General features: G+C 70.1%; 54 protein-coding genes and 1 riboswitch (2 of these 55 only partly in view). Of the genes, 20 read left to right on the plus strand and 34 right to left on the minus strand.

Annotation, left to right across the window (positions count from 1 at the left end; translation table 11 throughout):
- The 4 genes from AB0O76_RS25190 to AB0O76_RS25205 form a co-directional block, all read right to left on the minus strand.
- On the minus strand, window positions 1-10 hold the 5' end (the start) of the coding sequence (locus AB0O76_RS25190; protein WP_365495435.1) for a 6-phosphofructokinase. Its footprint begins 1,028 nt before the window's first position; the window shows 10 of its 1,038 coding nt (coding positions 1-10); the start codon lies at window positions 8-10; its stop codon lies beyond the left edge, outside the window.
- Window positions 11-142: 132 nt separating this feature from the next.
- The gene (locus AB0O76_RS25195) at window positions 143-841 is read right to left on the minus strand and encodes a response regulator transcription factor (RefSeq protein ID WP_365495438.1); all 699 of its coding nucleotides are present in this window, start codon (window positions 839-841) and stop codon (window positions 143-145) included.
- Window positions 838-2,064 (minus strand): DUF5931 domain-containing protein, encoded by a 1,227-nt coding sequence (locus tag AB0O76_RS25200; protein WP_365495624.1) that lies wholly within the window; start codon window positions 2,062-2,064, stop codon window positions 838-840. Before AB0O76_RS25200 ends, AB0O76_RS25195 begins: the two co-directional genes overlap by 4 nt.
- Before the next feature lie 87 nt (window positions 2,065-2,151).
- Window positions 2,152-2,886, minus strand: a complete 735-nt coding sequence (locus AB0O76_RS25205) for a lysophospholipid acyltransferase family protein (RefSeq protein WP_365495627.1) — start codon at window positions 2,884-2,886, stop codon at window positions 2,152-2,154.
- Window positions 2,887-3,046: 160 nt separating this feature from the next.
- On the opposite strand from AB0O76_RS25205, the gene AB0O76_RS25210 reads away from it, so the two are divergent.
- Window positions 3,047-3,826 carry an alpha/beta fold hydrolase gene (locus AB0O76_RS25210; RefSeq protein ID WP_365495441.1) on the plus strand — a complete coding sequence of 260 codons (780 nt, stop codon included), beginning with the start codon at window positions 3,047-3,049 and terminating at the stop codon, window positions 3,824-3,826.
- Window positions 3,819-4,454, plus strand: coding sequence for a hypothetical protein (locus AB0O76_RS25215; RefSeq protein ID WP_365495444.1), 636 nt, complete (start codon window positions 3,819-3,821; stop codon window positions 4,452-4,454). Before AB0O76_RS25210 ends, AB0O76_RS25215 begins: the two co-directional genes overlap by 8 nt.
- A gap of 6 nt (window positions 4,455-4,460) precedes the next feature.
- Here the strand turns inward: AB0O76_RS25215 and AB0O76_RS25220 are convergent, their stop codons facing one another.
- The 6 genes from AB0O76_RS25220 to AB0O76_RS25245 form a co-directional block, all read right to left on the minus strand.
- Window positions 4,461-5,222, minus strand: a complete 762-nt coding sequence (locus AB0O76_RS25220) for an endonuclease/exonuclease/phosphatase family protein (RefSeq protein WP_365495447.1) — start codon at window positions 5,220-5,222, stop codon at window positions 4,461-4,463.
- Window positions 5,223-5,374: 152 nt separating this feature from the next.
- Window positions 5,375-6,316, minus strand: coding sequence for an ROK family glucokinase (locus AB0O76_RS25225; protein ID WP_365495450.1), 942 nt, complete (start codon window positions 6,314-6,316; stop codon window positions 5,375-5,377).
- Window positions 6,317-6,370: 54 nt separating this feature from the next.
- Window positions 6,371-6,841 carry a DUF5304 domain-containing protein gene (locus tag AB0O76_RS25230; RefSeq protein WP_365495453.1) on the minus strand — a complete coding sequence of 157 codons (471 nt, stop codon included), beginning with the start codon at window positions 6,839-6,841 and terminating at the stop codon, window positions 6,371-6,373.
- Between the two features lie 97 nt (window positions 6,842-6,938).
- A complete protein-coding gene (locus AB0O76_RS25235) occupies window positions 6,939-8,072 on the minus strand; it encodes an ArsA-related P-loop ATPase (protein ID WP_365495456.1) in 1,134 nt (377 codons plus the stop codon).
- Window positions 8,073-8,125: 53 nt separating this feature from the next.
- Window positions 8,126-8,563: an SRPBCC family protein gene (locus AB0O76_RS25240; RefSeq protein WP_365495459.1), complete on the minus strand. Its 438-nt coding sequence runs from the start codon at window positions 8,561-8,563 to the stop codon at window positions 8,126-8,128.
- Window positions 8,564-8,653: 90 nt separating this feature from the next.
- On the minus strand, window positions 8,654-9,403 hold the full coding sequence (locus AB0O76_RS25245; protein WP_365495630.1) for a metallophosphoesterase: 750 nt from the start codon (window positions 9,401-9,403) through the stop codon (window positions 8,654-8,656).
- Between the two features lie 321 nt (window positions 9,404-9,724).
- Between AB0O76_RS25245 and AB0O76_RS25250 the strand changes: the two genes are divergently transcribed.
- The gene (locus AB0O76_RS25250; RefSeq protein WP_365495462.1) at window positions 9,725-11,521 is read left to right on the plus strand and encodes an AMP-dependent synthetase/ligase; all 1,797 of its coding nucleotides are present in this window, start codon (window positions 9,725-9,727) and stop codon (window positions 11,519-11,521) included.
- Window positions 11,522-11,647: 126 nt separating this feature from the next.
- Here AB0O76_RS25250 and AB0O76_RS25255 read toward each other — a convergent pair whose 3' ends face one another.
- A complete protein-coding gene (locus AB0O76_RS25255; RefSeq protein WP_365495464.1) occupies window positions 11,648-12,790 on the minus strand; it encodes a glycosyltransferase family 4 protein in 1,143 nt (380 codons plus the stop codon).
- A gap of 151 nt (window positions 12,791-12,941) precedes the next feature.
- On the opposite strand from AB0O76_RS25255, the gene AB0O76_RS25260 reads away from it, so the two are divergent.
- A complete protein-coding gene (locus AB0O76_RS25260; protein ID WP_365495467.1) occupies window positions 12,942-14,180 on the plus strand; it encodes a glycosyltransferase family 87 protein in 1,239 nt (412 codons plus the stop codon).
- On the opposite strand, the gene AB0O76_RS25265 is transcribed toward AB0O76_RS25260, so the two are convergent.
- The 5 genes from AB0O76_RS25265 to AB0O76_RS25285 form a co-directional block, all read right to left on the minus strand.
- Window positions 14,137-15,324, minus strand: a complete 1,188-nt coding sequence (locus AB0O76_RS25265; protein WP_365495470.1) for a hypothetical protein — start codon at window positions 15,322-15,324, stop codon at window positions 14,137-14,139. The two genes, AB0O76_RS25260 and AB0O76_RS25265, sit on opposite strands and share 44 nt — an antisense overlap.
- Window positions 15,325-15,362: 38 nt before the next feature.
- Window positions 15,363-16,409, minus strand: a complete 1,047-nt coding sequence (locus AB0O76_RS25270) for an NlpC/P60 family protein (protein ID WP_365495473.1) — start codon at window positions 16,407-16,409, stop codon at window positions 15,363-15,365.
- A gap of 416 nt (window positions 16,410-16,825) precedes the next feature.
- Complete coding sequence (locus tag AB0O76_RS25275) at window positions 16,826-17,857, minus strand: NlpC/P60 family protein (RefSeq protein ID WP_360763165.1); 1,032 nt, start codon at window positions 17,855-17,857, stop codon at window positions 16,826-16,828.
- A gap of 295 nt (window positions 17,858-18,152) precedes the next feature.
- Window positions 18,153-19,502: an NYN domain-containing protein gene (locus AB0O76_RS25280; protein ID WP_365495476.1), complete on the minus strand. Its 1,350-nt coding sequence runs from the start codon at window positions 19,500-19,502 to the stop codon at window positions 18,153-18,155.
- Window positions 19,503-19,536: 34 nt separating this feature from the next.
- Window positions 19,537-19,776, minus strand: coding sequence for a hypothetical protein (locus tag AB0O76_RS25285; RefSeq protein ID WP_135328915.1), 240 nt, complete (start codon window positions 19,774-19,776; stop codon window positions 19,537-19,539).
- 138 nt (window positions 19,777-19,914) lie between these two features.
- Here AB0O76_RS25285 and AB0O76_RS25290 point away from each other — a divergent pair, with 138 nt between their 5' ends.
- The 7 genes from AB0O76_RS25290 (at window position 19,915) to AB0O76_RS25320 (ending at window position 26,173) form a co-directional block, all read left to right on the plus strand.
- On the plus strand, window positions 19,915-20,646 hold the full coding sequence (locus AB0O76_RS25290) for a rhomboid family intramembrane serine protease (RefSeq protein ID WP_365495479.1): 732 nt from the start codon (window positions 19,915-19,917) through the stop codon (window positions 20,644-20,646).
- Window positions 20,643-20,924, plus strand: a complete 282-nt coding sequence (locus tag AB0O76_RS25295) for an Lrp/AsnC ligand binding domain-containing protein (RefSeq protein WP_365495482.1) — start codon at window positions 20,643-20,645, stop codon at window positions 20,922-20,924. The genes AB0O76_RS25290 and AB0O76_RS25295 overlap by 4 nt, the downstream gene beginning before the upstream one ends.
- Before the next feature lie 82 nt (window positions 20,925-21,006).
- The gene (locus AB0O76_RS25300; RefSeq protein WP_365495485.1) at window positions 21,007-21,327 is read left to right on the plus strand and encodes a small secreted hydrophilic protein; all 321 of its coding nucleotides are present in this window, start codon (window positions 21,007-21,009) and stop codon (window positions 21,325-21,327) included.
- A complete protein-coding gene (locus AB0O76_RS25305) occupies window positions 21,314-22,768 on the plus strand; it encodes a HAMP domain-containing sensor histidine kinase (RefSeq protein ID WP_365495488.1) in 1,455 nt (484 codons plus the stop codon). Before AB0O76_RS25300 ends, AB0O76_RS25305 begins: the two co-directional genes overlap by 14 nt.
- Window positions 22,765-23,427, plus strand: coding sequence for a response regulator transcription factor (locus tag AB0O76_RS25310; RefSeq protein ID WP_365495491.1), 663 nt, complete (start codon window positions 22,765-22,767; stop codon window positions 23,425-23,427). The genes AB0O76_RS25305 and AB0O76_RS25310 overlap by 4 nt, the downstream gene beginning before the upstream one ends.
- A gap of 76 nt (window positions 23,428-23,503) precedes the next feature.
- On the plus strand, window positions 23,504-24,916 hold the full coding sequence (locus AB0O76_RS25315; protein ID WP_365495494.1) for an SLC13 family permease: 1,413 nt from the start codon (window positions 23,504-23,506) through the stop codon (window positions 24,914-24,916).
- 54 nt (window positions 24,917-24,970) lie between these two features.
- On the plus strand, window positions 24,971-26,173 hold the full coding sequence (locus AB0O76_RS25320; RefSeq protein WP_365495497.1) for a glycerate kinase: 1,203 nt from the start codon (window positions 24,971-24,973) through the stop codon (window positions 26,171-26,173).
- Here AB0O76_RS25320 and AB0O76_RS25325 read toward each other — a convergent pair.
- From AB0O76_RS25325 to AB0O76_RS25350, 6 genes are all read right to left on the minus strand, one after another.
- Window positions 26,128-27,495, minus strand: coding sequence for an aminotransferase class V-fold PLP-dependent enzyme (locus tag AB0O76_RS25325; RefSeq protein WP_365495500.1), 1,368 nt, complete (start codon window positions 27,493-27,495; stop codon window positions 26,128-26,130). The two genes, AB0O76_RS25320 and AB0O76_RS25325, sit on opposite strands and share 46 nt — an antisense overlap.
- 175 nt (window positions 27,496-27,670) lie before the next feature.
- Window positions 27,671-27,787, minus strand: a riboswitch (SAM riboswitch).
- Between the two features lie 86 nt (window positions 27,788-27,873).
- Entirely contained in the window at window positions 27,874-28,938 is a 1,065-nt protein-coding gene (gene trpD / locus AB0O76_RS25330) for an anthranilate phosphoribosyltransferase (RefSeq protein WP_365495503.1), read from the minus strand.
- Between the two features lie 135 nt (window positions 28,939-29,073).
- Window positions 29,074-30,702, minus strand: coding sequence for a cytochrome bc complex cytochrome b subunit (locus AB0O76_RS25335; RefSeq protein WP_365495506.1), 1,629 nt, complete (start codon window positions 30,700-30,702; stop codon window positions 29,074-29,076).
- The gene (locus tag AB0O76_RS25340; protein ID WP_365495509.1) at window positions 30,699-31,757 is read right to left on the minus strand and encodes a Rieske 2Fe-2S domain-containing protein; all 1,059 of its coding nucleotides are present in this window, start codon (window positions 31,755-31,757) and stop codon (window positions 30,699-30,701) included. Before AB0O76_RS25340 ends, AB0O76_RS25335 begins: the two co-directional genes overlap by 4 nt.
- The gene (locus AB0O76_RS25345; RefSeq protein ID WP_365495512.1) at window positions 31,754-32,563 is read right to left on the minus strand and encodes a c-type cytochrome; all 810 of its coding nucleotides are present in this window, start codon (window positions 32,561-32,563) and stop codon (window positions 31,754-31,756) included. The genes AB0O76_RS25340 and AB0O76_RS25345 overlap by 4 nt, the downstream gene beginning before the upstream one ends.
- Before the next feature lie 64 nt (window positions 32,564-32,627).
- Window positions 32,628-33,248, minus strand: a complete 621-nt coding sequence (locus AB0O76_RS25350; RefSeq protein WP_365495515.1) for a heme-copper oxidase subunit III — start codon at window positions 33,246-33,248, stop codon at window positions 32,628-32,630.
- A 188-nt stretch (window positions 33,249-33,436) separates the two neighbouring features.
- On the opposite strand from AB0O76_RS25350, the gene AB0O76_RS25355 reads away from it, so the two are divergent.
- Window positions 33,437-33,838 (plus strand): hypothetical protein, encoded by a 402-nt coding sequence (locus tag AB0O76_RS25355; RefSeq protein WP_365495518.1) that lies wholly within the window; start codon window positions 33,437-33,439, stop codon window positions 33,836-33,838.
- 80 nt (window positions 33,839-33,918) lie between these two features.
- Here the strand turns inward: AB0O76_RS25355 and AB0O76_RS25360 are convergent, their stop codons facing one another.
- The 4 genes from AB0O76_RS25360 to coxB form a co-directional block, all read right to left on the minus strand.
- Complete coding sequence (locus tag AB0O76_RS25360; protein WP_365495521.1) at window positions 33,919-35,163, minus strand: Ig-like domain-containing protein; 1,245 nt, start codon at window positions 35,161-35,163, stop codon at window positions 33,919-33,921.
- Between the two features lie 135 nt (window positions 35,164-35,298).
- Window positions 35,299-35,697 (minus strand): cytochrome c oxidase subunit 4, encoded by a 399-nt coding sequence (locus AB0O76_RS25365; RefSeq protein WP_365495524.1) that lies wholly within the window; start codon window positions 35,695-35,697, stop codon window positions 35,299-35,301.
- Window positions 35,694-37,430: a cytochrome c oxidase subunit I gene (ctaD, locus tag AB0O76_RS25370; RefSeq protein ID WP_365495527.1), complete on the minus strand. Its 1,737-nt coding sequence runs from the start codon at window positions 37,428-37,430 to the stop codon at window positions 35,694-35,696. Before ctaD ends, AB0O76_RS25365 begins: the two co-directional genes overlap by 4 nt.
- The gene (coxB, locus tag AB0O76_RS25375) at window positions 37,427-38,437 is read right to left on the minus strand and encodes a cytochrome c oxidase subunit II (protein WP_365495530.1); all 1,011 of its coding nucleotides are present in this window, start codon (window positions 38,435-38,437) and stop codon (window positions 37,427-37,429) included. Before coxB ends, ctaD begins: the two co-directional genes overlap by 4 nt.
- A 346-nt stretch (window positions 38,438-38,783) precedes the next feature.
- Between coxB and AB0O76_RS25380 the strand changes: the two genes are divergently transcribed.
- On the plus strand, window positions 38,784-40,163 hold the full coding sequence (locus tag AB0O76_RS25380; RefSeq protein ID WP_365495533.1) for an aminotransferase class V-fold PLP-dependent enzyme: 1,380 nt from the start codon (window positions 38,784-38,786) through the stop codon (window positions 40,161-40,163).
- Here the strand turns inward: AB0O76_RS25380 and AB0O76_RS25385 are convergent, their stop codons facing one another.
- Window positions 40,164-41,138: a carbohydrate kinase family protein gene (locus AB0O76_RS25385; RefSeq protein WP_365495536.1), complete on the minus strand. Its 975-nt coding sequence runs from the start codon at window positions 41,136-41,138 to the stop codon at window positions 40,164-40,166.
- 135 nt (window positions 41,139-41,273) lie between these two features.
- On the opposite strand from AB0O76_RS25385, the gene AB0O76_RS25390 reads away from it, so the two are divergent.
- Together AB0O76_RS25390 and AB0O76_RS25395 are read left to right on the plus strand one after the other, a co-directional pair.
- Window positions 41,274-41,501, plus strand: a complete 228-nt coding sequence (locus AB0O76_RS25390) for a hypothetical protein (protein WP_365495636.1) — start codon at window positions 41,274-41,276, stop codon at window positions 41,499-41,501.
- A 154-nt stretch (window positions 41,502-41,655) separates the two neighbouring features.
- Window positions 41,656-43,122 (plus strand): hypothetical protein, encoded by a 1,467-nt coding sequence (locus tag AB0O76_RS25395; protein ID WP_365495539.1) that lies wholly within the window; start codon window positions 41,656-41,658, stop codon window positions 43,120-43,122.
- A gap of 107 nt (window positions 43,123-43,229) precedes the next feature.
- Here AB0O76_RS25395 and AB0O76_RS25400 read toward each other — a convergent pair whose 3' ends face one another.
- Window positions 43,230-43,586 (minus strand): iron-sulfur cluster assembly accessory protein, encoded by a 357-nt coding sequence (locus tag AB0O76_RS25400; protein ID WP_365495542.1) that lies wholly within the window; start codon window positions 43,584-43,586, stop codon window positions 43,230-43,232.
- A gap of 266 nt (window positions 43,587-43,852) precedes the next feature.
- Between AB0O76_RS25400 and nadA the strand changes: the two genes are divergently transcribed.
- Entirely contained in the window at window positions 43,853-45,061 is a 1,209-nt protein-coding gene (gene nadA, locus AB0O76_RS25405) for a quinolinate synthase NadA (protein WP_365495544.1), read from the plus strand.
- A gap of 110 nt (window positions 45,062-45,171) precedes the next feature.
- Here nadA and AB0O76_RS25410 read toward each other — a convergent pair whose 3' ends face one another.
- From AB0O76_RS25410 to AB0O76_RS25430, 5 genes are all read right to left on the minus strand, one after another.
- A complete protein-coding gene (locus tag AB0O76_RS25410; RefSeq protein WP_365495547.1) occupies window positions 45,172-48,318 on the minus strand; it encodes an efflux RND transporter permease subunit in 3,147 nt (1,048 codons plus the stop codon).
- 172 nt (window positions 48,319-48,490) lie between these two features.
- The gene (locus AB0O76_RS25415; protein WP_365495549.1) at window positions 48,491-49,177 is read right to left on the minus strand and encodes a response regulator transcription factor; all 687 of its coding nucleotides are present in this window, start codon (window positions 49,175-49,177) and stop codon (window positions 48,491-48,493) included.
- The gene (locus AB0O76_RS25420) at window positions 49,174-50,421 is read right to left on the minus strand and encodes a sensor histidine kinase (RefSeq protein ID WP_365495552.1); all 1,248 of its coding nucleotides are present in this window, start codon (window positions 50,419-50,421) and stop codon (window positions 49,174-49,176) included. Before AB0O76_RS25420 ends, AB0O76_RS25415 begins: the two co-directional genes overlap by 4 nt.
- Window positions 50,422-51,208: 787 nt before the next feature.
- Window positions 51,209-51,487: a hypothetical protein gene (locus tag AB0O76_RS25425; RefSeq protein ID WP_365495555.1), complete on the minus strand. Its 279-nt coding sequence runs from the start codon at window positions 51,485-51,487 to the stop codon at window positions 51,209-51,211.
- Between the two features lie 39 nt (window positions 51,488-51,526).
- The gene (locus AB0O76_RS25430; protein WP_365495557.1) at window positions 51,527-52,318 is read right to left on the minus strand and encodes a PspA/IM30 family protein; all 792 of its coding nucleotides are present in this window, start codon (window positions 52,316-52,318) and stop codon (window positions 51,527-51,529) included.
- 221 nt (window positions 52,319-52,539) lie between these two features.
- Here AB0O76_RS25430 and AB0O76_RS25435 point away from each other — a divergent pair, with 221 nt between their 5' ends.
- The 3 genes from AB0O76_RS25435 (at window position 52,540) to AB0O76_RS25445 (ending at window position 55,144) form a co-directional block, all read left to right on the plus strand.
- Entirely contained in the window at window positions 52,540-53,214 is a 675-nt protein-coding gene (locus AB0O76_RS25435) for a DUF3043 domain-containing protein (RefSeq protein ID WP_365495633.1), read from the plus strand.
- 74 nt (window positions 53,215-53,288) lie between these two features.
- Window positions 53,289-53,996: a methyltransferase domain-containing protein gene (locus AB0O76_RS25440; protein ID WP_365495560.1), complete on the plus strand. Its 708-nt coding sequence runs from the start codon at window positions 53,289-53,291 to the stop codon at window positions 53,994-53,996.
- 95 nt (window positions 53,997-54,091) lie between these two features.
- The gene (locus AB0O76_RS25445) at window positions 54,092-55,144 is read left to right on the plus strand and encodes a trypsin-like peptidase domain-containing protein (protein WP_365495563.1); all 1,053 of its coding nucleotides are present in this window, start codon (window positions 54,092-54,094) and stop codon (window positions 55,142-55,144) included.
- 189 nt (window positions 55,145-55,333) lie between these two features.
- Here AB0O76_RS25445 and AB0O76_RS25450 read toward each other — a convergent pair whose 3' ends face one another.
- Complete coding sequence (locus AB0O76_RS25450) at window positions 55,334-55,555, minus strand: hypothetical protein (protein ID WP_365495566.1); 222 nt, start codon at window positions 55,553-55,555, stop codon at window positions 55,334-55,336.
- Window positions 55,556-55,779: 224 nt separating this feature from the next.
- Between AB0O76_RS25450 and AB0O76_RS25455 the strand changes: the two genes are divergently transcribed.
- Window positions 55,780-56,548 carry the 5' portion of a bifunctional adenosylcobinamide kinase/adenosylcobinamide-phosphate guanylyltransferase gene (locus AB0O76_RS25455; protein ID WP_365495569.1) on the plus strand. It continues 431 nt past the right edge of the window, so 769 of the gene's 1,200 nt are visible here — the first part of the coding sequence; the start codon lies at window positions 55,780-55,782; its stop codon lies off the right edge, out of view.

A 56,548-nucleotide genomic window follows, 5' to 3' on the forward strand; every position in this document is an offset into this window, starting at 1 on the left:
TGGCCCCCATGGAAAGTCCCTTCGCCTCAGTGACCTGATGCGAGTCACGCTAATGGTGATCCAGGTCACTGAGGGACGGTACGGACGGTCAATTCCGTTTCTCCGCAGGGGAGTTGATCAAGCATGTTCACTCGAATGAGGGCTACTCGTCGTCGAGTCCGCGCTCGATCGCGTACCGCACGAGCTCCACCCTGTTGTGCAGCTGGAGCTTGCCCAGGGTGTTCTGCACGTGGTTCTGCACGGTGCGGTGCGAGATGACAAGGCGCTCGGCGATCTGCTTGTAGCTCAGCCCCTTGGCGACCAGGCGAAGCACCTCGGTCTCGCGGTCGGTGAGCTGCGGGGCCTTCGGCTCGTCCGGGGTGCCGGGCGCCGGATCGGACGCGAGGCGGCGGTACTCGCCGAGGACCAGGCCCGCGAGGCCCGGCGTGAAGACCGCGTCACCGACGGCCGTGCGGCGCACCGCGTCGGTCAGCTCGGCGGTGGAGGCCGACTTCAGGAGATAGCCGGTGGCCCCCGACTTGACCGCCTCCAGGACGTCGGCGTGCTCGCCGCTGGCCGAGAGGACGAGCACCCGCAGGGCCGGGTTGGCACTGACGAGTTCCTTGCAGACCTGGACGCCCGGCTTCAGAGGCAGGTTGAGATCGAGTACGAGGACGTCCGGCGCGGCGGCCTGCGCGCGGCGTACGGCCTGCTCGCCGTCGCCCGCCGTGGCGACCACGTCGAAGCCCACCTCGGCGAGGTCGCGGGCGACCGCGTCCCGCCACATCGGGTGGTCGTCGACGACCATGACCTTCACCGAGCCCTGGCCGTCCTGGCCCTCCCGCTGTTGCTGCTCGCTCATCGTTCCTTTCCTGCCTTCCCCCGTGTGCTGTCCACGTTCTCCGGGTCCCCCGCGTTCCGCGGGACCCTCATTTCCACTTCCGTGCCCTGCCCCGGCACCGAGATCAGCTCGGCCGTGCCCCCGATGTCCCGCAGCCGCCCCCTGATCGACAGGGCGACGCCGAGCCGCCCCTCGCCCTCGGCCTCCGCGAGGCGGCCTTCGGGGATGCCGGGGCCGTCGTCCCGCACCGTCACGATCACCGCGTCCGGCTCGTCCTCGACGAGGATCCAGGCGGCGGCGTCCGGGCCCGCGTGCCGGTGGACGTTGTCCAGGGCGGCGCCGACCGCGGCCGCCAGTTCCCGCGCGGTCTTGGGCGGGAGCCCGACGGGGGCGCCCGGCTCCGAGACGGTCACCTTCGCGCCCGCGTACGGAAAGAGCAGCGAGCGCAGGTCGCAGGGGTCGGCGTCGTCGTCATCGTCGGGCTCCTCCACCGCGCGGACCACGGCCCCCAGCGATGCGTCCTCCGACACATGGCTCGTGCGGACCAGGCCGCCCGCCACCAGCGTGCGCAGCGCGACCTCCTGCTCCCCCGCGAGCCTGCCGAGCTCCGCAGCCTCGCCGCCGAGCGCGCTGCCGCGCCGCTGCACCATCGCGAGGACCTGGAGCACGCTGTCGTGGATGTCGCGGGCAAGACGCTCGCGCTCGCGGGTCGCGGCCTCGATCTCCAGGGCCCGGGCGAGGGTGCGCTCGGAGGCGCGGGCGACCTCGACGACGTACCCGATGGCGATGGAGGCGATACAGACCAGCAGGACGTTGTGCAGCGTGTCCTGGGTTGGCCTGCCGCGCTGCGCGATGTTGGCGACGCCGACCAGCGCCGACGCGAAGGCCGCCCACCGCCAGCCGCCCTTGATCGCGAAGGCGAGCACCGCGCCCGCCGTCCATATCGACGGCAGCGTCGGACCGTCGTGGACGATCCGCTGGTGCGAGTCGGCCGCCGGAGTGAGCAGGATCCCGGTGATCGCGACGGTCAGGTCGATGACCAGGAACCGCTTGGTGCAGCTCGCGGCACCCGAGACCTTCGGCAGCGTGCCGAGCGTCCACCCGGCGAGCACCACGTAGTACGCGATGGCCACCCAGGGGCGGTCGAACCTCTCGTACGCGGCCACGAACAGGCCGATCGCGTAGAGCATGGTCAGCACGCGGTAGCCGGTCAGCGCACGCCACAGCGGCTGCTCGACCGACATCCTCATGACGCGTACGCGCTTGGCTGTGCTGGTCACGCTCCCCCACCCCTGGAGGCGCCCCTCGGCTCCTCCTCTGCACCGACGCCGCTAGGCGCCGGACCGTTCCTTCTCGGCCGCCGCGGCCTTCTTCTCGGCTTCCTTCCCGGCCTTCGCCTCGTCGGCGAGACGGCGCTTCGCAGCGGTCGCGTACTCGTCGACGTACTCCTGGCCGGACAGCTTCATGATCTCGTACATGACCTCGTCGGTCACCGCCCGCAGGACGAACCGGTCGTGCTCCATGCCGTGGTACCTGCTGAAGTCGAGCGGCTTGCCGATCTTGATACCGGGCCGCATGAGCTTGGGCAGCACCTTGCCGGGCGGCTGGATCTTCTCGGTGTCGATCATCGCCACGGGCAGCACCGGCGCCCCGGTGGCGAGTGCCACGCGGGCCAGGCCGCCGGGCTTGCCACGGTAGAGCCTCCCGTCGGGCGAACGGGTGCCTTCCGGGTAGATGCCGAAGAGCTCGCCGCGCTCCAGGACCTCGATGCCGCTCTTGATGGCCGCCTCGCCCGCGCCGCGCGCGCCGGAGCGGTCCACGGGCAGCTGGCCGACGCCCTTGAAGAAGGCCGCGGTGAGCTTCCCCTTCACACCGGGTGACGTGAAGTACTCCGCCTTGGCGATGAAGGTGACCTTGCGGTCGAGCACCGCGGGCAGGAAGAAGGAGTCCGAGAAGGAGAGATGGTTGCTCGCCAGGATGGCCGGTCCTTCGGCGGGTACGTTCTCAAGGCCTTCCACCCAGGGCCTGAAGCCGAGCTTCAGCGGCCCTCCGATGGCGACCTTCATTGCGCCGTAGATCAAACCGAGTGCCTCCTGTTATGTGTGGATCAGACCTTAACCCGCTGTAAGGCCAAAGGGCCCGACGGCCCTGGTCGGTGTCAGTCCGGTCGCGTACCGTGAAGTACTCCGTGTAACCCCGCAGCCACATCTCACGAAGGAGACCGAAGTGCCGGTCCTCCCCGGAGCCGAGCCGTACCGCCACGAGGGCGGCGAGATCGGCGTCCTCCTCTGTCACGGCTTCACCGGATCCCCGCAGTCCCTGCGCCCCTGGGCCGAGTACCTCGCGGAACAGGGCCTGACCGTCTCCCTCCCGCTGCTGCCCGGGCACGGCACGCGCTGGGAGGACCTGCAGATCACCGGCTGGCAGGACTGGTACGCGGAGGTGGAGCGCGAGTTGCACGGGCTCCTGGAGCGGTGCGCGGAGGTCTTCGTCTTCGGGCTCTCCATGGGCGGCGCGCTCACGCTGGCGCTCGCCTCGAAGCACGGCGACGCGGTGCGCGGCATAGTCCTGGTGAACCCGGCGAACAAGGTGCACGGTCTGGCCGCGCACGCGCTGCCGGTCGCCCGGCATCTGGTGCGCACGACGAAGGGCATCGCGAGCGACATCGCCCTGGAGGGCTCGGACGAGGTCGGCTACGACCGGGTTCCGCTGCACGCGGCGCACTCCATGCGCCAGTTCTTCGCCCGGGTCGACGGGGAGCTGCCGCAGGTGACACAGCCGCTGCTGCTTCTGCACAGCCCGCAGGACCATGTGGTGCCGCCGGTCGACTCGGCCAGGATCCTCAGCCGGGTGTCCTCCACGGACGTCACCGAGATCCTCCTGGAACAGAGCTACCACGTCGCGACGTTGGACCACGACGCGGACCGGATTTTCGAGGAGAGCCTCGCGTTCATCGGCCGGCTCGCCCCCAGTGTCGGCAAGGAAGGGACGGCCTCCGGTGGCTGAGCAGGACCGACGTGAACCGGACCACGACGAGGACCGCGAGCCCGAGCCCGAGGAGAAGGCGGCCCCGGAGGGCGGCGTGCCGCTGGACGAGGACGCGGTCTGGCGCGAGATCGTCGCCGGGTACGGACAGGAGCCGGCGGACCCGCCGGGCGCCAAGCCGTTCAAGTCCGTGGAGGACCTGGCGCTCCTTGAGCCCGAGACGAATGAGCCTCCGGAGACGGACGGCAAGCGGGACAAGGGCTCCGAGGGCTCTGCGGGATCCGAGGGCTCCGACACGAAGACGCCGCTCGGCGGCTCCGTCTCCTTCGCACCCGGAGTCGGCGGGCCGCGTGACTACGCCGCGCCGGAGGCCTCCGACGACGACCTGGACGCGGACGACGAGGGCCATTTCGTCCCGCCGGAGCCGCCGCCGCTGCCCGAGGCCGACGTGACGGCGAAGTTCGCCTGGCTGGCCGTGATCGGCGGTCCGGTGCTGCTCCTGCTCACCGTGCTGCTCGGCTGGAACATGACGTGGTGGATCGCCACGCTCAGCATCGGCGGCTTCCTCGGCGGCTTCGCCACGCTGGTGACGCGGATGAAGGGCGACGACGACGAGGACGACGATCCGGGGCGCGGCGCGGTCGTCTAACCCCTTCTAACCCCCTTGAGCTGCCGGGATTCTGAGGGCGGCGAGCACGGGCAGATGGTCCGTGGCCGCCCGCAGATCCGCCTCGCTCACTCCGTCGAGCTCCAACGGCACGCCGCAGCCGAGCACTTCGACCCCGGACGTCGCGAAGATCGCGTCGATACGCTGATGGGGGTCGCCCGGCGTCGAGGTGTTCTCGCCGCCCCAGGGCGCCGTCGCCCAGCAGTCCCGCAGCTCCGAGGCGAGCCTGCGGAACGTACGGCCCTTGGGGCGGTCGTTCAGATCACCGCCCGCGACGGCGTGCTCCACGCCCATCCCGGCGAGCCGGTCGAGCAGCATCCCGCCCTGCGCGTACCGCTCGTCGCTCTGCAGGCTCAGATGGCAGCTCAGGACGCCGATCCTGGCGCCCCCGAACCGTACGACGGCGGTCGCGAAGCCGCGCCGGTGCAGGCCCGGGGTGAGCGGGAGCAGCACGTCCTCGGTCCGCTCCACGGTCGCCCGCAGCGAGCAGAGCAGCGCGGGCCCGGAGGCGGTGGCCCCGCCCGAGAGCATCACCAGATCGGCCGCGCGCGCAAGGCGCGCCAGCTTCTTGCGCCACCGGAAGAACCGGGGAGCCTCCTGGACGAGTACGAGGTCGGGTTCACACGCGGCGATGACGCGGGCCAGGGCGTCGGTGTCGTCCCGCATGGACCGGATGTTGTAACTGAGCACCCGGATCACGGCTGAACCGTCTTCATGGGTCCGGGAGTTGGGCAGCGGAGTGATCGCCATGCGGATCAAGATAGCGCCGCGCGCTCCCTGTTGCGGGCAGACGTCCCGCCCGTCCCACGTCCTCGTTGTGGGCCGTCGGGCACCGACGCAGCAAGGCGCCCGCCGCCCCGCAGAGGGGCAACGGGCGCCAAGAAAAAATCACCGAGCAGCAACTACCCCTGCCGAGCAAGATCCGCGGCACCCACAAGCCCCGCCTTATTGCCCAGCTGCGCTGCCAGCACCTGCGCATGCGGCCGCCACTGCCCACCGATCAGCCACCGCCGGAAGGACTTCCGGATCGGGTCGAGCACCAGCTCGCCCTCGTCGGAGAGCCCTCCACCCACGATGAACGCGGAGGGGTCGAAGAGCGAGGCCAGGTCGGCCAGGCCCGCACCGACCCAGCGGGCCAGCTCCCGGTAGGAGTCGACGGCGACAGGGTCACCCTGCCGGGCCGCCTCACTGATGTGCTTGCCCTCGATGCCGTCCACCGTGCCGTCGCCGAGCCCGAGGAGAATCTCCGCGGCCTCCGGCGTCGCGTTGGCCCGCTGCCGCCCGTACCGCAGAAGCGCACGCCCCGACGCGTACTGCTCCCAGCACCCCTGGCTCCCGCAGCCGCACAGCAGTCCGTCCGGCACGGTCCGGATGTGCCCGAACTCCGCGGCGACGCCGAAGCGTCCGCGGCGCAGCTTGTTGCCGATGATGATGCCGCCGCCGAGGCCCGTGCCCAGCGTGATGACGATGACGTCCTCATGACCCTGGCCCGCGCCGAAGCGGTACTCGCCCCAGGCCGCCGCGTTCGCGTCGTTCTCGACGACGACCGGCATGCCGACCCGCTGCTCGACCTTGTCCTTCAGCGGCTCGTGGCGCCAGTCGATGTTCGGCGCGAAGAGAACGGTGGCGCGCTTGTCGTCGACGTACCCGGCGGCACCGATGCCGACGGCCTCCACGTCGTTCCCCTTGCCGGCTCCCGACACGGCGGCACAGATCGCGTCCACGATGCCGTCGGCGGTCGGCGGCGTGGGCACCTTGTGGGTGTCGAGAATGGTGCCCTCTTCGTCGACCACTCCGGCCGCGATCTTCGTGCCGCCGATATCGACGCCGATGGTGAGTCCCATGTGTCCCTCAGTTTCGGTCGAGCCCCGCTACGGCCAACCGTACCCGAGGGGTGTTCAGTCCAGGTCGATGTGTTCGCCGGGCCCCGGGCCGTCATCGCGCCGCTCCGGGCCCCGCGCCGCGTCGCTCCCGCGGGTCCAGCGGCCCTCCTGGCTCTCGACCGCGGAGCGGTACGCGGCGAGCAGTTCATTGCCCGCGGCGGCGAGATGGTCGAAGACATCGGGGTTGCGCTCGATGACCGGTTCGACGGCGGCCTTCGCCTGCTGGACGACCTGCTTCACGGTCTGCTCGACGGCGCCCTGCGCGACCGCGCCGAGCAACGGCGTCTGGAGTCCGGACAGCTTCTCCGAGACGGCGTCGACGAGCTTGCGCAGCTCCTCGCCCGCCGATCCCGGCGGTGTCCCGTACTGCTCCCGGCGGCGGGCCTTCTCCGCCGCGAGGTCCTCGGCGCACGCCTTCTCCCAGGCGTCGGCATCGGTGTCGGCCGCTTCGGGCTCGGGCACTTCGCGCTCGGTGGCATCGCTCATGACGGACTGACTCCTGCGGAGGGCGGCCGGTGGATCTATGGAACCGGTGGACCTATGGATTCGTACTCCCGACGTTACCCGAACGGCGGTAGGCCGTTCACCGTGTACGCGGCCACAGATCCGGGTCGGGCGTGAACCGCACCCGCAGCTCGCCCTCGCGAAGACCGGCGCCCGCGACGGTGCAGCGGCGCAGCGCGGACGGCAGCGTGACGATGCGCCGGAACGGGCCCGCCGTGACGACCAGTTCGTCGCCGCGCCGGATCAGGCCGAGCTCGTCGCGCACGGCTCCGGGGAGCGGGATGTGCCAGACCAGGACGCCGTCGTCGGCGAGCGCGTCGGTGACGGGCCACTCGACCGGCTCAGGAGCGGCGCCGGGCGCGGGCACGTGGAGGGCGGCCAGGTCGTCGGCGCCGCGCGGATCGTGGCCCAGGTGCGGGACGGCGCGGAGCTCTTCGCCGTACGTCCCCGTCCACTCGGCCAGGGTCTTGCGCTGCTGGGCGATGAGCCCGGCGAACCAGGTGTCGGCGGTGTCGTCGGGCAGCACGCGATTGGCGAGGACGGCGTCGGTGCGCAGGCCCTGCAGGGCGAGCCCGGTGGCGGCGGCGCGCACCGCGTCGGCGCCCGCGGGGCCCGGCTCGGCCACGAGCCGCACGGTCGTGCCCGGATCCTCGATCACGGCCTGCGCGGCGGCGAGTTCGGCGTCCCAGCGGGCCGCCGTCTCGTACAGCAAGCCGGCGGGCATCGGGACGCCGGCGATGCGGCCGAGCATCGGGCGCAGGGCGCGGGCGGCCTGCCGCTCGGGGGGCAGCAGCCTGCGGAGGTAGCGGCGGAGCTGCTCGGGGAGCGCGAGGACCGCGAGGGCGCGGGGCAGCGGGGGCAGGTCCACCACCACGGTGTCGTACGCGTCCCGCCCCGCGTCGCGCAGGGCGCGCAGCAGCGCAAGCTCGTCGCTGCCGGGCAGCGGGGTGAGTTCCTCGCCCTCCAGACGTCCTGCGCCGAGCAGGTCGAAGGCGGAGGCCGCCTTCTCCTGCAGGGCGAGGAGGTCGTCACGGAACTCGTCGCCCGGGGCCGGCCTCTTGACGGTGAGGCCCGGCTCCTGGCCGAGGGCGTCGACTCCGTCGGCGGTGATCAGAAGGGTGCGGGCGCCCTCGCGGGCGGCGGTGAGCGCGGTGGCCGCGGCGGCTGTGGTTCGCCCGGAGCCGCCGGGGCCGGTGAGCAGGAGGGTGCGCATAAGGGTGAACGTTACGCCCGTGACCGACAGCGCCCCGAAGGGGCGCCGCGCGCTTAAGCCCCGGCCTCCACGCGCTTCTTCAGGCCCGCCAGCGCCCGGTCGATGATGACCTTCTCCGCCTTGCGCTTGATCATCCCGAGCATCGGGATCTTGACGTCGACGGTCAGCTTGTACGTGACCTCGGTGCCGTCGCCGGACGGCTTCAGGAGGTACGAACCGTCGAGCGACCGCAGCATCTGCGACTTGACGAGGGTCCAGCTGACCTCGTTCTCGCCGCTCCAGGTGTAGCCGAGGGTCTGGTCGTCCTTGATCGCGCCCGCGTCCATGACGAGGCGGACCTGCTTGGCGCGGCCCTGGTCGTCGGTGTCGAGCACCTCCGCCTCCTTCACCTCACCCGTCCAGTCCGGGTAGCGCGCGAAGTCGGCGATCACCCCCATCACCTCGGCCGGTGCCGCCTCGATCGTGATGCTCGAGCTGGTGTGTTCCGCCATCTCTGTGGCTCCTCCAGATGCGGTCCGGTGCGGGGAGTGGTGTCTGCGTGTGTGACGCGTGAAGGCTATCGCGCACCGGATGGACCGCTGTCACCACTCCAGCGACCACGGCCTGCCCGAGCCCGCGAAGTGCCCAACGTTCACACACTCGGTCGCCCCGATGCGCATCCGCCGGGTCAGCGGCTGATGGACGTGGCCGAAAAGTGCGTATCTCGGGCGGGTCTTGTGAATGGCCGCGAGCAGCGCCCGGCTGCCCCGCTCGAAGCGGCGCGCGACGGTGTCGTACACGAGCTCGGGAACCTCCGGCGGGATGTGCGTACAGAGCACGTCGACCTCGCCGACGGCCTCGATCTTGGCCGCGTACTCCTCGTCGCTGATCTCGTAGGGCGTCCGCATGGGCGTGCGCAGACCGCCGCCGACGAAGCCGAAGACCCGCCCGCCGATCTCGGCGCGCTGGCCGTCGAGGACGGTGGTGCCGGGCGCCGCGTACTCGGACCACAGCATCGGTATGTCGACATTGCCGTATGTGGCGTACGTAGGCGTGGGGAAGGCGGCGAAGAGTTCGGCGTACTGCTTGCGCACCGCGCGCTCGATGGCCGGTCCCCTGTCGATGCCCGCCCACAGTTGCTTGCCGAGCTCCCTGGCCTCGTGGAAGCGGCGCGCGGTGCGCAACTCGACAAGACGGTCGGCGTTCTCCTCTCCGAAGAGGTCGGGGAAGATGCCGCGCGAGTGGTCGGCGTAGTCGAGGAAGAGCACCAGGTCACCGAGACAGATGAGCGCGTCGGCGCCCTCGCCCGCGCGGGCGAGATCCTTTGTGTTGCCGTGCACGTCACTGACCACATTGACCCGGAAACCTGGCATGCCGATCACCCTAGAACGAGCGGGCAGAGGTGGGTAGAGGCCTCAGGAGCGGGCGGACCTGCGGTTACTTCCGAGTCGGGAAGAGCGTGGCGTACTGTGCGGTTCAGACCACAACGACGTGTGACGCACCGAACATCTGGCCCGGACCCCCTACCGGACAAGCCATACCCATGGGTAACGTCCGGGCAGTCCAGTAGTGCTCCAGTTCAACTTCCCCCCGGGAGCACCTGCCCGATCTTGGACCGCACCGTCGCATCGCACAACGTCGTGGCGCCGGCGCCCTATGTAGGAGCAGCAGTCTTGCGCGAGTTCAGCCTTCCGGCCCTGTACGAAGTCCCCGCGGACGGCAATCTGACCGACATCGTCCGCAGAAATGCCGTGCAGCACCCGGATGTCGCCGTCATCGGCCGCAAGGTGGACGGCACCTGGCAGGACGTCACCGCCAAGAACTTCCTCGCCGAGGTGCGCGCCGCCGCGAAGGGGCTCATCGCCTCCGGCGTGCGGCCCGGCGACCGGGTCGGCCTGATGTCCCGTACCCGGTACGAGTGGACGCTCGTGGACTTCGCGATCTGGAGCGCGGGCGCGGTCACCGTGCCGGTGTACGAAACGAGTTCGGCCGAGCAGATCCAGTGGATCCTGGGTGACTCCGGCGCCGTGGCCATCGTCGTCGAGTCGGACGCGCACACCGCCGCCGTCGAGTCCGTACGCGACCGCCTGCCCGATCTGGTGAACGTCTGGCAGATCGACAAGGGCGGCGTCGACGAGCTGAACCGCGCGGGCGGCGACATCTCGGACGAGACCGTCGACGAGCGCAGCGCGGTCGCGGGCGCCGACGACCCGGCGACCATCGTCTACACCTCGGGCACCACGGGCCGCCCCAAGGGCTGTGTCCTCACGCACCGCAGCTTCTTCGCTGAGTGCGGCAACGTGGTGGAGCGCCTGAAGCCGCTGTTCCGCACCGGCGAGTGCTCGGTGCTCCTCTTCCTCCCCGTCGCGCATGTCTTCGGGCGTCTCGTCCAGGTCGGCGCGCTCCTTGCGCCCATCAAGCTGGGCCACGCGCCCGACGTCAAGAACCTCACGGATGAGCTGGCCTCGTTCCGGCCGACGATGATCCTGGGCGTCCCGCGCGTCTTCGAGAAGGTCTACAACTCGGCGCGCGCCAAGGCGCAGGCCGACGGCAAGGGCAAGATCTTCGACAAGGCCGCGGACACGGCGATCGCGTACAGCCGCGCGCTCGACACCCCGAGCGGTCCCTCGCTCGGCCTGAAGATCAAGTACAAGACGTTCGACAAGCTGGTCTACAGCAAGCTGCGGGCCGTGCTCGGCGGTCGCGGCGAGTACGCGATCTCCGGCGGCGCGCCGCTGGGTGAGCGTCTGGGCCACTTCTTCCGCGGCATCGGCTTCACGGTCCTGGAGGGCTACGGCCTGACGGAGTCGTGCGCGGCCACCGCCTTCAACCCGTGGGACCGCCAGAAGATCGGTACGGTCGGCCAGCCGCTGCCGGGCTCCGTGGTGCGGATCGCCGACGACGGCGAGGTGCTGCTGCACGGCGAGCACCTGTTCACGGAGTACTGGAACAACGAGGGCGCGACCGAAGAGGCGCTCGCCGACGGCTGGTTCCACACCGGCGACATCGGCACGCTCGACGAGGACGGGTATCTGCGGATCACCGGCCGCAAGAAGGAGATCATCGTGACGGCGGGCGGCAAGAATGTCGCTCCCGCGGTGATCGAGGACCGCATCCGCGCGCACGCCCTTGTCGCCGAGTGCATGGTCGTCGGCGACGGCCGGCCCTTCGTGGGCGCGCTCGTCACGGTCGACGACGAGTTCGTGGGCCGCTGGGCCTTGGACCATGGGAAGCCCGCGGACTCCACGGCTGCGTCGCTCCGGGAGGACCCGGATCTGCTCGCGGCGATCCAGAGCGCCGTCGACGACGGCAACGCGGCGGTCTCCAAGGCGGAGTCCGTACGCAAGTTCCGCGTTCTTGCTACGCAGTTCACGGAGGAGTCGGGGCATCTGACTCCGTCCCTGAAGTTGAAGCGGAACGTTGTGGCGAAGGATTACGCGGACGAGATTGAAGCGCTTTACCGCGGGTAGCGCGAGCGGTGCGCCCACTCGCCGTGGGGGGCTTGTTTTGTTTCGCGACTGCCGGTCGCGGCTGGTTGCTCGCGCAGTTCCCCGCGCCCCTGACGGGGCGCTGCGCAGCGCCCCGTCAGGGGCGCGCTACAGAAGTTCCTTAAGCCTCTCCGCCAAGAGATCCCAGCGCCACCGCTCCTCCACCCACTCCCGGCCCCGCTCCCCCATCCGCGCCCGCAGCTCCGCGTCACCGAGCAGGGTGACGATCCGGTCGGCGGCGTCCTCCGGGACGCCCCCGCGGACGACCCACCCCGTCTCCCCGTCAAGCACCGCGTCCGGCGCACCGCCGGAGTCACCGGCGACGACGGGAAGGCCCGTCGCCGAAGCCTCCAGGTAGACGATGCCGAGGCCCTCCACGTCAAGGCCGCCCCGCCGGGTCCTGCACGGCATCGCGAAGACATCGCCCGCCCCGTAGTGCGCGGGGAGTTCCTCCCACGGCACCGCGCCGGTGAAGCGGACCGACTCCGAGACGCCCGTCTCGGCGGCCAGCTTCCGCAGCTCCTTCACGTAAGGGCCGCCTCCGACCACCAGGAGAACCGCTTCAGGCTCCCGGGCCAGAATCCGCGGCAGAGCGAGGATCAGCGTGTCCTGCCCCTTGCGCGGCACGAGCCGCGAGACGCACACCACGACCGGCCGGTCGGTCAGGCCGAGGCGGGCGCGTACGGCGTCGCCGCCCGAGCCCGGGTGGAACGTCTTCTCGTCGACGCCGGGCGGCAGTTGGACCATCCGCCCCGCCGCGGCGGGCGTCAGCGCGGCGGCGATCCGGGATCGCGTGTACTCACCGAGATAGGTGATCGTGTCCGTCGACTCGCCGATACGGCGCAGGAGTTGACGGGAAGCGGGCAGTTGGGCCCAGCCCGCCTCATGGCCATGGGTGGTCGCCACGAGCCGCTTCGCGCCCGCCTTGCGCAGCGCGGGCGCCATCAGCCCCAGCGGCGCCGCCGCCCCGAACCACACCGACGTACAGCCGTGTTCACGCAGCAGCGAGACCGCGCGCCGGGTGACGCGCGGGGTCGGGAGCAGCATCGTCGTGGGGTCGCGTACGACCTTGAAGGGCTGCTCGGCGTCGAAGGCGGCCGTCGCCTCCGCGCCCTCGCGGCCGCGCTTCCAGGTCGAGGCGTAGACGACGAGCTGCTCGGGGTCCAGGCGAAGGGCCATGTTGTGCAGGAACGCCTGGATGCCACCGGGCCTGGGCGGGAAGTCGTTCGTGACGATCAGGGTCTTGTGCATCGTCGCCGACAGTACCGAAAGCCGGGCAGAGCGCCGAACGGCCCCGCCTCTTGGCTCATTCACCGCCCCGCCTCTTGGCCCATCCACAGCTCCGTCCGCCATCATGGCTCCCGAATCACAATGAACCGGCTGAAAAGGGGCGTGGTGGCGCATGGTGCGGATCCTGGCCGTCTGGGGCCTGACCCGGACCGTCCTGCTGCTCTGCGTCCTCAGGGTCCTCGCCGCCCCGGGCCCCGACGTGACCAGCGACGTCTGGGTCATCTACCAGGGCTGGTACGAGGTCCTGCGCACCGGCACCTTCCCGCTCGACGACGTCACCTGGCAGTACCCGCCCGCCGCCGCCCTCGCGATCCTCTCCCCCGCCCTGCTGCCCTTCCTCGGCTACGGCACCGCCTTCTTCATCCTCGCGTTCCTCGCCGACGCGCTGGTCATCGGACTGCTCCTGTACGCGGGGCGGCAGCCCGGCAAGTCGCTCCGGGGAGCCTGGGTGTGGGTCACGGGCGTGGCACTGCTCGGGCCCACCGTGTACGCCCGTTACGACCTGATGGTCACGGCCGTCGCGGTCGCCGCGCTGCTCGCGGGGGCCCGGCATCCGCGCGCGATGGGTGCGCTCGCGGGCTTCGGCGCGCTGCTCAAGGTGTGGCCGGCGCTGCTGCTCATCGGCACGCCACGCGCGCGTGCCACCCGGCGCTCCTGGGGCACCGCGGCCGCCACGGCGCTCGGTCTCACCCTCGCCTTCCTGGTGGCGATGCCGGGTGCGCTCGCCTTCCTGACCTTCCAGCGCGACCGGGGCACCGAGGTCGAGTCGCTCGGCGCCCTCGTCTTCCATGTCGCCCGGCACTTCGGCTGGAGCGGCCAGGTGCAGCTGAACTACGGCTCGGTGGAGTTCCTCGGCCCGTACGTCCCGCTGGTGAGCACGGTGGCGCAGGCGCTGTCCGTGGCGGCCTGCTGCTGGCTGCTCGTGTGGCGGCTGCGGGCGCGTGCCTGGTCGGCGGGCACGGTCGCGGACGCGGCCTTCGTCGCCGTGCTCCTTTTCACCGTGACGAGCCGGGTGATCAGCCCGCAGTACATGGTCTGGCTGGTGGGGATCGCCGCCGTGTGCCTGGCGTTCCGTACGAGCCGGATGGTGCTGCCCGCACGGCTCGTCCTCGCGGCCACGTTCGTCACGTTCCTGGAGTTCCCCGTCTGGTTCTCGCACGTGGTGGCCAGCGATCCGCCGGGCATCGCACTGCTCTTCGTACGCAATGGTCTGCTCGTCGCGGCGGCGCTGCTCGCCTGCCGGAGCCTGTGGCGGCGGACGGTGTCCGAGCCCCGCGCCCGGGAACGCGGCCTTGAACCCGAAGAGGTCAGCCGAGCTCAGCGCGCAGATACGTACGCCACCGCGCCGTGAACTCCTCCGGGGTGATGTCGAGGACGTCCCGCAGGGCGTCCTCCACCGCGCCGGGCCTCTTCTTGTGCTCGCCGACCGCTTCGTAGAACGCCGTCAGACGTTCCTCGCCCCACTGGTCCGCGATCATCCGGCAGGCAAGCCACGCCCCTTCGTACGCCCGCGCAAGCTTCCCCGCGTCCCCGCTGAAGCCGAAGTCACCGTCCTCGGGCAGCGCTCCGGGCAGCCGCTCCTCCTGTACGGCGCGCCGCAGTTCGGGCGCGGCCTGCGCCGCGGTGCGGCCCGTGCCGCGGTAGCCCACCCAGTCGGCGAAGCCTTCGGAGAGCCAGAGCGGGGTGGCCGACGATGTGTGCGCGCGGGTCGCGACATGGGTCGTCTCGTGGGTGATGACGACCTGCTTGCCGAAGGCGCCGAGCACGCCGTACGCCTCCGGGTTGATGATGATCCGGTCGGCGGGCGCCTGCCCGGAGCCGCCGGCCTCCCCCGTGGTCACCGCCGCGATCCCCTGGTAGCCGGAGGCGGGCGCCCCGAGCAGCCCCGCCATGCCGTCGAGGGACTTGGGCACGAGGACGACGACCTGCCCGGGCCACTTCCCGTGCCAGGCGTCCCGCACCAAAGGCACCGCGCGGTCGGCGAGCTCCGCGTACGCGCGCAGCTCCGTGGTGGCCGCGTCCCCGCGCCCGACGCCCATGACGAGGCTGTGGTCGCCCCGTACGGCCGAAACGGGCCCCTGGTCCCAGAGTTGCTCGCTGGCCTTCTTCGCGGGGCGCTCGGCGGCGACGTACCACTGCCCGTCGCGCTCCTGGAGCAAGAGCGTGCGCGTCGTGCTGAGCGGCGCCCTGTCGTAGCCCTTGATCCGGTACCGGAGCTCGGCGGTCGCCGTGGCCCGCGCGCCGTCCCGGTCGAAGGCGGTCAGGCGGTACCCCCACGACGCGAGCGGGAGATCACGGAGGTTGTCGTAAGCCTCGGCGGGCCTGCCGGTCGCGCGGTACGCGGCGGCGTCCCGGTCGAGCACCGCGTCCGCGCGCCGGTCGAGCAGTCTGCGCACGTCGCCGGGGGCGGCATCGGGCGCCGAAGGGCCGCCGCACCCCGCGAGCAGCGCGGCACAGAGGCCCAGCACCGCCCACCCACGCCCGCGACCAGCCATGACTCAGATCGTACGGGCAGCGGGCGGCGAGCCGCCGGTCAGATCCGCGTCACCGAGGACACCGGCATCATGCCCACCGGGTCGTAGCGCACGGCCGCGCCGGGGTAGGGCGCGTGCACGACCTGGCCGTTGCCCATGTACATCCCGATGTGGCTCGCGTCGTCGCGGTAGGTGATGAGGTCGCCGGGCTGCGCCTGGCCGAGCGGCACCTGGCGCCCGGCGTACCGCTGCGCCTGCGAGGTGCGCGGCAGGCCGACACCCGCCTGTGCGTACGACCACTGGGTGAGGCCCGAACAGTCGAAGCCGAAGGGGCCGTTGGCGCCCCACACGTACGGATTGCCGACCGCCGAGCGCGCCGCGGCGATCGCGGCGGCGGCCCGCGACGATGCGGGCACCACGCCGCCGAGGTCGGGCAGGCCATCGCGTCCCGAGCGCGACGCCCTGTCGTACGCGTCGCGCTCGTCGGACGGCAGCGAGTTGAGCAGCCGCCGCGCCTTGGCGAGCTTGTGCTCGACGCTGCGCTTGTGGCGGGCCACCGCCTTGCGGCTCTCCTCGAGCTCGGCGAGTTTGCCGGTCGCCTCCGTGCGCTCCTGGGAGAGGGCGCGCTGGGCCTTCTGCAGATCGGTCAGTTCGTCGGCCTGCCGGGCGCCGATGCGGGCGAGCGCCGCCGCCTTGTCGAGATAGCCGGCCGGGTCGGAGGAGAGCATCAGGGCGAGCGACGGGTCGATGCCGCCGGAGCGGTACTGGGCCCCGGCGAGCGCGCCGAGGGCGCCGCGCATCTTGTTGATGCGCTCCTGGCCCCGGGCGACGCTGTCCTTGGCCAGCTGAACCTGCTCACGCAGGATGTCGGCGCGCTCGTCGGCCTTGTTGTACGACTCGGTGGCCTTCTCGGCCTGCTCGTAGAGGCGGTCCACCTTGGCCTTGGTGGTGGCCGGGGTGTCCTGCGGTGCGGCGCCCGCCGGTGCGGCGGCGAGTGCGGCGGCCGCGGTGGCCGCGGTGGCCGCCGCGACGGAAATAACGGTGACGCGGGTGCCACGCGCACCCCGGTCGATTCCGGAATCTGCGGGACGACGATGGGATCCCAAGGGAAGCCGCTCTCCTCTTCCGCTGACGCCCCCGACGGTCGGGGAAGGCGCGCGACATTGACGTCCTCCACGGCACGGCGGCCGAGGCTCCGGCCTGTCGGCCCACGTCGCGGACCGGCTTCCGGCGGGTTCCTGCTTCACGGGCCCCTGCCGGACGCTGTGTTCCGGTCTCGCGCGAGCCTCCACAGGCGTCACTTCCCGCCCGTCCGGCGGTAGGCCCGTCGGCCGGAGCTGACGGACAGCGCGCAAGCTATCACGCAGTGCGACGGGGATCGCCTGTACACAGCCGGACGCCCCGCCATCGACGCAGGTCGAGGACGGGGCGTTGAGTCAGCGGGAGTTGGCGGAATTCGCCCGTTCGGGCGGCACGCCGGTCGTTTCAGATGCGGGCCGCCGGACGGGAATCCGACCGGAAGTCAGATACGGACGCCGAACTGGAAGGAGCCGATGGTGGACATCGACTCGTAGCGCACCACGGCGCCCGGCTTCGGGGCGTGGAGCACCTGGCCGTTGCCCGCGTAGAAGCCGACGTGCGCGAGGCTGTTGAAGAACACCAGGTCGCCCGGCTTCAGCTCGGAGCGGCCGATCTTCGTGCCGTCGTTCTGCTGGGTGTAGGTGGTGCGGGTGATCTGCACACCGGCCTGGTTGTAGCCCCACTGCGTGAGGCCGGAGCAGTCGTAGGAGTTGGGGCCGCTGCCGCCGGAGACGTACGGCTTGCCGAGCTGGGTGGCCGCGGCGCTCAGGGCGGCCTGGCCGCGCTGCGATGCCGGGGCCTCCTTGCCGAGGTCCACGCGGTCGCCGGCGTCGCGGCTCGCGCGCTGCTCCTTGGCGGCGAGCTCGGCCTTCTCCTTGGCGGTCAGGGTGTTGAGCAGCTTCTGGGCGGCGCCGAGCTTGCTCTGGACTTCCTTCTTCTTCTTGCCCAGTTCCTTACGCGTTTCCGCGAGGTCGCTGAGCTTGTCGGACGCCTCCTTGCGCTCCTGCGCGAGGGTCCGCTGCTTGTCCTGGACCTTCTTGAGCGCCTCGACCTGCTGACTGCTCAACTGGTCCATGGTGGACGCCTTGTCGAGGTAGTCGTCCGGGTCGGCCGAGAGGAAGAGCTGGACGGAGGGGTCGATGCCGCCGGAGCGGTACTGCGCGCTGGCCATCGAACCGAGGCCGCTGCGCAGGTCGTTGAGGTCCTCCTGGCCGCGCGCGACCTTGTCCTGAAGCTCGCCGATCTCCTTCTCGAGCTTCTCCTGCTTCTCCTTGGCGCCGTTGTACCGGTCGGTGGCCCGGCCCGCGTCCTCGTAGAGCTTGTCGACCTTGGACTTGACCTCGTCCTTGCTGGGCTTCTCGCTCGGCGAGGCGTTGGCGGCCTGCGAGGTGAGTGCCACGGCAGCGGCGGCGGTTGCGGTGAGCACGGTCACACGGGCGCGGCTCGGCTGCTTGGGTCGACGGTGGGACGCCACGAAGGCGGCTCCTTCTTCCTCCAGCCGCCTACCGATCACCCGGTGGGCGGGTACCACCGCTGTCACCCCGGATGGGCGATCAACCGAGCGGCGGTTCGAGGCGAGACCCTAGTGATGTTCTTATGATCACTTCAAATCCTGACCAGCAAAAAGTCGCCGGTCGGGCGCATTCTTTACCGTTGACGCACAGGCGGTGACGGGCACTTGACGCTACGTTGCGTAAGCGCCGCCCCAATTCGGGCATAGGGAACAGGAGTTACTCGGGCACCCTTAGCCGCACAGAATCGGGCGTACGTCAGCCGCGCGAAAGCCGCTTCAGGAGGACGACCGAAGCGACGGGCCGCGCACCCGCCTTCGCGATCCCGTCGGCCACTTCGCGGTCGGTGGAGACGACGACCACGGGGCGCCCGGGAGGCTCGGCGCGCACCAGCTGGCGGATCAGTTCGTCCGCCGTGACGCCCGGCTTGGAGAAGAGGACCCGCACCCCGCGCGGCGGCGCGAGCAGTACGGGCGCGGCGAGTTCGGCCCCGTCGAAGACGCACGTGACCTCGGCGCCGGTCTGGGCGGCGAGCTGCGAGAGCGAGCCGAGCAGCCGAAGCCGCTGCTTCTCCAGGGGCATCGTGGGATAGCCGGTCTTGGTGACGTTGTAGCCGTCCACGACCAGATGCGCCTGCGGCAGCGCGAGGAGCTGGTCGAGGATGGCCGGATCGTTCTCGGAGAGCGCGCGGGCCGCGATGTCCTTCGGGGTCATCCGCCCCGGCTCGACGGCGTCCACGGTCTCGGCGGGCCGCACCGACACGGGCGGCAGGGCGAGTTCGCGGCGCAGCCCCTGGGTGGCCTCGAGGACCGTGTCCAGGAGCAGCCGCACCCGCATGTCCTCGACGCTGCGGCCCTCGCGGGCCGCCCGGCGGCTGGCCTCCAGGGCCGCCTCGGTCTCGCCGAGCCGGGCCTTGAGCCGCCGTGTCTCGCTCTCGGCGGCGGACACCTGCGCCTGGCCCTCCGCGCGTACGGCGTCGGCCTCGGCCGCCGCCTTGCGCAGGGCCGCCTCGCCGCGCTTGACGTCACTGAGTGCGCCGCGCAGCTTGCGATGCATCGATTCGGCTTCCTTCTTCGCCGACTCGAGCTCCGTGCGCAGCCGTTCCGTCTCGGCCTTCGTCTGGCCGCGGGCCGCCGCGAGCTCCTCGCGCAGCCGCTCCAGCTCGGCCCGGGTCTCGTCGTCGACGCGCTCGGCGTCCGCCCGCTGGGCCTCCTCGCCCGCGGCCGTCACCAGCTTCACCCAGCCGGTGGGGCGCAACACATAGGCCGCGGCCGCCACGTCGAGCGGGTCCGCGGCCGGGGGCGGAGAGCCCGCGTCCAGGGCACCGGTGAGCTCGGGCTGCGCCTCTCTGAGACGTTCGCCGATGCGCTGCCGGAAGAGCAGGTCGCCCTCCAGGGCTGCCGCCATCGCGTTGCCGGCGAACTTGGTGCGCCGGGTGGGCGTGAAGCGGGCGTACTGCCGCAGCTGTGCGGGCAGTTCGCTCACCGTGAGGCCGCCGAAGCCGTCCGAGACGATCTGGACGACCCTGCGGCGCACCCCGTCGGGCAGCGGGCGGTCGAGCACCTCAGCGGCGCCGTCGTCCGGCTCCCCGCTCGCGCTCTCCACCATCGCTCACCCCACTAGCTGTGCGGGGCCCGCTCCCTCAGGAGCCGGCACCCGGCCTGTCCACGAGTTCCACCTTGTCCACCGCGTTGCACCAGCGGCAGCGCACCGACTCGATGGTCTCACTGACCACCTCACGTTCCTCGACGTTCGACTCACCGGCCAGGTCGAGGTGCACATATTCGACGACCTTCGAAGAGCGGGTCACGTCGAAACGCGTGAGATTGCCGCAGAGCGTGCAGCGCCACCGGGTGGTGTCGGTCGGCAGAGGAACCGTCATCGTGGCTGTTCGCTTTCCTTCGGGATTCCATGGTGCGTGGTGCCCGTAACCCTAAGGCCTGTAAGGGTCTCCATGCGGCGGCCTCCACAGCGGCGAGGCGGTCTGTACGGGTAGCACCCGTTACGTCATGCTCTGTTCATGATCAACACATGGGGTGCGACGGCGGTCCGGCTGATCAGGGGCCAGTCGGCCCCGGTGACGTACGGCCTGATCGTCGCCTGCTGTCTGGTCTTCGTGATCTCCCCCTTGTCCGGGCTCAACCCCGGCTACGGCACCGGCGACGAACTGCTCGCCGCGCAGCAGGACTACTTCGCGCGGTGGGGCGTGGTCCCGTCGGAACTGATCAGCGGGGCGCCGCGGGCCGCGCTCGGCCCTCTCACCGCGCTCTTCGTGCACGGCAGCTGGCTGCATCTGCTCGGCAACATGCTCTTCCTCTACGTCTTCGGGGCGATGGTCGAGGAGCGCATGGGGCACCTCCGGTTCGCGCTCTTCTACCTCGGCTGCGGCTATCTCGCGCTGCTCGCCTTCGCGGCCGCGCACGCCGACTCCGACCAGACACTTGTGGGCGCGTCGGGGGCGATCTCTGCGGTGCTCGGCGCCTTCCTGCGGCTCTTCCCGAAGGCGCGGGTCACCAGCCTCTACCCGTTCCTCTTCTTCCTGCCGCTGCGCTTTCCCGCCTGGGTGGTGCTGCCGTTCTGGGTGACGCTGCAGTGGCTCGCCGCGCTGCAGCGCGGGCAGGGGCCCGGGGTCGCCTATCTGGCCCACCTGGTGGGCTTCTCGCTGGGCTTTCTCTACGCGTGGGTGCGGTATGGCCGGACGGATAGAGTGAAGAGGCCAGCACCGGCTACCGAGGGAGACAGTCAGCCGTGATCACCGCGATCGTGCTCATCAAGACCAGCGTCGACCGGATCCCCGAGATCGCCGAGTCGATCTCCGCACTCGACTGCGTCAGCGAGGTCTTCTCCGTGACCGGCACCTACGACCTGATCGCCATGGTGCGCGTCGGCCGCCACGACGACCTGGCCGATGTCATCCCCGGCAGGATCAGCAAGATCCCTGGTGTGGAGGCGACGGACACGCACGTCGCGTTCCGTACGTACTCGCAGCACGACCTGGAGGCGGCGTTCGCGATCGGCCTCGACTCCTAGGCGTTCGCACGGATTGCCGGATGAGGGTTTCTTCATCTGCGGCTCATGCTTCTGACGCACTGCGCCGCGCACCCTCGCAGTCATGGTCTTCTCCCACCGCATGGCCGCCCTGGCCGCCGTCGTGGCGATCCCCCTCGGCATCGCAGCGACCAGCTACGCCCTGACCGACAGCCCCGAGCCCCCCAAGGCCCCGCCCAAGGTGGAGCTGGAGAGCGGCTCGCCGTCCTCGTCGCCTTCGTCGCCGTCCTCGAAGCCCGCCACTCCCCGGCCGACGCCCAGCGACGAGACGGTGTCCCCGCCGCCGGTGAGCGAGAATTCCCCGGGCGATGGCAACGACGACGACGGCAACGAAGGCAGCGGCCGGGGCGACAACGACGACGACGGCCCCGGTGACGACGGCTGAGCGCCCGCACCGCTGGATATCCGCCCGTGTCCGCATCCTGCTCTGGCTGCTCGTGGTGATGACCGTCGCGCTCACCGCGGTCGCGGCCACCACCCGCTCCGTCCTGCTGCGCGACGTGGACCACCGCATCGACCGGCTGCTCGCCCAGGAGACCGCGGAGTTCACCAACCTCGCCCGCGAAGGGGTCGATCCGCACACGGGCGAGAAGTTCAGCACTCCCGACCCCCTCCTGCGGCTCTTCCTGTCCCGGCAGTACGCCGACCCCGACGAGGAGCTCCTCGGCCTGGTCGGCCGCCCCGGCAAGGCACCCGCGAAGAAGGAGCAGTCGCGCGAGCCGCGGATCGACCATCCGCTCGCCGAGGACACCGCCGCGCTGCGAACGGTCTTCGAGTCCCCCGACGCGACCGGCACACTGCACCGCGAGCGCGGCGAGGTCCGCTGGGCGAAGGTGGAGATCGCGGCGAGCGCCGACCATCCGGCGGCGTTCGTCGTCGCCTTCCACCCGGCGGGCGAACAGGCCAAGGCGGGCGACGTGTTCACGATGCTGCTCGCCATCTCCGGGGTCGCGCTCCTGATGACGACCGGCATCGGCTGGGCGGTCGCGGGCCGCATCCTCAAGCCCGTACGCCTGGTGCGTACGACCGCCGCGCAGCTCACCGAACAGGATCTGACCCGGCGCATCCCGGTGCAGGGAAGGGACGACATCGCGGCGCTCGCCGAGACGTTCAACGGCATGCTCGACCGCTTGGAGCGCGCGTTCGCCGCGCAGCGCGAGTTCGCCGACGACGCCGGGCACGAGCTGCGCACGCCCATCACCATCGTGCGCGGCCACCTGGAGCTGATGGGCGACGATCCGGGCGAGCGCGAGGAGACCGTCCGGATCGTGACGGAGGAGCTCGACCGGATGAGCCGCATCGTCGAGGACCTCCTCCTCCTGGCCAAGGCCGAGCGCCCCGACTTCGTCACCCCGGAGCCGGTGCAGCTCGCCGAGCTGACCGCGGACGTCTTCGTCAAGGCGCGGGCGCTCGGCGACCGCGACTGGCAGCTCGCCGAAGTGGCCGAAGGCGAGACCGCCCTCGACCCTCAGCGCATCACCCAGGCGATGGTGCAGCTCGCCCAGAACGCCGTCCAGCACACCGTCCCCGGCCGGCGTATCGGCATCGGATCGCGCAGCACGGCAGGACGGATCGAGCTGTACGTCGCCGACAGCGGGCCCGGCGTCCAGGCGCAGGACGCGGCGGTGATCTTCGAACGGTTCCGGCGCGGCACCGCACGGCGCGGCGCCCGCGCCACCGGCGCCGGACTCGGCCTCGCCATCGTGCGCGCGATCGCCGAGGGGCACGGCGGCCAGGTCGAGCTGCGGCCCACGGAAGGCGGCGGCGCCACCTTCGTACTCGTACTGCGAGAAGTACTGCGAGAACAGGAACCAGGACTGCCATGAACCGGATTCTCATCGTCGAGGACGAGGACCGCATCGCCTCCTTCGTCGAGAAGGGCCTGCGCGCCAACGGCTTCACCACCAGCGTCGTCGGCGACGGAGACGCGGCCTACCACTACGCCCTGACCGGCGGATTCGACCTCGTCGTCCTGGACATCGGCCTGCCGGGCAAGGACGGCTTCACGGTCCTGCGGCAGCTGCGCGAGTCCCGCGTGACCACGCCGGTCATCGTCCTCACGGCACGCGACTCGGTGCGGGATACGGTGGCGGGCCTTGAGGGCGGCGCCGACGACTGGATGACCAAGCCGTTCCGCTTCGAGGAGCTGCTCGCGCGGGTGCGCCTGCGGCTGCGCACGGCGGCGGGGGCCCCGGAGGTGACGGTGCTGCGCGGCGGGGATCTGACACTGGATCTGCGCACCCGCAGGGCGCGTTCGGGCGAGCGGACGGTGGATCTGACGGCACGTGAGTTCGTGCTGCTCGAACTGTTCCTGCGCCATCCGGGGCAGGTGCTCTCGCGGGAGCAGATCCTCTCCCATGTGTGGGGCTACGACTTCGACCCCGGGTCCAACATCGTGGACGTGTACGTACGGGCGCTGCGCAAGAAGTTGGGCGCCGAACGGGTGGAGACGGTGCGCGGGATGGGGTACCGGCTGCCGGGGTGATCGTCCGGATCGCCCGGTGAAGTTCCTTTCATCTACGGCTCATTGAGGGCTCACGGCCGGGCCGGAGGCTCGATGTGTGACCCTGAATCCCCGCCAAGCCATCACGCTGTGCATCGCCCTGAGTCTGTGCGCGCTGCTCGTGGTGCCCGGCAACTTCCCCGGCCTGAGCGGCGACGCGCGGCTCACCCTCGCCGTGTTCGCCCTGGCGACCTGCGCATGGATCGGTACGCCGATCGACGACACGTACATCGCGCTCGGCGCGGGGCTCGCGCTCACCGCGACCGGCGTGATCAGCAGCGACACCCTGTTCGGCACCCTCGGTGACGAGACGGTCTGGCTGCTGATCTGCGCCTTCGTGCTCGCGGCCGCCGTGGCCCGCAGCGGCCTTGCGGGACGGGCGGCGGCCTTCCTGGTCAGCGGGGCGGGCAGCGTACGGCAGTTGACGCATCTGACGACGGCCGCCCTGGTCGTCACGGCCTTCGCGGTGCCTGCCACGTCGGGTCGCGCCGCGCTCGCCCTGCCCGTCTTCCTCGCCCTCGCCAAGGTCCTCGCCGACCGCAAGCGCCTGGTGGTGATGCTGGCGCTGCTGTTCCCGACCGTGATCCTGCTCTCCGCGGTCGCAACCCTGATCGGCGCGGGAGCGCATCTGATCACGGTGTCGGTCCTGTGGGAGGCGACCGGCGAGCGGATCGGCTTCACGCAGTGGCTGCTGCTCGGCCTGCCGCTGGCCATCGCGTCGTCCCATCTGGCGGCGGAGGCCGTCCTGTTGACGACGACGCGGCGCGCGGACCGCAAGGGCCCGGTCCACATCACCGTCGAACAGCTCCAGGAGCACAGCGAGCAGCCGGTGACCGGAGCCTGGGAGCCCGCCGAGACCCGCTGCGCCCTCCTCCTTGCCACGGTCGTCGCCCTGTGGTGCAGCGAGCCGCTGCACCAAGTGCCGCCCGCCGTGGTCGCGTTGATCGGCGCGGTCGTCGCCTCGTCCCCCGCCCTCGGCACCGTACGCCTGAAGGACGCTCTGAAGACGGTGCCCTGGTCGCTGCTGCTCTTCATGGCGGCGACGATGGCGATGGGCGTCGCGCTCGCCGAATCGGGGGCGGCGAAGTGGCTGGTGGGCGGCGTTCCGCTGGATGTGCCGCCCTGGCTCTTCCTGACCGTCGTCGTCGCGGTCAGCACGGCCGCGCACCTCGTCCTGCAGTCCCGCTCGGCCCGCTCGTCGGTCCTGGTCCCGCTGGTCGTCGCGGCGGCCGTCGGCGCGGGCGTCAACCCGGTCGCGGCCGCCCTCGCCTCCACCGCCGCGGCGGGCTTCTGCCACACGCTGCCCGCGTCCGCCAAGCCGGTCACCCTCTTCGCCGAGGTCCCCGGCACCCCCACCTACACGCCGCGCGACCTGCTGCGCCTCTCCGCGGTCCTGGCGCCGCTGACGGCCGCGCTCGTGCTGCTCTTCGCCGTCGCGCTGTGGCCGCTGCTCGGCGTGCCCGTTCGCTGAACCCACCCGTGAATCCGCCCTGACGCCACCCTTGAATCCACTCTGGAGTCCGACATGCTGACCCGTTTCGCCATCGCCCCCAGCGGCTTCAAGGAGTCCCTGTCCGCGCAGTCAGCGGCCGAGGCCATCGCCGAAGGAGTACGCCGTGTCGTGCCGGACGCCGTGACCGATCTGATCCCCCTGGTGGACGGCGGCGAGGGCACCGCGCGCGCCCTGGCCGCCACGGTCGGCGGACGGCTGGTCGCGCTGCCCGCCACCGGGCCCGTCGGCCAGCGGATCGGCACGCACTTCGCACTGCTTCCCGACGGCACGGCGGTCGTCGAGATGGCGGCGGTGGCCGGGCTCTCGCTGGTCCCGCGCGATCTGCGCGACCCGGGCGCCACGACGACGTACGGCGTGGGCGAGCTGATCCGCGCCGCCCTGGACGCGGGGGCCCGCCGCATCCTGGTGGGCTGCGGCGACTCCGGCACATCGGACGGCGGCGCGGGGGCCCTGCAGGCGCTCGGCGCCCGCCTCCTGGACACGGACGGCTGGGAACTCCCGCCCGGCGGACGTGAGTTGACCCGCCTGAGCCGCATCGACCCGTCAGGCCTCGACCCGCGCCTGAAGGGCACCGAGATCCGAGTCGCCTGCAACCCCTTCAACGTCCTGACCGGCGACCGCGGCGTGGCCCGCGTCTTCGGCCCCCAGAAGGGCGCCACGCCCACCCAGGTCGAGGTACTCGCGACGGCCCTTGAACACTGGGCGCACATCCTCACCCGCGACCTGCACACCACGGCGGACCTCGCCCTCGGCCCCGGCACCGGCGCATCCGGCGGCCTCGGCGCCGGCCTCGCGGCGCTCGGCGCCCAGCTGCTCCCCCGCTTCGACGTCCTGCTCGACCACCTGGACCTGGACGCCCACCTGGCCCGCGCCGACCTCGTCGTCACCGCCGAGGGCGCCCTGGACCACCAGACGCCGCGCGGCAAGGTCCCCGCCGAGGTGGCAAGGCGCGCCAAGCGGTCGGGCCGTCCGGTGCTCGTCCTCGCGGGCACCATCGGCCAGGGCGCGCACCACGTACGGGCGGCGGGCGTGGACGCCTACAGCGCGATCCTGCCCGCCCCGGTCTCGCTCACCGAGGCGCTCGGCCGGGGCGGCGAGTTCCTCACCGATGCGACCGAGCGTGCCCTGCGGATGATCCAGATCGGCACCAGGCTGCCCTCGTCACGGCCTCAGGCGGTGGTGTCCGGCACACAACGCCCGTCCTCGGTGCGGTAGTTCCACCGCGCACCGTCCGCCACCAGCTCCTTGACGGCGCGCACGAAACGCTCGACATGCTCGTCGGGGGTGCCCGCGCCGAAGCTCACGCGGATCGCGTTCAGCGACTTCTCGCCGGGCGCGGCCTCGGGAGCACCGCACTCGCCCTGGGTCTGCGGGTCGCTGCCGAGCAGGGTGCGCACCAGCGGGTGGGCGCAGAAGAGACCGTCGCGTACGCCGATGCCGTACTCGGCGGAGAGCGCGGCCGCGAAGTGCGAGCTGTTCCAGCCCTCGACGACGAAGGAGATGACGCCGACGCGCGGGGCGTCGTCGCCGAAGAGCGAGAGCACCTTCACGGCGGGCACCTCGGCGAGGCCCTCGCGGACCTTGGCGATCAGGTGGTTCTCGCGGGCGACGAGCTCGTCGAAGCCCGCCTCGGTCAGCGCCTTGCAGGCGGAGGCGATCGAGTACACGCCGATGACGTTCGGCGAACCGGCCTCGTGCCGAGCGGCGGTGTCGTGCCACTCCACGTCCACACCGCCGTCCGTACGCCGCGCGACCTTCCGCGATGCACCGCCGCCGGCGAGGTAGGGCTCTGCCTCCTGCAGCCAGTCGGAGCGGCCCGCGAGGACGCCCGAGCCGAAGGGCGCGTACAGCTTGTGCCCGGAGAAGGCGACCCAGTCGACGTCCAACTCGCGTACGGAGACGGGGTGGTGGGGCGCGAGCTGCGCGGCGTCGAGGACGATACGGGCGCCGTGCGCGTGGGCGGCGGCGGCGAGTTCCTTCACCGGCCACAGCTCACCGGTGACGTTCGACGCGCCGGTCACGCAGACCAGGGCGGGCCCGTAGGGTTCGCGGTCGGCGAGGGCGCGCTCCAGGGTGGCGACGGCCTGGTCGGCGGTGCGCGGGGCGTTCAGGTACGTCACGCGGGCGTCGCGCCAGGGCAGCAGCGAGGCGTGGTGCTCGGTCTCGAAGACGAAGACCTGGCAGTCGGCGGGGAGCGCGGCGGCGAGCAGATTGAGCGAGTCGGTGGTCGAGCGCGTGAAGACGACCTGGTCGCCCTCGCGGCAGTCGAGGAACTCGGCGACGGTGACGCGGCTGCTCTCGAACAGGTCGGTGGAGAGCTGCGAGAGGTACCCGGCACCGCGGTGCACGCTGCCGTAGTACGGCGCGTACGCGGCCACGTCGTCCCACACCCGCTGCAGCGCGGGCGCGCTCGCCGCGTAGTCGAGCGCCGCGTAGGTCACCTCGCCACCGGTGACGAGCGGCACGGTGACGTCACGGCCGAGGACTGCGAGGGGGGCACAGACGGACGAGTCGGCGGCAATGGCGGAAACAGACATGGCGAACTCCCGTGGAAGGCAAGCGAGTTCACTGCATCGACGCCCGTGCGACACGCAGGGCGGTGCAGTGATGAAGAGAAAAAAAGGGGGGTGCGGAAAAGGGGCCGGAAGCCCTATCGCATTCGCTTGCTCACGAGACTGCTCCCTCGAGGACCAGGACCCCAGGGTTCGCAGGGGTCCGCGCTTGCCATACGCCTTGCTGCGTACGACCTGGTCTTCACCCGGGGCACCCCGCCACGGACGGAGGGTTGCCGGACAGCGAGCCGGGGCCTAATCGCTGTCACTCATGACCTGTTGAGCATCTTGCCACACGATCTTCGACGCGCAAGGCGCAGTCCAGAATCCGGACTGCGCCTTGCGTCACATGCGGGGCCTGCGTCAGCGGTTGCTGGCCGCCACCCAGCGCTCCAGGGATCGCTTCGCGGCTCCCGAGTCGATCGCCTGCGCCGCCCTGGCCATGCCGGCCCTGATCTGCGCCGCGAACGGCTCGTCGGTCGGGTCGAGGGCGACCAGGGCCGCCGCCGCGTTCAGCAGCACGGCGTCCCGCACGGGCCCCGTCTCGCCGTCGAGCAGCCGCAGCGCGACCTCCGCGTTGTACGAGGCGTCGGCGCCCCGCAGCGCCTCGACGGGCACCAGGTCGATGCCGACGTCCCGCGGGTCGAAGGCCTCCTCGCGCACCTGCCCGTCCCGCACCACCCAGACCCGCGACGTCGACGTCGTCGTCAGCTCGTCGAGGCCGTCGTCGCCGCGGAAGACGAGGGACGAGTTCCCGCGCTCGGCGAAGACCCCGGCCACGATGGGTGCCATCCGGGGGTCGGCGACGCCGACCGCCTGGGAGCGGACCTTGGCCGGGTTGGTGAGCGGGCCGAGGAGATTGAAGACGGTCCTGATCCCCAGCTGGCTGCGCGCCGCGCCCGCGTGCCGCAGCGCCGGGTGGAACTTCACCGCGAAGCAGAAGGTGATCCCGGCTTCCTCGGCGACCTCGACGACCCGGTGCAGCGGCAGCTCCAGGTTCACCCCGAGCTTCTCCAGTACGTCGGAGGAGCCCGAGGCGCTGGAGGCCGCGCGGTTGCCGTGCTTGACGACCTTGGCGCCCGCGCCGGCGATGACGATCGCGGACATCGTGGAGATGTTGACGGTCTTCGCGCCGTCGCCGCCGGTGCCGACGATGTCGACGGTCCGGCCCGGCACCTCGATCAGATTGGCGTGCGCGTACATGGCGCGTACCAGACCGGAGATCTCCTCGACCGTCTCGCCCTTGGCCCGCAGCGCCACCACGAAGCCGGCGATCTGCGCGTCGGTGGCCTCGCCCCGCATGATGCGGTCCATGGCCCAGGCGGTGTCGTCGGCGCTCTGGTCGCGCCCGGAGAGCAGTCCGTTCAGTACGTCGGGCCAGGAACGGCCCGCCGCGGTATTGCCTCCTGCGGGGGTCACAGCGCTCATCTGCCGCTCCTGAGTTCGTATAAATGGGCCAAGGACACCCTATCCAGGTCCGGGGACGGCAAAGAGCCCCGTCCGCGCAATGGACGGGGCTCTTGCCGTGGCGACCTTGTGGTCAGAGCTCTTCGAGCTCAGGGATCAGTGGTGGCCGTGGCCGCTCGTGATCTCCTTGTACTCCTCGACGGTGGGCTTGGGGATCTGGCTTTCCTCCCCGTAGTAGCCCTTCGAGAGCTTGGCCCGGAGCTTCTGCGAACCGGACACCTTGCGCTCGACACCGTTCTCGTCGACCGTCGGGCCGATCTCGATCGGCTCGTACTGATGGTGCGCGGTGAGGGTGTGCAGCTGCTCCTGGTTGAGCGGCTCGTGGACCTCGATGAACTCACCGTGCGGCAGACGCTTGATGATGCCGGACTCGCGTCCGTGCAGCACCTTGTCCTTGTCGCGCCGCTGCAGACCCAGGCAGATCCGCTTGGTGATGATGAACGCGAGCACCGGGAAGACGAAGAAGGCGATCCGCACGAACCAGGTGATCGAGTTGATCGACAGGTGGAAGTGCGTGGCCCACAGGTCGTTTCCGCCGCCGATGAGCAGCACGAAGTACCAGGACATCCATGCGACACCGAAGGCCGTACGGGTCGGGGCGTTGCGCGGGCGGTCCAGGATGTGGTGCTCACGCTTGTCGCCGGTGACCCAGGACTCGATGAACGGGTAGACCGCGATCGCGACCAGGACCAGCGGGAAGATGATCAGCGGGACGAACACGCCGAGGACCAGCGTGTGACCCCAGAGGTTGATCTCCCAGCCCGGCATGAAGCGGATCAGGCCTTCGGAGAAGCCCATGTACCAGTCGGGCTGGGCTCCGGTGGAGACCTGGTCCGGGCGGTACGGGCCGAGCGCCCAGATCGGGTTGATCGTGGCGATCGCCGAGATGGCCGCGATGATGCCGAAGACCAGGAAGAAGAAGCCTCCGGCCTTGGCCATGTAGACCGGGAGCAGCGGCATGCCGACGACGTTCTTCTCGGTCCTGCCGGGGCCTGCGAACTGCGTGTGCTTGTGGAAGAAGACCAGGATCAGGTGGGCCACCAGGAGGCCCATCATGATGCCGGGCAGCAGCAGGATGTGGACCGAATAGAACCGGGCCACGAAGTCGCCGCCGGGGAACTCCCCGCCGAACAGGAACATCGACAGGTACGTACCGACGATCGGTACGGACAGGATCGCGCCCTGCATGAAGCGGACACCCGTGCCGGAGAGCAGGTCGTCCGGGAGCGAGTAACCGGTGAAGCCGGTGAACATGCCGAGGACGAGCAGCAGGAAGCCGAAGATCCAGTTGACCTCACGGGGCTTGCGGAAGGCACCCGTGAAGAAGACGCGCATCATGTGCACGAACATCGCCGCGAGGAAGATCAGCGCCGCCCAGTGGTGGATCTGCCGGATCAGCAGACCACCGCGCACATCGAAGCTGATGTGCATGGTCGAGTTGAACGCCTCGGACATCAGCTGTCCCTGCAGCGGGACGTAGCTGCCGTGGTACTCCACCTCGTTCATCGACGGGTGGAAGAACAGCGTCAGATACACACCCGTGAGGATGATGATGATGAAGCTGTAGAGCGCGACCTCACCCAGCATGAAGGACCAGTGGTCCGGGAAGATCTTGCGCATGTTGGCCTTGGCCAGGGAGTAGATCCCCAGGCGGCCGTCGGCCCAGTCGGCGACCCGCTCACCGGCGGGCGCCTGCTTACGCTTGTCGTTCGCCGAAGTGCTCATCCGCGCTCCCAGAATGCAGGACCGACGGGCTCTTCGAAGTCGCCGAGCGCCTCGAGGTAGCCCTCGTCGTTCACGCCGATGCGCAGCTGCGGCAGTGCGTGACCGGCCGGGCCGAAGATCACTCGGGCACCGTCGGAGAGGTCGAAGGTGGACTGGTGGCACGGGCAGAGGACGTGGTGCGTCTGCTGCTCGTACAGGGAGATCGGGCAACCCACGTGGGTGCAGATCTTGGAGTAGGCGACGATGCCGTCGTGCGACCAGTCGAGCTCGCGCTTGTCCTTGATGTTGTCCGGCTGGATCCGGACGATCATCAGGGCCGCCTTGGCGATCTGCACCTGGAAGTCGTGGTCGTGCTCCTCCAGGCCCTCGGGCTTGGCGAAGGTCAGCGAACCGACCGAGACGTCCGCCGGGCGCAGCGGCTCGTTCGTGTTCATGTTCACGAGCAGCTTGCCCTTGCCCCAGAGCGTGTGCCGCAACTTGTCCTCGGGCAGCGGACCGAGGTCACGCAGCAGGACGATGCCGGAGAGCGGCACCATGGCCAGCGCGCCGAACATCGTGTTGCGGATCAGCTTGCGCCGGCCGAACTGCGACTCCTCGGCACCGGCCTTGAAGTCGGCCATGACCTTGGCCTTGACCTCGGGCTCGGCGGCGATGGGGTGCCGCTCGTCGGCGACCTCCACGTCGGACATCAGGGTGCGGGCCCAGTGGACCGCACCCGCGCCGATGCAGAAGAGGGCGATACCGAGGGTCATCCCCAGCGAGAAGTTGAGCGCGCTGATGTGGCCGATGGGCCAGATGTAGACGCTCTGGTCGACCGGGAAGGCCACGAACGAGGCGATGAAGCCGACCGTGGCCAGCATCGAGAGCAGGAACATGAAGGCGACCGCGCGCTCGGAGCGCCGGGCGGCCTTCTCGTCGATGTCCTGGACCCGATGCTCATGGGGCGGCAGCCCCGGGTCGGCGAACGGGTTCTTCTCGTCCGCCACCGCTACCGAGCTGTGCTCGGCTTCCTGCGCGCTGGGCAGGTTCTCTTCTGGATTCTCTTGGCTACTCATGACTTCTTGGCCTTTGCGGTCCGAGCGGCGACCCACACGGCGACCGCGATCAGCGAGCCGAGGCCGAAGATCCAGCCGAAGAGGCCTTCACTGACCGGACCGAGGCCGCCCAGCGAGAGGCCGCCGGGGCTCTCGGTCTCTTCGCCGTTGACCGCGTCGAGGTACGCGATGATGTCCTTCTTGTTCTTCTCCGGCATGACCGTGTCGGGGAAGGACGGCATGTTCTGCGGGCCGGTCTGCATGGCCTCGTAGATGTGCTTCGGGGAGACATCCTCCAACGACGGGGCGAACTTGCCGTTCGTCAACGCGCCGCCTTCACCGGTGAAGTTGTGGCACTGCGCGCAGTTGGTGCGGAACAGCTCGCCACCCTTGGCGATGTCCGCGCCGTCCGGGCTGTACTGCTTCTCGGTGGGGATGTTCGGTCCGGCGCCCAGCGAGGCGATGTACGCCGCGAGCTGGTCGACCTGGGCCTGGTTGTAGATGGCCTTCTTCTTCGGCGCCTGGGCGCCCGGCTGCTGGAGCGGCATGCGGCCGGTGCTGACCTGGAAGTCAACAGCGGCGGCGCCGACGCCCACCAGGCTCGGACCGTCGGAGGACCCCTGACCGCCGGTTCCGTGGCAGCTGGAGCAGCCAACGGAGTAGAGCTTCTTGCCCTCGTCAATGGCGAGGGACTGGGCGGTGTCGTCGGCCTGCGCCTTGTCCGCGGGTGCGAACGCGGCGTACAGCCCCCCGGTGGCCGCCAGCGCGAGGAGTAGGACGACGACCGCCGCCAGCGGGTGGCGTCGTCGTGCGGAGAGCTTTTTCACGGATTACCCCGGTGTCAGGATCTTCTGCGTCGATGCTTCGGAATGGTTCGGTGTTCGGGCCCGGCTACTTGATCATGTAGATCGTGGCGAAGAGGCCGATCCACACGACATCGACGAAGTGCCAGTAGTAGGACACGACGATGGCTGCGGTCGCCTGCTCATGGGTGAACCTCTTGGCCGCGTACGTCCTGCCCAGGACCAGCAGGAAGGCGATGAGACCGCCTGTCACATGCATGCCGTGGAAGCCGGTGGTCAGATAGAAGACCGAGCCGTACGGGTCGGACGAGAGCGAGAGGCCCTCGTGCTTGACCAGCTCGGTGTACTCGTACACCTGGCCGCCGATAAAGACCGCACCCATGATGAAGGTGACGATGAACCACATCCGGAGCTTCTTCACGTCACCGCGCTCGGCGGCGAAAACGCCGAGCTGGCAGGTGAGGGAGGAGAGCACCAGGATCGTGGTGTTCGTCGCCGAGAACGGGAAGTTGAGGGCCGAAGCCATCTCCTTCCAGTGATCAGGACCTGTCACCGATCGCAGGGTGAAGTACATCGCGAAGAGGGCCGCGAAGAACATCAGCTCGGAACTGAGCCAGATGATGGTTCCGACGCTGGTGAGGTTCGGCCGATTGACCGGCGGGTGCGCGTGCCCGGTATCTACTGTCGTTGCTGTCGCCACGACCGACATTATGTCGGTCGCTTATCCCGCCCTCACCCCGGGGGGTGCCGTTCGGAGTGTCTACGGGGTGTGTCCTGCCCGTATGGCCCATCGAAGGGCTGTCCGAACCGCTGTTGACGGGGTGTCCGGAGGAGTAGCATCCGCGCATCGGTCCCCGGCCGAGAGCCCCACAGAGCCCTCTACGAAGCGGAGGAACCATGCAGCCGACCGCCACGGTGCTGGTCTACAGCGACAACGCGAGCACCCGCGAGCAGGTCCGGTTGGCCACCGGACGCAAGCCGGCTGCGGACGTCCCCGCGGTCGAGTTCATCGAGTGCGCGACGCTGCCCGCCGTGCTGAAGGAACTCGACCGGGGCGGCATCGACGTCTGTGTGCTCGACGGCGAGGCCAAGCCCGTCGGCGGCATGGGGGTCTGCCGTCAGCTCAAGGACGAGATCTTCCGGTGCCCGCCCGTGCTTCTGCTCATGGGGCGCCCGCAGGACGCCTGGCTTGCCACCTGGAGCCGCGCCGAGGCGGCGGTGACCCTTCCGGTCGAACCGGTCGAGTTCGCCGACACACTGGCCTCCCTGCTGCGCGTCAGGCCCGCCGTACAGGCCTGAGACGCCTACTTGGCGTACGAGAGACACGAGAGGGGCCCATGCCGCGCGTGGGCCCCTCTCGTACGTCTCCTGCGGCACTCTCAGACCTGGGGCCGCAGCCGGGCCGCGTCGACCGCCGTGGGGCCTTCCTTGACGCCTTCCAACAGGGCGCTGCCGCCCCGCCATTCCTTCCAGTCGACGTTCCAGTCGCCGAAGCCGTTGCCGAACGGATCCATGTCCGCGCCAGAGCTGTTGACGACCTTCACGATGTCGCCCTGCCGGACGGTCTCGTAGAACCAGGCGGCGTTGTCGGTGCTCATGCCGGTGCAGCCGTGGCTGGTGTTCGCGTTGCCCTGCGAGCCGACCGACCAGGGCGCGGCGTGCACATACTCACCGGAGTCGGTGACCCGCGTCGCGTAGTAGACCATTTTGTCGTAGAAGTCCGATGCGCCGATGCTGGCACTGGTCATCCGTACGGCGTACTCCTTGCCAAGGACCACCTTGACGCCGTTGCGCGTGGAGTAGCCGGGCCTGCCCGTGGTCACCGGGATGGAGTTGATCGCCTCGCCGTTGCGGTAGACCGTCATGTAGTGCGACCCGGCGTCCGTCACGGCCTCGATGCGGTCACCGATGGTCAGCCTCAACGGCTTGGCGTCGCCGCCCCAGAGCCTCTCGCGGACCTTGATGCCCTTGAGGTTGCTCCGCACGTTGATGGTCGCGCCCGTGGGCCAGTAGTCCTTGGGTCGGTAGTGCAGCGTCTTGCTGTCCACCCAGTGCCAGGCGCCCTCGGTGGCGGGCTGCGTCTGGACCTTCAGGGATCGCTCCACGACGGCCCTGGCCTTCTTGTCCTCCACCTTGGCGCTGAGCTTGGCCGTGACAGGCTGGCCGACGCCGTACTTGCCCGAGTCGGGGCCGAAGGTGACGTCGAGCCGCTTCTTCTTGGTGGGGACGTCGGTGCCGAGGGTCAGGACCTTGCGGCCCGGCGCGCCGCCCTCGTCCTCGGTGCTGACCCGCACCGTGTACTGGGTGCCTGCCGCCAGCGGCGCCGTGGTGTGCCAGCGGGCGCCGTCGGCGGTGAGTTCGCCGGCCACGTACCTCCCCTGCGCGTCGGTGGCCGTCACATCGGTGATGCGCCCGTCGTCGCCCTCGGCGGTGACCTCGAGGGGCTTGTCCGGATCCGCCTTCTGGCTGCCCACCGGGCCGTTGAAGGCGATCTGGCCTGCCGCGTCGTACGGCTTCGCCGAGAGCGGATGGTCGGAACTGCCGCACGCCGTGGCCCCGGCACCGAGGGCGGCCACCAGCATCGTGCAGCTCAGTACAGTGCGGATTCGCGGTGAGTGGCTCATGACGCCACGGTATGGAGGTTCGTCACCTCCGGCGCGCCGATTGACCCGTATGAGTGTCAAGCGCGACACGCCGAGGGGCCCGGACTTCTCCTGACGGAGTGTCCGGGCCCCTCGGTGCGGGTGTGAACTACAGACTCACTGGGTCTGGTTCTCGCCGCGGTAGTACTCGAAGACCCAGCCGAAGAGGCCGATCAGGATGATCGGGGTCGAGAAGTACAGCAGCCACCAGCCGAAGACGACGCCCATGAAGGCGAGCGCACCACCGACGGCCAGGGAGAGCGGCTGCCAGCTGTGCGGGCTGAAGAAGCCCACCTCGCCGGCCTCGTCCGCGACCTCGGCCTCCTTGTCGTCCTGTGCTGACGCGTCGACACGCCGGGCCGTGAAGGCCAGGTAGTAGCCGATCATGATGCACAGGCCGAAGGCCAGGAAGAGTGCGGTCGTACCGGCCGGCTCCTTGGACCACCAGCCGTAGACGATCGCCATGGCGAGCACGAAGACGCTCAGCCAGATGAACATCTTGCCCTGGATCTTCACTTGCCGGCCTCCTTGCTGCCCGCGATCGCGCTGGCACCGTGGCCTGCGTGCTCAAGCTGGTCGAGCGCCGCGATCTCCGGGTGGTGCAGGTCGAACGCCGGGGATTCCGAGCGAATACGCGGCAGCGTGAGGAAGTTGTGCCGCGGAGGCGGGCAGGACGTCGCCCACTCGAGCGAACGGCCGTAGCCCCACGGGTCGTCGACCTCGATCTTCTTGCCGTACTTGGCGGTCTTCCAGACGTTGTAGAAGAACGGCAGTACCGACAGACCGAGCAGGAACGAGGAGATCGTCGAGATCGTGTTCAGCGCGGTGAAGCCGTCGGCGTCGAGGTAGTCCGCGTAACGACGCGGCATGCCCTCGGCACCCAGCCAGTGCTGCACCAGGAACGTGCCGTGGAAGCCCACGAACAGCGTCCAGAAGGTGATCTTGCCGAGCCGCTCGTCCAGCATCTTGCCGGTGAACTTCGGCCACCAGAAGTGGAATCCGGAGAACATCGCGAACACCACGGTGCCGAAGATGACGTAGTGGAAGTGCGCGACCACGAAGTACGAGTCGGAGACGTGGAAGTCCATCGGCGGCGAGGCCAGGATGACACCGGTCAGACCACCGAAGGTGAAGGTGATCAGGAAGCCGGTGGCCCACAGCATCGGTGTCTCGAACGACAGTGAGCCCTTCCACATCGTTCCGATCCAGTTGAAGAACTTCACGCCTGTTGGCACGGCGATCAGGAACGTCATGAAGGAGAAGAACGGTAGGAGCACGCCACCGGTGACGTACATGTGGTGCGCCCACACCGTCACGGAGAGACCGGCGATCGCGATCGTCGCCCCGATCAAGCCCATGTAGCCGAACATCGGCTTTCTGGAGAAGACCGGGATGACCTCGGAAATGATGCCGAAGAACGGCAGGGCGATGATGTACACCTCTGGGTGTCCGAAGAACCAGAAGAGGTGTTGCCACAGCAGCGCGCCGCCGTTGGACGCGTCGAAGATGTGGGCACCGAACTTGCGGTCCGCCTCCAGGGCGAACAGCGCGGCGGCGAGAACCGGGAAGGCCAGCAGGACCAGGACACCGGTCAGCAGGACGTTCCACACGAAGATCGGCATACGGAACATCGTCATGCCGGGAGCGCGCATGCAGATGATCGTGGTGATGAAGTTGACCGAGCCGAGGATCGTGCCGAAGCCGGAGAAGGCCAGACCCATGATCCACATGTCGGCGCCGATGCCCGGCGAGCGGACGGCGTCCGACAGCGGGGAGTAGGCGAACCAGCCGAAGTCGGCCGCACCCTGCGGGGTGAGGAAGCCGGCCACCGCGATCAGCGAGCCGAAGAGGTACAGCCAGTACGCGAACATGTTCAGCCGCGGGAACGCCACATCGGGCGCGCCGATCTGCAGCGGCATGATCCAGTTCGCGAATCCGGCGAACAGCGGCGTCGCGAACATCAGCAGCATGATCGTGCCGTGCATCGTGAACGCCTGGTTGAACTGCTCGTTCGACATGAGCTGCGTGCCGGGACGGGCGAGTTCGGCGCGCATGAAGAGCGCCATGACGCCGCCGATGCAGAAGAACGCGAACGACGTGATGAGGTAGAGCGTGCCGATCGTCTTGTGGTCGGTCGTGGTCAACCACTTGATGACGACGTTGCCCGGCTGCTTGCGCCGTACCGGCAGCTCATTCTCGTACGAGTCGTCTGCTGCCGCGGCACCCTGAGGTTCGTTGAGGATGCTCACAGGTTGTTCGTCTCCCGGTTCTTCTCGTGAGGCGTCTGATCGATGCCGGCCGGGATGTAACCGGTCTGGTTCTTCTTCGCGAGGTCCTCGAGGTGCTTCTGGTAGCGCTCGGGGGAAACGACCTTCACGTTGAAGAGCATCCGGGAGTGGTCGACACCGCAGAGCTCGGCACACTTGCCCATGAAGGTGCCCTCCTTGTTGGGAGTCACCTCGAAGGCGTTGGTGTGGCCCGGGATGACGTCCTGCTTCATGAGGAACGGCACCACCCAGAAGGAGTGGATGACGTCACGCGAAGACAGTACGAAGCGGACCTTCTCGCCCTTGGGGAGCCAGAGGGTCGGACCGGGGTTGCCGTTCTGCGGGTTCCGCTCGCCGGGCGTGCCGACGTCGTAGACACCGTCCGCGCCCTTCGGGAACTGCTTCAGGAAGCGCTCCGGAATGCTGGAGAGCTCCTTCGGGACGGTGTTCCGCTTGGAGAGCTTCTCGTCCTCGGTCTTCTTCGCCTTGTACGAGTAACCCGTGGCCGGGTCGCCGTCCACGTTCTCGACGTAGTTGAAGCCCCAGCTCCACTGGAAGCCGACCACGTTGATCGTGTGCTTGGGCTTCTCGTCGAGCTTGAGGAGCTTCGACTCATCACGAGCCGTGAAGTAGAAGAGCACCGAGACGATGATGAGCGGGACCACCGTGTACAGCGTCTCGATCGGCATGTTGTAACGCGTCTGCGGAGGTACCTCCACCTTGGTGCGGCTGCGCCGGTGGAAAATGACACTCCACAGGATCAGACCCCAGACCAGCACGCCCGTGGCGAGCGCTGCCGCCCACGAGCCCTGCCAGAGGGAGAGGATCCGTGGAGCCTCTTCCGTTACGGGGGTGGGCATACCAAGGCGGGGAAAGTCCTTGTATGTGCAACCGGTTGCGGTCGCCAGGATCAGGCCCGCAGTCAGCACCTGCGGCAGCTTCCGCCGCATCGGGCGCCGCGACGAGCGGTCGGAGCCGTTGGGACTCACGTAGCGCCTTCCCGAGAGTCTCGGCCCGCGCGGTCGGGTGCGGCCTTCTCGGTCGTCGGTCGCCGCCCTGCGGCGGGCAGGGGTTTGGATGTTTATGCGGGCCAAACCTTACTGGACGCTATTTGGGGTCGCGCGGGGAGGGTGCCTAACGCGCCGCGGGTCACTCCGAAGGGTGGGACACCCCTCCGTCGACCCCTTTCTGACGGGGGGTCGGGGCGCCCAGTGGCTCGGCGGAATCTGTCCGTCCGCGGGTGCGGGTGCGTTGGGGCTTGTCGCGCAGTTCCTCGCGCCCCTACGGGGCGCTCCCTCGGGGCGCCTCCCCGGGGGAACGTTCTAGCGTGGGCATGTGACCTACTTCGATGTCGCCTCCTCCGCTCCCCTCCACCCCGTCGCCCGGCAGGCGCTGCAGGCCTCGCTCGATGAGGGGTGGGCCGATCCTGCGCGGCTGTATCGCGAGGGGCGGCGGGCCCGGATGCTGCTCGACGCGGCGCGTGAGGCCGCCGCGGATGCGGTCGGGTGCCGCCCGGACGAGCTCTCCTTCACCTCGTCCGGGACCCGCGCGGTGCACTCCGGGATCGCCGGGGCGCTCGCCGGGCGGCGGCGTGTCGGGCGGCATCTGGTGGTGTCCGCGGTCGAACACTCGTCGGTCCTCCATTCGGCGGCGGCGCACGAGGCCGACGGCGGGACGGTCACCGAGGTGGGGGTGGACCGGGCCGGGGCGGTGGCCCCCGATGCGTACGCCGGGGCGCTGCGTCCCGACACGGCGCTCGCCTGCCTCCAGTCCGCCAACCACGAGGTGGGCACCCGCCAGCCGGTGACCGAGGTCGCCGCGGCGTGCTCTGCCGCCGGGGTGCCGCTGCTCGTGGACGCGGCGCAGTCGCTGCCGTGGGGTCCTGTCGACGGGGACTGGTCGCTGCTCACCGCGAGTGCCCACAAATGGGGCGGGCCCGCGGGTGTGGGACTTCTCGTCGTACGCAAGGGAGTGCGGTTCGCCGCTCAAGGCCCCGCCGACGAGCGGGAGTCGGGGCGGGCGGCCGGCTTCGAGAACATCCCCGCGGTGGTCGCCGCCGCGGCCTCGCTGCGGGCCGTGCGGGCCGAGGCCGACGCGGATGGGGCCCGGTTGCGGGAGCTGACCGAGCGGATCCGGGCGCGGGTGCCGGGGCTCGTGCCGGATGTGGAGGTGGTGGGCGATCCCGTGCGGCGCCTGCCCCACCTCGTCACGTTCTCGTGTCTCTATGTCGACGGGGAGACCGTGCTGCACGAGCTGGACCGGGCCGGCTTCTCGGTCTCCTCCGGGTCGTCCTGCACCAGCTCGACGCTGACCCCGAGCCATGTCCTGAAGGCCATGGGCGTACTGAGCGAGGGCAACGTCCGGGTGTCACTCCCACGGGGGACCCAGGAAGAGGAAGTCGAACGGTTCCTGGAGGTGCTGCCGGGCGTGGTGGCCGGGGTGCGCGAACAGCTGGGAGCTCCCGTGGCGGCGGCGTCGCGCACGGAATCCGCTTCCCTCGTCGTGGACGCGCTCGGCAAGCGCTGTCCGCTGCCCGTCATCGAGCTCGCGAAGGTCATCGGGGACGTGCCGGTCGGCGGCACCGTCACGGTCCTCGCCGACGACGAGGCGGCGCGGCTCGACATCCCGGCGTGGTGCGAGATGCGGGGGCAGGAGTACGTGGGCGAGAAGCCGGCGGACCACGGGACTGCCTATGTGGTCCGCCGGAGCTCGTGACTAGGCCAGGTGCGCCTGGACCTCCGCGGCCGCGGCATGGCCGTACGCCTTGGTGAAGCGGTCCATGAAGTTGCTGCGCTGCAGCTCGTACTCCTGGGTGCCGACGGTCTCGATGACCAGAGTGGCGAGCATGCAGCCGACCTGGGCCGCGCGCTCGTGCGAGACGCCCCAGGCCAGGCCCGAGAGGAAGCCCGCACGGAACGCGTCGCCGACGCCGGTCGGCTCGACCTTCGCCTCTTCCTCGGCGACGCCGACTTCGATCGGGTCCTGTCCCTCGGACTCGATGCGGACGCCGCGCGAGCCGAGGGTCGTCACACGGTGGCCGACCCTCGAGAGGATCTCGGCGTCGGTCCAGCCGGTCTTGGACTCGATGAGCCCCTTCTCGTACTCGTTGGAGAAGAGGTACGTGGCGCCGTCCAGGAGGGTGCGGATCTCGTCGCCCTCCATGCGGGCGATCTGCTGCGAGAAGTCCGCGGCGAACGGGATCTGGCGGGAGCGGCACTCCTCGGTGTGACGGAGCATCGCCTCGGGGTCGTCGGCGCCGATCAGGACGAGGTCGAGGCCGCCCACGCGGTCGGCGACCGTCTTCAGTTCGATCTGACGGGCCTCGCTCATCGCGCCCGTGTAGAAGGAGCCGATCTGATTGTGGTCCGCGTCCGTGGTGCAGACGAAGCGCGCGGTGTGCAGGGTCTCGGAGATGCGCACCGATGCGGTGTCCACGCCGTGCCGGTCGAGCCAGGCGCGGTACTCGCCGAAGTCGGAGCCCGCGGCGCCGACCAGGATCGGGTCGGTGCCGAGCTGTCCCATGCCGAAGCTGATGTTGGCGGCGACGCCTCCCCTGCGGACGTCGAGGGCGTCGACAAGGAAAGAGAGGGAGACCGTGTGCAACTGATCGGCGACCAACTGGTCGGCGAAGCGGCCGGGGAAGGTCATCAGGTGGTCGGTGGCGATGGAGCCGGTGACTGCGATACGCACGGCTGAGTACTCCTGTGGAGGAGAGGCGAGGGGTTGACAGTTCACGCTACCGGGTCGGGCCACCCCCACTGAAGAGGCAAAACTACCCGATAGTAGGGCTTTTTTCGCAGGGCGTCGGATGCGTACCGTGCGTTTATGGCCGTTATCTCGAAGCATGTCGTCACCACGCGTCCCGTCGAGCTGTCCTCCGAGCCCCCTGAGAACATGGAGACGCTGCGCGGCGACTGCGCCCGCATGGCCCCGCACTGGGCGGCACCCGCCGCGGTCAGTGCCGCCCCGGTGTCGCCCGCTCTGATCCACGGTGTCACCGTCCCGCCCGCGTCCGCACGGCTGATCGACGGAATGTCCGAATACGGAGACTGACCGAGACTGATTCCAGGGGCATCGGCGCGCGCGGAGGGAACCGCGCGCTCCCCCGCTGCGTCCCACCGCTGTCCCCCGTAAAGGGGATGCGGGATACGAACGAGACCCACGCACGGGTCCCGAGGGACAGCAGTGCAGTCGAAGGAGCGATGCGGTGAGCACCGAGCGATCCGTTCATGACGCGGCCGAGCCGCAGCGGCGGCGTTCCCGCCTTGCCATCGCGTCGGTGGCGGCCACGGTGCTGCTCGTCGGTGGCGGCGGCGCCTACTTCGCCGCTACGGCATCCGGCGGCAGCGGCAGCAGCAGCAATGACGGCGCGCCCGCGGGAGACGGCGGGGCTCCCCCGCCGCTCGCGCTCGACGGATACACGGACGGCGACCGGGACGGCGGCACCGGAGGGATCGCCCCCGGCGAGCCCGACCCGAGCGGCGCCGCCTACCGCGCCGAGGGCAAGCTGCCCGCCGGTCCGGATTCGGCGGCCGTCTACCACGCGCGGGGCACGGTCGGCGCGGACCAAGTGACCGATCTCGCCAAGGCCTTGGGCGTCGAGGGCAAGCCCACCTCACAGGACGGGGCCTGGCGGATCGGCCCGGCCAAGGACGGCTCGGGACCCTCGCTCCAGGTGAGCAAGCAGGCCCCCGGCACCTGGACGTTCACCAAGTACGCCACCGGTGGCACCGACAACTGCCAGAAGGGCAAGCCCTGTTCGGGGACGTCGACCGCCCCGAACGGCTCGGGCGACGCGGTCGGTGAGAGCGCGGCGAAGAAGGCGGCCGCGCCGGTCCTGAAGGCCCTCGGCCAGGACGACGCGAAGCTGGACGCACGCCAACTCATGGGCGCGGTACGGGTGGTGAACGCCGACCCGAAGGTGGGCGGTCTCCCCACATACGGCTGGTCGACCGGCATCCAGGTCGGCTCGGACGGCCAAGTGGTCGGCGGCAGCGGCCAGTTGAAGGCGCCGGAGAAGGGCGCGACGTATCCGGTGACGAGCTCCGACGAGACCCTGAAGCAGCTCAACAAGTCGGGCCGGGGCGACGGCCGGGTCGGCATCGGCGGATGCGCCACGCCGGTGCCTGAGGATGACGGCAAGGCGGGCGACACGAAGACGCAGGCGCCCTGCGAGCCCTCGTCCGCTCCCCCGAAGCCGCAGCCGATCACCGTGAAGGGCGCGACGTTCGGGCTCGCCGTGCAGTTCGTGGACGGGCGCCAGGCGCTCGTGCCGTCCTGGCTCTTCGAGGTGGAGCCGCAGGGCGCGCAGGACAGTTTCACCGTGACGCACCCGGCGGTGGAGCCGAAGTTCCTGACCTCGCCGAGCACGCCGACCCCCACGCCCACCGAGAAGCCGGGCACGAACCCGGACCCGACGCTGCGCGTCGAGTCCTACAGCGCGGACGGCAAGTCGCTGACGCTGCACTTCTGGGGCGGCGCGTGCAGTGACTACTCGGCGTCGGCCGACGAGAGCAAGGACAGCGTGCGCGTGAAGGTGACCGAGACCAAGAAGAAGGGCGAGGTCTGCATCATGATCGCCAAGGAGTTCACGCAGACCGTGACGTTGGACGAGCCGCTCGGCGACCGGAAGGTCGTGGACGCGGCGGGTGGCAAGACGGTGCCGCAGAAGTAGCCGAAGCAGCAGACCTAGCCGCAGCCAGCACACGAAGGCGGCCCCCCGAGATCTCGGGGGGCCGCCTTCGGCGTACAGGACCGGAAAGAACGGTCCGGCGTACGGATTTAGCTGAAGGAGTCACCGCAGGCGCAGGAGCCGGTGGCGTTCGGGTTGTCGATCGTGAAGCCCTGCTTCTCGATGGTGTCGACGAAGTCGATGGAGGCGCCGCCCAGGTAGGGAGCGCTCATCCGGTCGGTGACGACCTTCACGCCGCCGAAGTCCTTGACGACGTCGCCGTCGAGCGTGCGCTCGTCGAAGAACAGCTGGTAGCGCAGGCCGGAGCAGCCGCCGGGCTGAACGGCGACGCGCAGCGCCAGGTCGTCCCGGCCCTCCTGCTCAAGAAGGCCCTTGACCTTGGCCGCGGCGGCGTCGGACAGGAGGATGCCGTCGCTCACGGTGGTGGTCTCGTCCGATACGGACATCTGCTTCTCTCCCGGGTTGTACGGAGACTGCTTGCCGACGATTGCAACCGTCGGGGCCGCGGATTCATTCCGGGCCGAGTGCTGCTGTGTCTCTCGGCCTTCTGTCCCTTCATGCTCGCACATGACATCCCGCGAGGCACCGGCCCGTAAAAGGCGAACGCGTCACATCGACACTATGGCCATCGTCAAACTGACGTGAAGCGGTTATGATAGATAACGTCAATTAGACGAAAAGGCTCGTCTGCAGAAGAGAAAGGGTGCGTGTCGTGACCACCGCCCAGTCCCGCGTGGACCTCGTGGACCTCGATGTTCAGCCCACACCGCTTGCCCTGCTGCTGCTCGGCCGCGAAGCCGACCCCAAGAGCGAGCGCGGTGTGGAGTGCCCCGGCGATCTGCCGTCGCCCTCCGACCCCGATCTGGTCGAGCGCGCCCGCGCCGCCAAGGAGAAGCTCGGGGACAAGGTCTTCGTACTCGGCCACCACTACCAGCGCGACGAGGTCATCCAGTTCGCGGATGTCACCGGCGACTCCTTCAAGCTGGCCAAGGACGCGGCCGCCAAGCCCGAGGCGGAGTACATCGTCTTCTGCGGCGTGCACTTCATGGCCGAGTCGGCGGACATCCTGACCACCGACGACCAGAAGGTCGTGCTTCCCGACCTGGCCGCGGGCTGCTCGATGGCCGACATGGCCACGGCCGAGCAGGTCGCGGAGTGCTGGGACGCGCTGACCGAGGCCGGCATAGCCGAGCAGGTCGTGCCCGTCTCGTACATGAACTCCTCCGCCGACATCAAGGCCTTCACCGGCAAGCACGGCGGGACGATCTGTACGTCGTCGAACGCCAAGCGCGCCCTTGAGTGGGCCTTCGAGCAGGGGGAGCCGAATTCAACAAAGGTCCTCTTCCTGCCCGACCAGCACCTCGGCCGGAACACCGCCGTCCGCGACATGGGCTTCTCGCTCGACGACTGTGTGGTCTACAACCCGCACAAGCCGAACGGCGGCCTGACCGTCGAGCAGCTGCGGGACGCGAAGATGATCCTCTGGCGCGGGCACTGCTCGGTGCACGGGCGCTTCTCGCTGGAGTCGGTCGAGGACGTGCGGGCGCGGATTCCCGGTGTGAACGTCCTGGTGCACCCGGAGTGCAAGCACGAGGTCGTGGCCGCGGCCGATTACGTCGGCTCGACCGAGCACATCATCAAGACCCTGGAGGCGGCCCCTGCCGGCTCCAAGTGGGCCATCGGGACCGAGCTGAATCTCGTACGCCGCCTGGCCAACCGTTTCGCCGCCGAGGACAAGGAGATCGTCTTCCTCGACAAGACGGTCTGCTTCTGCTCGACCATGAACCGGATCGACCTGCCGCACCTGGTCTGGGCGCTCGAGTCGCTTGCCGAGGGGAACCTCGTCAACCAGATCGAGGTCGACCGCGAGACCGAGCAGTTCGCGAAGCTGGCCCTGGAGCGGATGCTGGCGCTTCCGTAGTCCTGCCTTTTCTCGTACGTAAGGGGCGTCCGCCATTGCGGGCGCCCCTTACGGCGTTCTCGGGTCGCTCCCGAAGCGCTGCTGCGGGGTGGGCGCCCGCAGGCAGAGAACTACACCTGAGCCGGCTCCGGGTCGCCCGCATCGGGGGCGGCCTGAGGCGGGACGCCCGCCTTCTTCGCCCGCTTTGCCTCGCGCTTAGCGCGGCGCCGCTCCTTGCGGAGTTCCAGCATCGCGTACAGCGTCGGGACGAGGAGGAGGGTGAGGAGGGTCGAGGTGATCAGGCCGCCGATCACCACCACCGCGAGCGGCTGGGCGATGAAGCCGCCCTCGCCCGTGATGCCCAGGGCCATGGGGAGGAGAGCGAAGATCGTCGCCAGGGCCGTCATGAGGATCGGGCGGAGGCGGTGGCGGCCGCCTTCGATGACCGCCTCTACGACGCCGTGACCCTGCTTGCGGTACTGGTTGATCAGGTCGATCAGGACGATCGCGTTGGTGACCACGATGCCGATCAGCATCAGCATGCCGATCATCGCCGGGACGCCCATCGGGGTGTCCGTAGCGATCAGCAGGCCGATCGCACCCGTGGCCGCGAACGGGATCGAGACCAGCAGGATCAGCGGCTGGGCAAGAGACCGGAAGGTCGCCACCAGCAGCATGAAGACGATCGCGATCGCCGCCAGCATCGCAAGGCCCAGCGAGGCGAACGCCTCGTCCTGGTCCTCGGAGGCACCGCCGATGGACGCCGTGGCGCCGTCCGGCAGCTTCAGCGCGTCGAGCTTCTTGGTGAGGTCCGCGCTGACCGCGCCCGTGTTCTCACCGGTCGGCTTCGCCGTGATCGTCGCGGCGCGCGCGCCGTCGATGCGGGTCATCGAGACCGGCCCATCGACCAGCTTCACGTCGGCGATGTCGCCCAGCTTCACGGCGCCGAGGTTCAGCTTGCGCAGCTCGTCCAGCGTCTTCGCCGGCTTCGCCGACTTCACGACGACGTCGCGCTCGGTGTCGTCGAGGATCGCCTTGCCGCTCTGCGTGCCGCGGACCGCCTGGGCGACGGCCTGGCCGAGGGTGGTGTCGTCGAAACCGGCCGCCGCGGCCTTGGAGTTGGCCTTGACCGAGATGCGCGGGATGCTCTGCGAGAGGTCGCTCTCGACGTCCGTGACATCGTCGATCTCGGCGACCTCGGCGCGGACGTCGTCGGACGCCTTGCGCAGCACGTCCGCGTCGGCGGCCTTGACCACCACGCTCAGGTCCTGGCTGCCGAAGCCGTCACCGGCCGCGATGGACGTCTGGCCGATGCCGGAGAGCTTGCCGAGCTCCTCCTCGACCAGGTCCTGGGTCTTGTCGTACGACGACTTGTCCTTGAGCGTCAGGGTGTACGAGGCCTGGTTGGTGTCCGTGGAGCCGCCGAAGGCCGCCATGAAACCGGACGAGCCGACCGTGACCTGGTAGTCCTTGATCTCGTCGAGGCCGTCCAGCATCTTCTCGACCTTCTTGGCCGAGGCGTTGGACGCCGCCAGGCTGGTGCCCGGCTTCAACTCCTGCTTGATCGTCAGGACTTCCTGCTCGCCCTGGTCGAAGAAGTTGGTCTTCAGGAGCGGTGCCATGCCGAACGTACCCACGAGGATCGCGATCGCGATGGCGAGGCTGGTGAAGCGGCGCCGCGTCGCGAACCGCAGGACGGGGACGTAGATGCGCTGGAGCCTGCTCCTCGCCTCCTTCTCCTCGGCCTTGCGGCGGGCCTCGTCCGGGTCGGCGCCGCGCACGTCCTTGGGGGCGCGCAGGAACCAGTACGACAGGACCGGGACGACGGTCAGCGAGACGAGCAGGGACGCCAGGAGCGCCGCCGTGACGGTGAGCGAGAAGGAGCCGAAGAGCTCGCCCACCATGCCGCCGACCAGGCCGATGGGGAGGAACACCGCGACCGTCGTCAGGGTCGAGGACGTCACCGCGCCCGCGACCTCCTTGACGGCCTTGATGATCGCGGCCTCGCGCTCCTCGCCGTATCCGAGATGGCGCTTGATGTTCTCCAGGACGACGATCGAGTCGTCGACGACGCGGCCGATCGCGATGGTCAGCGCGCCGAGCGTGAGCATGTTGAGCGAGAGGTCGCGGGTCCACAGGACGATCAGGGCCAGTACGACCGAGAGCGGGATGGAGACCGCGGTGACCAGCGTCGAGCGGATCGACGCCAGGAAGACCAGGATGACGATGACCGCGAAGACCAGGCCGAGCGCGCCCTCGGTGGTGAGACCGTCGATGGACTTGGAGACGGCCGGGCCCTGGTCGCTCGCGACGGTCAGGTCGGATCCCGCGCCCAGGTCCTTGCGGAGGTCGGGGAGCTTGTCCTTGACCGCGTCGGAGATGGCGACGGCGCTGCCGTCCTGGTCCATGGTGATCGCGACGGCGAGGCTGGGCTTGCCGTTGGTGCGCGTGATGGACGTGGCGTCCGCCGGCTGCTGCTTCACCGTGGCGAGGTCACCGAGGCGGACCGGCTTGGCCGGGCGGTCCCCGGGCCTGGCCTCGGGGGTGACCATCAGGTCCTGGATCTGCTTCAGGGAGGTGAAGCCGCCGCCGACCTGGACGGTGCGGTTCTTGCCGTCCTCGTCGAAGGAGCCCGCGGGGAGCGTGGCGCCGCCCGCCTGGAGCGCCTGGCCGAGCGCGGCCGGGGTCAGGCCCGCCTTGGCCAGCTTCTTGTCGTCGGGGGTGACATCGACCTGGAGGTCGCGTACGCCGTCGACGGTGACCTGGCCGACGCCGTCGATGTCCTCCATGGCGGGGACGACGGTGCGGTCGAGCCGGTCGGAGAGCGCCTGCTGATCCTTGTCGGAGGTGACGGAGAGGACCACGGTCGGGATGTCGTCGGTGGAGCCCGCGATGACCTGCGGGTCGACGTCGTCGGGGAGTTCGGCCCCGGCGCGGTTCACGGCCTGCTGGACATCGGCGACGAGCTGCTCGGAGCCGTTGCCGTAGTCGAACTGGGCCATGATCACGGCGTTGCCCTCGCTCGCCGTGGAGGTGATTCCGGTGATCCCGTCGACCGCGTCGATGGAGGACTCGAGCGGCTCGACGACCTGCTTTTCGACCACATCGGGGGACGCGCCCTGGTACGGGGCCAGGACGGACACCATCGGAAGTTCGATGGAGGGCAGCAACTGCTGCTTGAGCTGAGGGATCGCGATGGCGCCGAAGACGAGCGCGACGATCGATATCAGCCCGATCAGGGCCCGTTGGGCCAGGCTGAATCGGGACAGCCAGGACATGGTGGTCTCTCTCTGTGGCGTACTGCGCAGGAACGGGCACCGCAGGCCGGTGCCTGACCGTTGCCTGACCGGTGCCCCCTACACGATCTGCCATGTCCAGGGCGGGAACCCTCACTCCCGGGTCCCGTTCTTATACGGCGCATACTGCGGGCGCAGTACACCGCGCCCCGGCTCACTCCACCCTTGGACGTACCAGGCCCGATTCGTAGGCAATGACGACGAGTTGTGCCCGGTCGCGGGCGCCCAGCTTCGCCATCGCACGGTTCACATGGGTCTTCACGGTGAGCGGGCTGACCTCGAGCCGCTCGGCGATCTCGTCGTTCGAGTGCCCGCCCGCGACCTGGACGAGGACCTCGCGCTCGCGCCCGGTGAGCGCGTCGAGCCGCTCGCCGCGCGCCCCGCCGACGCCGTCACCGTCCGAACCGTCGCCCTGCGCGAGGAACTTGGCGATCAGGCCCTTGGTCGCCGCCGGGGAGAGCAGCGCGTCGCCGGCGGCCGCGATGCGGATCGCGCCGAGCAGCTCGTCCGGCTCGGCCCCCTTGCCGAGGAAACCGGAGGCGCCCGCACGCAACGACTGCACTACATACTCATCGACCTCGAAGGTCGTCAGCATCACCACGCGTACGTGGGCCAGGGCGGGGTCGGCGCTGATCAGCCGGGTGGCGGCGAGACCGTCCGTGCCGGGCATCCGGATGTCCATCAGGACCACGTCGGCGGCCTGCGCCTTGGCGAGCTCGACGGCCTCCGCGCCGTCCGACGCCTCGGCGACGACCTCCATGTCGGGCTCGGAGTTCACGAGCACCTTGAACGCGCTGCGCAGCAGTGCCTGGTCGTCGGCGAGCAGCACCCGGATCGTCACGCGGTGGTCCCTCCCTCTGCCGGGATTACCGGCTTTGCCGTGACGGGCAGGATCGCATGGACGCGGAAACCGCCGCCGTAGCGGGGGCCCGCGGTGCAGCGGCCGCTGAGCGCGCTGACCCGTTCACGCATGCCGATCAGCCCGTGCCCGCCGCCGTTGTCCTCGACGACGGCCCGGGGCTCGGCGCCGGCTCCCGGGCCGTCGTCGAGGACGGTCACCTCGATGTTCGGTCCTACGCGTACGACGCTGACCTCGGCCTTGGCGCCCGCGCCCGCGTGCTTCTGCACGTTGGTGAGGGCCTCCTGGATGATGCGGTAGGCGGCGAGGTCGGCCCCGGCGGGCAGCTCCGTCTCCGCGTCGCCGCGGGTCACCTCCACGGGGAGGCCCGCGTGCCGGAAGGTGTCGACGAGGTCGTCGAGGTGGGCCAGGCCGGGGGCCGGTTCGGTGGGGGCCTCGGGGTCGCCGGACTGCCGCAACAGGCCGACGGTGGCGCGCAGTTCGTTGAGCGCGGAGCGGCTGGCGTCGCGTACGTGGGAGAGGGCTTCCTTGGCCTGGTCGGGCCGCTTGTCCATGACATGTGCGGCGACACCGGCCTGCACATTGACCAGGGCGATGTGGTGCGCGACGACATCGTGCAGATCGCGGGCGATGCGCAGCCGCTCCTCGGCGACGCGCCGCCGCGCCTCTTCCTCCCGCGTCCGTTCCGCCCGCTCGGCGCGCTCCCTTATGGCGTCGACGAAGGCGCGGCGGCTGCGGACCGCGTCGCCTGCGGCGGCGGCCATGCCGGTCCAGGCGAAGATGCCGAGGTTCTCCTGGGCGTACCAGGGCAGGGGGCCCGCGACCATCGCCACGCCGGTGAGGCCCGCCATGGTGATCAGGCCGACGCGCCAGGTGGTGGGGCGGTTGGTGGTGGCGGCGACGGTGTACAGGGCGACGACCGCACTCATCACAACGGCACCGCGGTACTCGCCGGTGACGAGGTCGGTGACGGAGACGGTGGAGGTCGCGGCGAGCGCGAGCCAGGGGGCGCGGCGGCGGAAGATCAGCGCCGTGGCGCCGAGCACCATCAGGATCACGCTCAGCGTGGCCGGGGTGCGGGTGCCCCAGCTGGGTCCTCCGTCGTGCCGGTACGGCTCGACGAACGACCCGATGACCATGCAGACGAGAACGGCCGCCGCGAGGGCGCCGTCCACCGCCAAGGGATGCGCCTTGGCCCAACAGCGGCCTCGCACGAGAGTCGTCACGCCTTAAACGGTACGGGGCCCTGCGGGCTGCTGGGACCGGTCTGCCGGCTCGGCCTGCTTTCGGAGCCGCCTCACCCCGCCTTACGTGCCCCGGGGTCGACCGCCTTACGCCTCACCCCGTTTCCCACACCCCGGGGTCGACCGCCTTACGCCTCACCCCGTTTCCCACACCCCGGAGTCGACCGCCTTGCGGCTCGCCCCGCCCTTGCCTGCCCGGGAGTCGTTCCGCCGCTTCGCGGCGTTTTCCCCACCCACCCACCCACCCGATTACCCGGAGCTGCGGGGGGCCGGGGACCGGAGGCTTGCGGGCCGGGGGTTGCCCCAAGCTGCGGGGGAACCGGGCGCGCGCGGGGGGGGCGGGAGACGGGAGCCACCGGGCAATCAGGCTTCCCGGCCGGGGAATCGCCCCGAGCTGCGGGGGAACCAGGCACGCGCGGGGGGGGCCGGGAGACGGGAACCACCGGGCAATCAGGCTTCCGGGCCGGGGAATCGCCCCAAGCTGCGGGGTAACCGGGCGGGGGCCTGGGGGCCGGACCTCCTACGGGGTAATCGGGCTTGCGGGCCGGGGATTTGGTCCTCGGTTCGGGGTAATCGGGTGGGTGGGCGGGAAAGATCCGCTGGGTGCGCGGGAAAGATCCGCCGCGAAGCGGCGGTTCAGGGCCGGCCCAAGGCACGGCCTCAGCCATGAGGCGGCGGATCAGGGCGCCGCGCGCAGAGCCGACGCCACGCGGCGGATCAAGGCACCCGGAGAGCCGACGCCGCCGTTCAAGGCGAACCCCGTGGCACCTCAGCCGGGGATCAGGCCGTCGTCGTTCAGCATCTGGCGGACCTCGTCCAGCGTCGCGTCCTCGGCGGGGAGGATCAGCTCCGAGGGTTCCAGGGCGTCGTCCGGGAGGGGATCCCCCAGCTCCCGGACCTTGTCGAGGAGGGCGGTCAGCGTCCTGCGGAAGCCGGACTCGTCGCCGCTCTCCATCTCTTCGAGCAGCTCGTCGTCCAGCTTGTTCAGTTCGGTGAAGTGGCTGTCCGCCAGCTTCACCTGCCCCTCCCCCATGATCCGTACGATCATGTCGCCCTCCTCGGACGTGAGCGGTGAGCCGATGTGGAGCTACTGCTTGTCGAAGCGCGGGGTGTCCTGCGGCTGCTCGGCCTGGGGCTGTCCCTGACCCGGCTCGATGGCCTGCTTCGGCGTCGAGCCGCCGGCCAGTTCGGCCTTCATGCGCTGCAGTTCCAGCTCTACATCAGTACCACCGGAGAGGCGATCCAGCTCGGTCTGGATGTCGTCCTTGGCCAGGCCGGAGGAGTCGTCGAGGGCGCCGGAGGCCAGGAGCTCGTCGATCGCGCCCGCCCGCGCCTGGAGCTGCGCGGTCTTGTCCTCGGCACGCTGGATGGCCATGCCGACGTCGCCCATCTCCTCGGAGATGCCGGAGAAGGCCTCGCCGATCCGGGTCTGCGCCTGCGCGGCGGTGTACGTCGCCTTGATCGTCTCCTTCTTCGTACGGAAGGCGTCGACCTTGGCCTGGAGTCGCTGCGCCGCGAGGGTGAGCTTCTCCTCCTCGCCCTGGAGCGTCTGGTGCTGCGTCTCCAGGTCCGTCACCTGCTGCTGCAGCGCGGCGCGGCGGGACAGGGCCTCGCGGGCCAGGTCCTCACGGCCGAGCGCGAGCGCCTTGCGGCCCTGGTCCTCCAGGGTCGACGACTGCTTCTGGAGCTGGCTCAGCTGCAGCTCGAGGCGCTTGCGGGACGTCGCCACGTCGGCCACACCACGGCGCACCTTCTGCAGCAGCTCCAGCTGCTTCTGGTAGGAGTAATCGAGGGTTTCGCGCGGGTCCTCGGCCCGGTCAAGGGCCTTGTTCGCCTTCGCGCGGAAGATCATCCCCATACGCTTCATGACACCGCTCATGGGCTTCGCGCGCCCCCTTCTGACGGACTTCTCAGCTCCAGGTACTGCAACAGAACCCACAGTACGGGCCCTGCATCCATTACCGCACTGTTCGCGTGCGGATGCGCTCATCCCCAAGGACGACTGCGTGCGGCCAAGCTCAGGCGTAGGGAGTAGGTGCACCCCCGGGAACCGCCCGAAAACCGCTTGTAAACCACACGGAACGTCCTCTTAGCCACACAATCAAGACGCCCGGTGTTGCCGGATCGTTCCCCATCGGACTGGGGTCCACACGTCCGCACCCCGTACCCTTGGGTTTTGTGTTCCGTAGCCGATCCAAGGACGAGAAGGCCCCGGCGAGCAAGGCCCCGGTGACCGACTCCCAGCAGCCCCGTGACCCCGAGGCCCCGAAGGGCCGCCCCACGCCCAAGCGCAGTGAGGCCCAGACCCAGCGCCGCAGCGTGGCCAACACGCCTGTGACGCGCAAGGAGGCGGCGAAGCGGCAGCGCAACGAGCGCCGTGTCCAGATGGACAAGCAGCGTCAGGCGCTTGCCAGCGGTGACGAGCGCTATCTGCCCGCCCGCGACAAGGGTCCGGTGCGCAAGTTCGCCCGTGACTTCGTGGACTCGCGGTTCTGCATCGCCGAGTTCTTCCTGCCGCTGGCCGTGATCATCCTCGTACTGAGCATGGTCCGGATCCCGCAGCTGCAGAACATCGCGCTGCTGCTCTGGCTCTTCGTGATCGTCCTGATCATCGTGGACTCGGTCACCACGGCGTTCCGCCTGAAGAAGCGGCTTGCCGAGCGCTTCCCGGACGAGAGCAAGAAGGGCGCCGTCGCCTACGCCCTGATGCGTACGCTCCAGATGCGCCGACTGCGACTGCCCAAGCCGCAGGTCAAGCGCGGAGAGCGGCCCTGAGCGGTTTCGCCGGCGGAGCGGCCGCCTGGCTGGAGAAGCTGGGCGGCCTGCGCAATGCCGTACGCCAGGAGCTGGTGTCCCGGCAGCTCGACGAGCAGATCGCAGGGCGCTTCCCCGTGGGGCAGCGGCTGCGGGTGCTCGACGTGGGCATGGGCCAGGGCACGCAGGCGCTGCGGCTCGCGCGTGCCGGTCACAAGGTGACGGGCGTCGAGCAGGATCCGACGATGGTCGCCGCGGCGCGTGCGGCGCTCGACGCGGAGCCCGAGGGCATCCGCGGGAGGGTCCGGATCGTCGAGGGCGACGGGCACGAGACCGGGGTGCACTTCCTGCCGGGCAGCTTCGATGTGGTGCTGTGCCACGGCGTGCTCATGTACGTCGAGGAGCCGGACGCGCTGCTCGCGGGCCTCGGCCGGATGCTGGCCCCCGGGGGGCTCCTCTCCCTGCTCGTCCGCAACGCGGAGGCGCTTGCCATGCGGCCGGGTCTGGCCGGTGACTGGGCGGGGGCGCTGGCCGCGTTCGACTCGACGTCGTACCGGAACCGGCTCGGTATCGAGGCGCGGGCGGATCGGCTCGACGCGGTGACGGCGTCGCTCGCGGGGATCGCCGCGCCGCTGCATGCCTGGTACGGCGTGCGGGTCTTCACCGACACCGCGCCGGACGGGTCTGCACCTCCTGCGGAGGCGGAGCTTTCCGCGTTGCTGGCCGCGGAGGAGCGGGCAGGTCGTACTGACCCGTATCGCCGGGTCGCGGCGCTTTTGCATGTCTGCGGTGTACGGGACTGACTGAACCGCCGCTTCGCGGCGGATCTTTCGCACCCACCCACCCGATTGCCTCGCATCCCAGGGCGACACATTCGGGCAAACGAGACACTCGGGGCATGAATGTCTCGCGTACCCGTGCCGTCACCGTGACCGCCTCCCTTGCGGCCGCGCTCCTCGTCGCAGGCTGCTCAAGCTCCGGCTCCGGGGACTCCGGTCAGTCCACCACGCAGGCCGCGCCCGCTGCCGCGAACGATCTGCAGGAGGACTACCAGCAGGTCATCGAGGACGTCCTGCCGTCCGTCGTGCAGATCGACGCGTCCGACAGCCTCGGCTCCGGCATCGTCTACGACAACAAGGGGCACATCGTCACCAACGCCCATGTCGTGGGCAAGGAGCAGACCTTCAAGGTGACGACGGCCACCGGCGAGCTGACGCTCGGTGCCGAGCTCGTCGCCGCGTACCCGGAGCAGGACCTCGCCGTCATCAAGCTCGACGACGTGCCGAGCGGGCTCAAGGCCGCGAAGTTCGGCGACTCGTCGAAGGCCGAGGTCGGGCAGATCGTGCTCGCCATGGGTTCGCCGCTGGGTCTGTCGTCCAGCGTCACGCAGGGCATCGTCTCCGCCACCGGGCGGACCGTCAGCGAGGGCCGCTCGGGCGGCGGTACCGGGGCCACGATCGCCAACATGGTGCAGACATCCGCGGCGATCAACCCGGGCAACAGCGGCGGCGCCCTGGTCAATCTCGACAGCGAGGTCATCGGCATCCCGACGCTCGCCGCGACCGACCCGGACATGGGCGACAGCGCGGCGCCCGGCATCGGGTTCGCGATCCCGTCCTCGATGGTGAAGACCGTCGCCGACCAGATCATCAAGGACGGCAAGGTCACCGACTCGGGCCGGGCCGCGCTCGGCATCACGGGACGCACCGTGCTCGGTGACGACTACAAGCCCGCGGGTGTGGCGGTGGTCGATGAGCAGCAGGACGGTGCGGCGGCCGATGCCGGCATCCGGACCGGCGACATCATCACCAAGGTGGGCGACGCCGACATCACCACGATCACCTCGCTCTCCGAGGCCCTCGCCGGGCTGCAGCCGGGCGACAAGACGGAGGTGACGTACGTGCGGGACGGCGCGGAGAAGACCGTCGACGTCACGCTCGGCGAGATGTAGCGGGACGTGGGGGGGGGGGGGGGGGGCGGGCCCCCCCCCCCCCCCCCCGGGGGCGGCCCACCCCGGCGTTGGTTAGGTCGGGGGGGCGCGGGCATAAAACCCCCGCCGGCGGCGGGGGGGGGGGGGCCGGGGGGCGGGGGGGGGGGGGGGGGCCCCCCCCCCCCCCCCTCCCTCACGTTCAGGCCCGGCTCAGTCCTGCGCCGCGCCCTGCGCGTGCAGGCTCATCGGCCCGTAGATCTTGTTCGCGTCCTCGAAGAGCGACACCTGGTCGGCGCCGCCGTCGGCGAGCTCTTTCCAGTACTCGCCGACCCAGGACTCCGCGTCGCCCTGAGTCGTGAACTCCTCGGGCGTCAGAGCGGGCTGGACCTCCGTCCCGTCCGCCTTCTCGAACCGCCACGTCCATGCCGCCATGCCAGCCTCCCGATGGTCCGACAGCTGTCTCAAGCCGCTTGAAGCCTATGCGCTCCGCTGCGAGTCCGGTACGGCATCTGAGGTACGTCGCGGCTGGTCTCCCACGCGGCGGAGCCGCACATGTCACAGCCCCGCGCCCCTTCGGGCGCGTCCCGACTGCCGGGAATCCGCCGGACCACCTATCCGGGCGAGCGGCGCTCGCGGTGACGCGGGAGGATCTTCTCGTGGAACTGACTCTGCTCGGCACCGGCGCCCCCGAAGGCCTGCCCGTCCCAGGCTGCCCGTGCGCGGCCTGCGCGACGGCGCTCGGCGACGCCGCACGCGCCGCGACCGCGCTCCTCGTCGACGGCGTTCTGCTGCTCGACCTCACCCCTGGCGCCGCCCTCGCGGCCGCCCGCTCCGGGCACACGCTCGGCGGCGTACGCCAGGTTCTCCTCTCCCATCCGCACGACGGCCCATCGGTGGAGGTACCGGCCGGTCTGCCGCAGCCGGGCCGGGTGCCCGACGGGCGTGAGCTCGCGCTGCTCACCGGGCACCGGGTGCGCGCGGTGGCGATGGACCACCCCGGGACGGGGTACGAGGTGACAGGACCTGACGGCGAGCGGCTGCTGTATCTGCCGCCGGGCGGCGCGCCCTCCGGAGTGCCGGGCGAGCATCCCGCGTACGAGATGGTCGTGGCCGATGTCATCGGGCGCCCCGACGGGCTCGCCCGGCTGCGGGCGGCGGGCGCCGTCGGTCCGACGACGGACATCATCGCCGTCCATCTGAGCGACGAGGTGCCGCCGGGTGCTGAGCTGAGGCGCAGGCTCGCGGCCGCCGGTGCACGGGCCGTGCCGGACGGTTCGACGCTGGTGGTCGGCGCCTACGAGGACGTACCGGATGTGCCGCGGCGCACCCTCGTCGTGGGCGGTGCCCGGTCGGGGAAGTCGGTGGAGGCCGAGCGCCGTCTTGAGGCGTTCCCCGATGTGCTGTACGTGGCGACGGGCGGGACCA

Source organism: Streptomyces sp. NPDC086554, assembly GCF_040686095.1.
In the GTDB taxonomy this organism is placed as follows: domain Bacteria; phylum Actinomycetota; class Actinomycetes; order Streptomycetales; family Streptomycetaceae; genus Streptomyces.

Coding starts and splice junctions, on each gene's coding strand:
- AB0O76_RS25310 (WP_365495491.1), top strand. CDS start 22,765: ATGAACCGGATTCTCATCGTCGAGGACGAGGACCGCATCGCCTCCTTC.
- AB0O76_RS25300 (WP_365495485.1), top strand. CDS start 21,007: ATGGTCTTCTCCCACCGCATGGCCGCCCTGGCCGCCGTCGTGGCGATC.
- AB0O76_RS25205 (WP_365495627.1), bottom strand. CDS start 2,886: ATGAAGGTCGCCATCGGAGGGCCGCTGAAGCTCGGCTTCAGGCCCTGG.
- AB0O76_RS25220 (WP_365495447.1), bottom strand. CDS start 5,222: ATGGCGATCACTCCGCTGCCCAACTCCCGGACCCATGAAGACGGTTCA.
- AB0O76_RS25360 (WP_365495521.1), bottom strand. CDS start 35,163: ATGAGCCACTCACCGCGAATCCGCACTGTACTGAGCTGCACGATGCTG.
- AB0O76_RS25410 (WP_365495547.1), bottom strand. CDS start 48,318: ATGTCCTGGCTGTCCCGATTCAGCCTGGCCCAACGGGCCCTGATCGGG.
- AB0O76_RS25195 (WP_365495438.1), bottom strand. CDS start 841: ATGAGCGAGCAGCAACAGCGGGAGGGCCAGGACGGCCAGGGCTCGGTG.
- AB0O76_RS25230 (WP_365495453.1), bottom strand. CDS start 6,841: ATGAGCGATGCCACCGAGCGCGAAGTGCCCGAGCCCGAAGCGGCCGAC.
- AB0O76_RS25355 (WP_365495518.1), top strand. CDS start 33,437: ATGCAGCCGACCGCCACGGTGCTGGTCTACAGCGACAACGCGAGCACC.
- AB0O76_RS25290 (WP_365495479.1), top strand. CDS start 19,915: ATGATCAACACATGGGGTGCGACGGCGGTCCGGCTGATCAGGGGCCAG.
- AB0O76_RS25445 (WP_365495563.1), top strand. CDS start 54,092: ATGAATGTCTCGCGTACCCGTGCCGTCACCGTGACCGCCTCCCTTGCG.
- AB0O76_RS25235 (WP_365495456.1), bottom strand. CDS start 8,072: ATGCGCACCCTCCTGCTCACCGGCCCCGGCGGCTCCGGGCGAACCACA.
- AB0O76_RS25255 (WP_365495464.1), bottom strand. CDS start 12,790: ATGCACAAGACCCTGATCGTCACGAACGACTTCCCGCCCAGGCCCGGT.
- AB0O76_RS25260 (WP_365495467.1), top strand. CDS start 12,942: ATGGTGCGGATCCTGGCCGTCTGGGGCCTGACCCGGACCGTCCTGCTG.
- AB0O76_RS25340 (WP_365495509.1), bottom strand. CDS start 31,757: ATGAGTAGCCAAGAGAATCCAGAAGAGAACCTGCCCAGCGCGCAGGAA.
- AB0O76_RS25320 (WP_365495497.1), top strand. CDS start 24,971: ATGCTGACCCGTTTCGCCATCGCCCCCAGCGGCTTCAAGGAGTCCCTG.
- AB0O76_RS25225 (WP_365495450.1), bottom strand. CDS start 6,316: ATGGGACTCACCATCGGCGTCGATATCGGCGGCACGAAGATCGCGGCC.
- AB0O76_RS25335 (WP_365495506.1), bottom strand. CDS start 30,702: ATGAGCACTTCGGCGAACGACAAGCGTAAGCAGGCGCCCGCCGGTGAG.
- AB0O76_RS25425 (WP_365495555.1), bottom strand. CDS start 51,487: ATGATCGTACGGATCATGGGGGAGGGGCAGGTGAAGCTGGCGGACAGC.
- AB0O76_RS25265 (WP_365495470.1), bottom strand. CDS start 15,324: ATGGCTGGTCGCGGGCGTGGGTGGGCGGTGCTGGGCCTCTGTGCCGCG.
- trpD (WP_365495503.1), bottom strand. CDS start 28,938: ATGAGCGCTGTGACCCCCGCAGGAGGCAATACCGCGGCGGGCCGTTCC.
- AB0O76_RS25285 (WP_135328915.1), bottom strand. CDS start 19,776: ATGACGGTTCCTCTGCCGACCGACACCACCCGGTGGCGCTGCACGCTC.
- AB0O76_RS25390 (WP_365495636.1), top strand. CDS start 41,274: ATGGCCGTTATCTCGAAGCATGTCGTCACCACGCGTCCCGTCGAGCTG.
- AB0O76_RS25280 (WP_365495476.1), bottom strand. CDS start 19,502: ATGGTGGAGAGCGCGAGCGGGGAGCCGGACGACGGCGCCGCTGAGGTG.
- AB0O76_RS25240 (WP_365495459.1), bottom strand. CDS start 8,563: ATGGCGGAACACACCAGCTCGAGCATCACGATCGAGGCGGCACCGGCC.
- AB0O76_RS25400 (WP_365495542.1), bottom strand. CDS start 43,586: ATGTCCGTATCGGACGAGACCACCACCGTGAGCGACGGCATCCTCCTG.
- AB0O76_RS25325 (WP_365495500.1), bottom strand. CDS start 27,495: ATGTCTGTTTCCGCCATTGCCGCCGACTCGTCCGTCTGTGCCCCCCTC.
- AB0O76_RS25350 (WP_365495515.1), bottom strand. CDS start 33,248: ATGTCGGTCGTGGCGACAGCAACGACAGTAGATACCGGGCACGCGCAC.
- AB0O76_RS25200 (WP_365495624.1), bottom strand. CDS start 2,064: ATGTCGGTCGAGCAGCCGCTGTGGCGTGCGCTGACCGGCTACCGCGTG.
- AB0O76_RS25450 (WP_365495566.1), bottom strand. CDS start 55,555: ATGGCGGCATGGACGTGGCGGTTCGAGAAGGCGGACGGGACGGAGGTC.
- AB0O76_RS25430 (WP_365495557.1), bottom strand. CDS start 52,318: ATGAGCGGTGTCATGAAGCGTATGGGGATGATCTTCCGCGCGAAGGCG.